Annotated in this window: 54 protein-coding genes (1 of these 54 cut by a window edge); 29 read left to right on the top strand and 25 right to left on the bottom strand. The window is 63.6% G+C overall.

Translation table 11 applies throughout. The features are described 5' to 3' along the window. On the top strand, positions 1-835 hold the 3' portion of the coding sequence (gene lnt, locus ACK1VC_RS01765; RefSeq protein WP_016489349.1) for an apolipoprotein N-acyltransferase. It extends 683 nt beyond the left edge of the window; only the last 835 of its 1,518 coding nucleotides appear in the window; its start codon lies beyond the left edge, outside the window; the stop codon is at positions 833-835. 129 nt (positions 836-964) lie between these two features. Here lnt and ACK1VC_RS01760 read toward each other — a convergent pair whose 3' ends face one another. Both ACK1VC_RS01760 and ACK1VC_RS01755 read right to left on the bottom strand, forming a co-directional pair. Beyond that, positions 965-1,726, bottom strand: a complete 762-nt coding sequence (locus ACK1VC_RS01760) for a YdcF family protein (RefSeq protein ID WP_191087018.1) — start codon at positions 1,724-1,726, stop codon at positions 965-967. Between the two features lie 143 nt (positions 1,727-1,869). Continuing rightward, on the bottom strand, positions 1,870-2,184 hold the full coding sequence (locus ACK1VC_RS01755; RefSeq protein ID WP_016489351.1) for a hypothetical protein: 315 nt from the start codon (positions 2,182-2,184) through the stop codon (positions 1,870-1,872). Between the two features lie 228 nt (positions 2,185-2,412). Between ACK1VC_RS01755 and leuS the strand changes: the two genes are divergently transcribed. The 5 genes from leuS to ACK1VC_RS01730 all read left to right on the top strand — a co-directional run bounded on the left by leuS (position 2,413) and on the right by ACK1VC_RS01730 (position 8,417). After that, the gene (leuS, locus tag ACK1VC_RS01750) at positions 2,413-5,019 is read left to right on the top strand and encodes a leucine--tRNA ligase (protein ID WP_191087019.1); all 2,607 of its coding nucleotides are present in this window, start codon (positions 2,413-2,415) and stop codon (positions 5,017-5,019) included. 61 nt (positions 5,020-5,080) lie between these two features. Then, positions 5,081-5,686, top strand: a complete 606-nt coding sequence (locus ACK1VC_RS01745) for an LPS-assembly lipoprotein LptE (protein WP_016489353.1) — start codon at positions 5,081-5,083, stop codon at positions 5,684-5,686. A gap of 39 nt (positions 5,687-5,725) precedes the next feature. Then, positions 5,726-6,763 carry a DNA polymerase III subunit delta gene (gene holA, locus ACK1VC_RS01740; RefSeq protein ID WP_016489354.1) on the top strand — a complete coding sequence of 346 codons (1,038 nt, stop codon included), beginning with the start codon at positions 5,726-5,728 and terminating at the stop codon, positions 6,761-6,763. A gap of 112 nt (positions 6,764-6,875) precedes the next feature. Further along, complete coding sequence (gene arfA / locus ACK1VC_RS01735) at positions 6,876-7,040, top strand: alternative ribosome rescue factor ArfA (RefSeq protein ID WP_016489355.1); 165 nt, start codon at positions 6,876-6,878, stop codon at positions 7,038-7,040. Positions 7,041-7,100: 60 nt separating this feature from the next. Then, positions 7,101-8,417: a lytic murein transglycosylase gene (locus ACK1VC_RS01730; RefSeq protein WP_016489356.1), complete on the top strand. Its 1,317-nt coding sequence runs from the start codon at positions 7,101-7,103 to the stop codon at positions 8,415-8,417. A gap of 106 nt (positions 8,418-8,523) precedes the next feature. Here the strand turns inward: ACK1VC_RS01730 and ACK1VC_RS01725 are convergent, their stop codons facing one another. The 13 genes from ACK1VC_RS01725 to ACK1VC_RS01665 form a co-directional block, all read right to left on the bottom strand. Next, positions 8,524-9,462 (bottom strand): S66 peptidase family protein, encoded by a 939-nt coding sequence (locus ACK1VC_RS01725; protein ID WP_060518556.1) that lies wholly within the window; start codon positions 9,460-9,462, stop codon positions 8,524-8,526. A gap of 88 nt (positions 9,463-9,550) precedes the next feature. Next, entirely contained in the window at positions 9,551-10,567 is a 1,017-nt protein-coding gene (gene lipA / locus ACK1VC_RS01720; RefSeq protein ID WP_016489358.1) for a lipoyl synthase, read from the bottom strand. Positions 10,568-10,569: 2 nt separating this feature from the next. Next, positions 10,570-11,217 carry a lipoyl(octanoyl) transferase LipB gene (gene lipB, locus ACK1VC_RS01715; protein ID WP_016489359.1) on the bottom strand — a complete coding sequence of 216 codons (648 nt, stop codon included), beginning with the start codon at positions 11,215-11,217 and terminating at the stop codon, positions 10,570-10,572. Beyond that, the gene (locus tag ACK1VC_RS01710) at positions 11,217-11,492 is read right to left on the bottom strand and encodes a DUF493 domain-containing protein (protein ID WP_016489360.1); all 276 of its coding nucleotides are present in this window, start codon (positions 11,490-11,492) and stop codon (positions 11,217-11,219) included. The genes lipB and ACK1VC_RS01710 overlap by 1 nt, the downstream gene beginning before the upstream one ends. Positions 11,493-11,565: 73 nt before the next feature. Beyond that, entirely contained in the window at positions 11,566-12,726 is a 1,161-nt protein-coding gene (locus ACK1VC_RS01705) for a D-alanyl-D-alanine carboxypeptidase family protein (protein ID WP_016489361.1), read from the bottom strand. A 272-nt stretch (positions 12,727-12,998) separates the two neighbouring features. After that, complete coding sequence (locus ACK1VC_RS01700; protein ID WP_016489362.1) at positions 12,999-14,000, bottom strand: septal ring lytic transglycosylase RlpA family protein; 1,002 nt, start codon at positions 13,998-14,000, stop codon at positions 12,999-13,001. Beyond that, the gene (mltB, locus tag ACK1VC_RS01695; protein WP_016489363.1) at positions 14,000-15,010 is read right to left on the bottom strand and encodes a lytic murein transglycosylase B; all 1,011 of its coding nucleotides are present in this window, start codon (positions 15,008-15,010) and stop codon (positions 14,000-14,002) included. The genes ACK1VC_RS01700 and mltB overlap by 1 nt, the downstream gene beginning before the upstream one ends. 17 nt (positions 15,011-15,027) lie before the next feature. Further along, positions 15,028-16,131 (bottom strand): rod shape-determining protein RodA, encoded by a 1,104-nt coding sequence (rodA, locus tag ACK1VC_RS01690; protein WP_049275595.1) that lies wholly within the window; start codon positions 16,129-16,131, stop codon positions 15,028-15,030. 38 nt (positions 16,132-16,169) lie between these two features. Beyond that, positions 16,170-18,059, bottom strand: a complete 1,890-nt coding sequence (gene mrdA, locus ACK1VC_RS01685; RefSeq protein WP_016489365.1) for a penicillin-binding protein 2 — start codon at positions 18,057-18,059, stop codon at positions 16,170-16,172. A gap of 16 nt (positions 18,060-18,075) precedes the next feature. Next, positions 18,076-18,543: a 23S rRNA (pseudouridine(1915)-N(3))-methyltransferase RlmH gene (gene rlmH, locus ACK1VC_RS01680; protein ID WP_003249722.1), complete on the bottom strand. Its 468-nt coding sequence runs from the start codon at positions 18,541-18,543 to the stop codon at positions 18,076-18,078. Positions 18,544-18,552: 9 nt separating this feature from the next. Next, positions 18,553-18,984 (bottom strand): ribosome silencing factor, encoded by a 432-nt coding sequence (gene rsfS, locus ACK1VC_RS01675; RefSeq protein ID WP_016489366.1) that lies wholly within the window; start codon positions 18,982-18,984, stop codon positions 18,553-18,555. A 43-nt stretch (positions 18,985-19,027) separates the two neighbouring features. Further along, positions 19,028-19,687 carry a nicotinate-nucleotide adenylyltransferase gene (gene nadD, locus ACK1VC_RS01670; RefSeq protein WP_016489367.1) on the bottom strand — a complete coding sequence of 220 codons (660 nt, stop codon included), beginning with the start codon at positions 19,685-19,687 and terminating at the stop codon, positions 19,028-19,030. Between the two features lies 1 nt (position 19,688). Continuing rightward, positions 19,689-20,960, bottom strand: coding sequence for a glutamate-5-semialdehyde dehydrogenase (locus tag ACK1VC_RS01665; RefSeq protein WP_016489368.1), 1,272 nt, complete (start codon positions 20,958-20,960; stop codon positions 19,689-19,691). Positions 20,961-21,257: 297 nt separating this feature from the next. Here ACK1VC_RS01665 and ACK1VC_RS01660 point away from each other — a divergent pair, with 297 nt between their 5' ends. Together ACK1VC_RS01660 and ACK1VC_RS01655 are read left to right on the top strand one after the other, a co-directional pair. After that, positions 21,258-21,926 carry a DNA-3-methyladenine glycosylase gene (locus ACK1VC_RS01660; RefSeq protein ID WP_191087021.1) on the top strand — a complete coding sequence of 223 codons (669 nt, stop codon included), beginning with the start codon at positions 21,258-21,260 and terminating at the stop codon, positions 21,924-21,926. A gap of 2 nt (positions 21,927-21,928) precedes the next feature. Next, a complete protein-coding gene (locus tag ACK1VC_RS01655; protein ID WP_016489369.1) occupies positions 21,929-23,245 on the top strand; it encodes a bifunctional DedA family/phosphatase PAP2 family protein in 1,317 nt (438 codons plus the stop codon). A gap of 127 nt (positions 23,246-23,372) precedes the next feature. Here ACK1VC_RS01655 and ACK1VC_RS01650 read toward each other — a convergent pair whose 3' ends face one another. The 3 genes from ACK1VC_RS01650 to ACK1VC_RS01640 are packed head-to-tail and all read right to left on the bottom strand — an operon-like array spanning position 23,373 to position 25,048. Continuing rightward, entirely contained in the window at positions 23,373-23,963 is a 591-nt protein-coding gene (locus ACK1VC_RS01650) for an LON peptidase substrate-binding domain-containing protein (protein ID WP_197884240.1), read from the bottom strand. Positions 23,964-23,972: 9 nt separating this feature from the next. Continuing rightward, positions 23,973-24,689: an LrgB family protein gene (locus tag ACK1VC_RS01645; RefSeq protein WP_043200788.1), complete on the bottom strand. Its 717-nt coding sequence runs from the start codon at positions 24,687-24,689 to the stop codon at positions 23,973-23,975. After that, positions 24,686-25,048, bottom strand: a complete 363-nt coding sequence (locus ACK1VC_RS01640; RefSeq protein WP_016489372.1) for a CidA/LrgA family protein — start codon at positions 25,046-25,048, stop codon at positions 24,686-24,688. Before ACK1VC_RS01640 ends, ACK1VC_RS01645 begins: the two co-directional genes overlap by 4 nt. Before the next feature lie 143 nt (positions 25,049-25,191). Between ACK1VC_RS01640 and ACK1VC_RS01635 the strand changes: the two genes are divergently transcribed. The 9 genes from ACK1VC_RS01635 to ACK1VC_RS01595 all read left to right on the top strand — a co-directional run bounded on the left by ACK1VC_RS01635 (position 25,192) and on the right by ACK1VC_RS01595 (position 36,436). Next, positions 25,192-25,647 (top strand): MaoC family dehydratase, encoded by a 456-nt coding sequence (locus tag ACK1VC_RS01635; protein WP_016489373.1) that lies wholly within the window; start codon positions 25,192-25,194, stop codon positions 25,645-25,647. Positions 25,648-25,843: 196 nt separating this feature from the next. Continuing rightward, positions 25,844-26,722: a 50S ribosomal protein L11 methyltransferase gene (prmA, locus tag ACK1VC_RS01630; protein ID WP_191087023.1), complete on the top strand. Its 879-nt coding sequence runs from the start codon at positions 25,844-25,846 to the stop codon at positions 26,720-26,722. A 42-nt stretch (positions 26,723-26,764) separates the two neighbouring features. After that, positions 26,765-28,126: a DUF3426 domain-containing protein gene (locus tag ACK1VC_RS01625; protein ID WP_191087024.1), complete on the top strand. Its 1,362-nt coding sequence runs from the start codon at positions 26,765-26,767 to the stop codon at positions 28,124-28,126. Between the two features lie 196 nt (positions 28,127-28,322). Further along, positions 28,323-29,336, top strand: a complete 1,014-nt coding sequence (gene dusB, locus ACK1VC_RS01620) for a tRNA dihydrouridine synthase DusB (RefSeq protein WP_016489376.1) — start codon at positions 28,323-28,325, stop codon at positions 29,334-29,336. Next, entirely contained in the window at positions 29,333-29,653 is a 321-nt protein-coding gene (gene fis / locus ACK1VC_RS01615; protein WP_012274390.1) for a DNA-binding transcriptional regulator Fis, read from the top strand. The genes dusB and fis overlap by 4 nt, the downstream gene beginning before the upstream one ends. An 81-nt stretch (positions 29,654-29,734) precedes the next feature. Then, positions 29,735-31,342 (top strand): bifunctional phosphoribosylaminoimidazolecarboxamide formyltransferase/IMP cyclohydrolase, encoded by a 1,608-nt coding sequence (gene purH, locus ACK1VC_RS01610; RefSeq protein ID WP_016489377.1) that lies wholly within the window; start codon positions 29,735-29,737, stop codon positions 31,340-31,342. A gap of 182 nt (positions 31,343-31,524) precedes the next feature. Continuing rightward, entirely contained in the window at positions 31,525-32,820 is a 1,296-nt protein-coding gene (purD, locus tag ACK1VC_RS01605) for a phosphoribosylamine--glycine ligase (RefSeq protein ID WP_016489378.1), read from the top strand. A 150-nt stretch (positions 32,821-32,970) separates the two neighbouring features. Then, positions 32,971-35,742, top strand: a complete 2,772-nt coding sequence (locus ACK1VC_RS01600; RefSeq protein ID WP_023049271.1) for a hybrid sensor histidine kinase/response regulator — start codon at positions 32,971-32,973, stop codon at positions 35,740-35,742. 97 nt (positions 35,743-35,839) lie between these two features. Continuing rightward, a complete protein-coding gene (locus ACK1VC_RS01595) occupies positions 35,840-36,436 on the top strand; it encodes a MarC family protein (protein ID WP_016489380.1) in 597 nt (198 codons plus the stop codon). Here ACK1VC_RS01595 and ACK1VC_RS01590 read toward each other — a convergent pair. The 7 genes from ACK1VC_RS01590 to cobG all read right to left on the bottom strand — a co-directional run bounded on the left by ACK1VC_RS01590 (position 36,433) and on the right by cobG (position 42,941). Then, a complete protein-coding gene (locus tag ACK1VC_RS01590; RefSeq protein ID WP_016489381.1) occupies positions 36,433-37,056 on the bottom strand; it encodes a hypothetical protein in 624 nt (207 codons plus the stop codon). The genes ACK1VC_RS01595 and ACK1VC_RS01590 overlap by 4 nt on opposite strands. After that, positions 37,053-37,742 carry a hypothetical protein gene (locus ACK1VC_RS01585; RefSeq protein ID WP_031312560.1) on the bottom strand — a complete coding sequence of 230 codons (690 nt, stop codon included), beginning with the start codon at positions 37,740-37,742 and terminating at the stop codon, positions 37,053-37,055. Before ACK1VC_RS01585 ends, ACK1VC_RS01590 begins: the two co-directional genes overlap by 4 nt. Positions 37,743-37,801: 59 nt before the next feature. Then, on the bottom strand, positions 37,802-38,482 hold the full coding sequence (locus tag ACK1VC_RS01580) for a hypothetical protein (RefSeq protein ID WP_016489383.1): 681 nt from the start codon (positions 38,480-38,482) through the stop codon (positions 37,802-37,804). Between the two features lie 92 nt (positions 38,483-38,574). Next, positions 38,575-40,272, bottom strand: a complete 1,698-nt coding sequence (cobJ, locus tag ACK1VC_RS01575) for a precorrin-3B C(17)-methyltransferase (protein WP_070086894.1) — start codon at positions 40,270-40,272, stop codon at positions 38,575-38,577. Beyond that, complete coding sequence (locus tag ACK1VC_RS01570; protein ID WP_016489385.1) at positions 40,260-40,991, bottom strand: precorrin-2 C(20)-methyltransferase; 732 nt, start codon at positions 40,989-40,991, stop codon at positions 40,260-40,262. The genes cobJ and ACK1VC_RS01570 overlap by 13 nt, the downstream gene beginning before the upstream one ends. Continuing rightward, a complete protein-coding gene (locus ACK1VC_RS01565; protein WP_016489386.1) occupies positions 40,991-41,617 on the bottom strand; it encodes a precorrin-8X methylmutase in 627 nt (208 codons plus the stop codon). Before ACK1VC_RS01565 ends, ACK1VC_RS01570 begins: the two co-directional genes overlap by 1 nt. Next, positions 41,610-42,941, bottom strand: coding sequence for a precorrin-3B synthase (gene cobG, locus ACK1VC_RS01560; protein WP_191087026.1), 1,332 nt, complete (start codon positions 42,939-42,941; stop codon positions 41,610-41,612). Before cobG ends, ACK1VC_RS01565 begins: the two co-directional genes overlap by 8 nt. Before the next feature lie 244 nt (positions 42,942-43,185). On the opposite strand from cobG, the gene ACK1VC_RS01555 reads away from it, so the two are divergent. The 12 genes from ACK1VC_RS01555 (at position 43,186) to urtA (ending at position 56,015) form a co-directional block, all read left to right on the top strand. Continuing rightward, positions 43,186-44,397: a bifunctional cobalt-precorrin-7 (C(5))-methyltransferase/cobalt-precorrin-6B (C(15))-methyltransferase gene (locus ACK1VC_RS01555; protein WP_016489388.1), complete on the top strand. Its 1,212-nt coding sequence runs from the start codon at positions 43,186-43,188 to the stop codon at positions 44,395-44,397. After that, complete coding sequence (locus tag ACK1VC_RS01550) at positions 44,390-45,484, top strand: cobalt-precorrin-5B (C(1))-methyltransferase (protein WP_016489389.1); 1,095 nt, start codon at positions 44,390-44,392, stop codon at positions 45,482-45,484. The genes ACK1VC_RS01555 and ACK1VC_RS01550 overlap by 8 nt, the downstream gene beginning before the upstream one ends. Further along, entirely contained in the window at positions 45,481-46,224 is a 744-nt protein-coding gene (locus ACK1VC_RS01545; RefSeq protein WP_102689309.1) for a cobalt-precorrin-6A reductase, read from the top strand. The genes ACK1VC_RS01550 and ACK1VC_RS01545 overlap by 4 nt, the downstream gene beginning before the upstream one ends. Positions 46,225-46,455: 231 nt before the next feature. Next, the gene (locus ACK1VC_RS01540) at positions 46,456-46,893 is read left to right on the top strand and encodes an NfeD family protein (RefSeq protein ID WP_016489391.1); all 438 of its coding nucleotides are present in this window, start codon (positions 46,456-46,458) and stop codon (positions 46,891-46,893) included. A 26-nt stretch (positions 46,894-46,919) separates the two neighbouring features. Then, positions 46,920-47,774 (top strand): SPFH domain-containing protein, encoded by an 855-nt coding sequence (locus ACK1VC_RS01535; RefSeq protein WP_016489392.1) that lies wholly within the window; start codon positions 46,920-46,922, stop codon positions 47,772-47,774. A 220-nt stretch (positions 47,775-47,994) separates the two neighbouring features. Continuing rightward, positions 47,995-48,384 (top strand): DUF2946 domain-containing protein, encoded by a 390-nt coding sequence (locus ACK1VC_RS01530; protein WP_016489393.1) that lies wholly within the window; start codon positions 47,995-47,997, stop codon positions 48,382-48,384. Positions 48,385-48,430: 46 nt separating this feature from the next. Next, positions 48,431-48,916, top strand: coding sequence for a copper chaperone PCu(A)C (locus tag ACK1VC_RS01525; protein ID WP_016489394.1), 486 nt, complete (start codon positions 48,431-48,433; stop codon positions 48,914-48,916). Between the two features lie 22 nt (positions 48,917-48,938). Beyond that, the gene (locus tag ACK1VC_RS01520) at positions 48,939-49,358 is read left to right on the top strand and encodes a DUF2946 domain-containing protein (RefSeq protein ID WP_191087027.1); all 420 of its coding nucleotides are present in this window, start codon (positions 48,939-48,941) and stop codon (positions 49,356-49,358) included. A 67-nt stretch (positions 49,359-49,425) separates the two neighbouring features. Beyond that, positions 49,426-51,492, top strand: coding sequence for a TonB-dependent copper receptor (locus ACK1VC_RS01515; RefSeq protein ID WP_191087028.1), 2,067 nt, complete (start codon positions 49,426-49,428; stop codon positions 51,490-51,492). Between the two features lie 58 nt (positions 51,493-51,550). Next, positions 51,551-52,918: a PepSY-associated TM helix domain-containing protein gene (locus tag ACK1VC_RS01510; protein WP_197884238.1), complete on the top strand. Its 1,368-nt coding sequence runs from the start codon at positions 51,551-51,553 to the stop codon at positions 52,916-52,918. Positions 52,919-53,156: 238 nt separating this feature from the next. Beyond that, entirely contained in the window at positions 53,157-54,563 is a 1,407-nt protein-coding gene (gene cycA, locus ACK1VC_RS01505; protein WP_145913623.1) for a D-serine/D-alanine/glycine transporter, read from the top strand. Between the two features lie 186 nt (positions 54,564-54,749). Beyond that, on the top strand, positions 54,750-56,015 hold the full coding sequence (urtA, locus tag ACK1VC_RS01500; RefSeq protein WP_016395201.1) for an urea ABC transporter substrate-binding protein: 1,266 nt from the start codon (positions 54,750-54,752) through the stop codon (positions 56,013-56,015). Positions 56,016-56,028: the final 13 nt, after the last annotated feature.

The raw sequence follows: 56,028 nt of genomic DNA, 5'->3' as shown, positions 1-56,028 counted from the left end.
AGCCATTCAAGGCAACGTCGAGCAGGACCTGAAATGGGACCCGGCACACATCGACGCGCAACTGGCGCTGTACCGTGACCTGAGCTTCAGCTCCAAACCTGTGGACCTGCTGGTCTGGCCTGAAACCGCGGTGCCGGTGCTCAAGGACCAGGCCCAGGGTTACATCGACGTGATGGGCCGCTTCGCCGCCGAGCGTCATTCGGCGCTGATCACAGGCGTGCCGGTGCGTGAAGTGGTGCATCACCAGCGCCGCTACTACAACGGCATTACCGTCACCGGTGAAGGCGATGGCACCTACCTCAAGCAGAAGCTGGTGCCGTTTGGCGAATACGTGCCGCTGCAGGACATGCTGCGGGGCATGATCGAGTTCTTCAACCTGCCCATGTCCGACTTCGCTCGCGGGCCTGAAGACCAGCCGCTGTTGCAGGCCAAGGGCTATCAGGTTGCGCCGTACATCTGCTACGAAGTGGTCTACCCCGAGTTTGCCGCAGGCCTGGCCGCACGCAGCGACCTGCTGCTGACCATCAGCAACGACACCTGGTTCGGCAAATCGATAGGCCCCTTGCAGCACTTGCAGATGGCACAGATGCGCGCACTGGAAGCCGGCCGCTGGATGATCCGCGCCACCAACAACGGCGTGACTGCCCTGATCGACCCGTTTGGCCGCATTACCACGCAAGTGCCGCAATTCCAGCAGGCGGTGCTGTATGGCGAAGTGGTGCCGATGCAGCAACTGACGCCATACCTGAAATGGCGCTCGTGGCCGCTGGCGATCGTCTGTGTGCTGCTGCTGGGCTGGGCGTTGCTGGCAGGGCGCATAGCCAAAACCGTCTGATGATGCTGCCTGTAACGGCCTCTTCGCGGGCCTGCCCGCTCCCACAGGGACTGCACACGCCTCGAAGGCTGCGCTAATTCTGTGGGAGCGGGCAAGCCCGCGAAGAGGCCGTCACACGCAGCACAAGGTTCAATAGAAGACCCGATACCCCACCAACCCCACCACTTCATTGAGCAACTGCCCGCTCTGCCACATCGCCCGGCTCTCCGGCAGCAGCCCGGCAAACGGCCGCGCATGATCGCGCCCCATGAACCCCACCGGCGCCGGCACCACCTCGAACCCCGCTTGCTCAAAGCTCCAGCGCGAGCGCTGCATGTGCCAAGCTTGGGTCACCACCACCACGCGGCGAATACCCAACGGCTGTAGCACCTTGGCGGTGAACTGAGCATTTTCCCAGGTCGTGCGGCTTGCCTCCTCGCGCCACTTCACCGCAACCGCAAAGTCTTCACGCAGGCGATCAGCCATCAACCGCGCCTCGCTCGGCGGCGTGCCATAGTGCAGCCCACCGCTGGTCAGCACCGGCAACCCCGATGCTTTGGCCAGCTGCGCGGCAAAGCGCAGACGCTCCAGCGCCGTGGCCGTGGGCTGGTCGCTACCGCCCCAGGCCGGGTCACCGCGCTCACGCCCCGCACCTAGCACTACAATGGCATCCGCCCGGCTCGCCAGGGCGCCCCAGTCGCCCACGGCCAACGGCGGCTCGCTTTCCAGCATACGGGCGGTTTCCTGTACCACCAGCGGCAGGCTCATCAGCCACAGCCCACCAAGCCCCACGGCAAAGCACAGCGCCGCCAATCGTGGCCGCCGCGCACGCAGCCACCAGGCCGCAAGCAGCAGCAGGAACAGGATGCCGGGCGGCATCAGCCATTGTTTGATGAAGAATCGGATCGGCATCGGCCACACCTCCTTGGCAGGGGTGCAGCCTAAAAGGATCGACGCCGGTCAACAAGGGTGCGACCGGCGCCAATCGTGAGCTGTGTGGTTGTGTGATATTGCAGAACCGGCGCGCGATGGCCTGCGGCTGGCATCCTGAACGGCTAGCGATGTGGCAGCGTCCTGGATCTCGCCGCATTGGCGGGGCGTTTCTTGTCCTTGAGCCAGATGATCTTGGCCGATGTCGGCTCCGCTTGTGGGTAACTGCCGGCACAGGCACTTGGGCGCTCCGGGATTGCATCCAGGTAGGCCTTGATCACTTCGAACTCGGCGTGGCTCAGGCCGCGCAATTCCAGCTCGGCTGGCATCTCGTCACGCAATCGCACCGAGGTCCTGGCCGCTTCCAGTGCCAGGCCAAGCCGGTCGATCAGGCGCTCGTAAAGCTCCGGCTTGATTGCGGGTAGCTGCGTCTCTCCCATCCGTTCACCTCATTGAAGATAAAGAATATCTCCCCCCACACCTGAGCTTAGCGGCGCAATGAAAAGCAGCCGCCTGCCGCGACCAGCGGGCATTCGCAACGAAGGTTTCCCACGATACGCAACGCTGCTGTATGCTACGGCGTTCACTCTAAACGACACCGGAGTACCGGTTGCAGCGAGGTTCCGCTGCCTGGAACAAGGTCTCTTCTCTTTCAGCCAAAAGTAGCCATGCACGAACAATACACGCCCCGTGATATCGAAGCCGCCGCCCAGAACTTCTGGGACGAGCAACAATCGTTCGCTGTTACCGAACAGCCAGGCAAAGACACCTACTATTGCCTATCGATGTTCCCGTACCCGAGCGGCAAGCTACACATGGGCCACGTGCGCAACTACACCATCGGCGACGTGATTGCCCGCTACCAGCGCATGCTGGGCAAGAACGTCCTGCAGCCGATGGGCTGGGACGCTTTCGGCATGCCTGCGGAAAACGCGGCGATGAAAAACAACGTCGCCCCGGCCAAGTGGACCTACGAAAACATTGATTACATGAAGACCCAGCTCAAGAGCCTGGGCCTGGCCATCGACTGGGCACGTGAAGTGACCACCTGCAAGCCCGACTACTACCGTTGGGAGCAGTGGCTGTTCACCCGCCTGTTCGAGAAAGGCATCATCTACCGCAAGAACGGTACCGTGAACTGGGACCCGGCGGACCAGACCGTACTGGCCAACGAGCAGGTCATCGACGGCCGTGGCTGGCGTTCGGGCGCGCTGATCGAGAAGCGCGAAATCCCGATGTACTACTTCCGCATCACCGACTACGCCGACGAGCTGCTGGAAAGCCTCGACGAGCTGCCGGGCTGGCCTGAGCAGGTCAAGACCATGCAGCGCAACTGGATCGGCAAGTCGCGCGGCATGGAAGTACAGTTCCCGTACGACCAGGCCAGCATCGGCCACGAAGGCACCTTGAAGGTCTTCACCACCCGCCCGGACACACTGATGGGCGCGACTTACGTCGCCGTTGCCGCCGAGCACCCGCTGGCCACCCAGGCTGCCCAGGGCAACCCGGCGCTGCAGGCGTTCATCGACGCGTGCAAGAGCGGCAGCGTTGCCGAAGCCGACATGGCCACCCAGGAGAAGAAGGGCATGGCCACTTCCCTGCTGGTCGAGCACCCGCTGACCGGCGAGAAGCTGCCGGTATGGGTCGCCAACTACGTGCTGATGCACTACGGCGATGGCGCGGTAATGGCCGTGCCGGCCCACGACGAGCGCGACTTCGAGTTCGCCCACAAGTACAAGCTGCCGGTCAAGGCCGTGGTGCGCACCAGCGCTGGTGATGAAGTCGGCAACGAATGGCAGGCCGCCTATGGCGAGCACGGCCAGCTGATCAACTCCGGTGAGTTCGACGGCCTGGACTTCGCCGGTGCATTCGACGCCATCGAAGCCGCCTTGATCCGCAAGGAACTGGGCAAGTCGCGTACCCAGTTCCGCCTGCGCGACTGGGGCATCAGCCGCCAGCGCTACTGGGGCTGCCCGATCCCGATCATCCACTGCCCGTCCTGCGGCGACGTGCCGGTGCCGGAAGACCAACTGCCGGTCACCCTGCCCGAGAACGTGGTGCCGGACGGCGCCGGTTCGCCACTGGCGCGCATGCCTGAGTTCTATGAATGCAGCTGCCCGAAATGCGGTACTGCAGCCAAGCGCGAAACCGACACCATGGACACCTTCGTCGAATCGTCCTGGTACTTCGCCCGTTACGCCTCGCCGAACTACGACAAGGGCCTGGTCGATCCGAAAGCCGCCAACCACTGGCTGCCGGTAGACCAGTACATCGGCGGTATCGAACACGCGATCCTGCACCTGCTGTATGCGCGCTTCTTCCATAAGCTGATGCGCGACGAAGGCCTGGTCACCTCGAACGAGCCATTCAAGAACCTGCTGACCCAGGGCATGGTGGTCGCCGAAACCTACTACCGCGTGGCCAGCAATGGCGGCAAGGACTGGTTCAACCCGGCCGATGTCGAGATCGAGCGCGATGCCAAGGCCAAGATCATCGGCGCCCGCCTGAAGACCGACGGCCTGCCGGTGGAAATCGGCGGCACCGAGAAGATGTCGAAGTCGAAGAACAACGGCGTCGATCCGCAATCGATGATCGAAGCCTACGGCGCCGACACCTGCCGCCTGTTCATGATGTTCGCCTCGCCGCCCGACATGAGCCTGGAGTGGTCCGACTCCGGCGTCGAGGGAGCCAGCCGCTTCCTGCGCCGTGTCTGGCGCCTGGCCCAGGCTCACGTCAGCCAAGGCCTGCCGGGCAAGCTGGATATCGCTGCCCTGGACGACGCACAGAAGGTCATCCGCCGCGCCATCCACGCAGCCATCAAGCAGGCCAGCACCGATGTAGGCCAGTTCCACAAGTTCAACACTGCCATCGCCCAGGTGATGACTGTGATGAACGTGCTGGAAAAGGCCCCTCAGACCAGCGAACAGGACCGCGCCCTGCTGCAGGAAGGCCTGGAAGCCGTCACCCTGCTGCTGGCACCGATCACCCCGCACATTTCTCACGCGCTGTGGCAGCACCTCGGCCATGCAGGGTCGGTGATCGATGCCGCCTGGCCGAGCGTCGACGAACAGGCACTGGTGCAGGACACCGTTACCCTGGTGGTTCAGGTCAACGGTAAACTGCGCGGCCAGGTCGAGATGCCTGCCGCGGCCAGCCGCGAAGAAGTCGAAGCCGCCGCCCGCAGCAACGAGAATGTCCTGCGCTTCATCGATGGCCTCACCATCCGCAAGGTCATCGTGGTACCGGGCAAGCTGGTCAACATCGTCGCCAACTGATGAAAACGCCCACCCGCAGTGGCTGCGGGTGGGCGGAACAGGCCCACAAGGGAGCAACAACATGATCAAACGCAATTTGCTGGTAATCGGCCTGGCGGTCATGCTCAGCGCCTGCGGTTTCCAGCTGCGCGGCACCGGCTCTACCGAGCTGAGTGTGAAGGAAATGGATGTCAGTGCACGCAATGCCTACGGCCCGACCGTGGTCGAGCTGCGCAAGGTACTGGAGCGGAGCGGTGTCAACGTGCATGCTGGCGCGCCTTACCGCTTGGTGCTGACCAACGAGCAGGAGCGCGAGCGCTCGGCAACCTACAACAGCGGCAACCGTACCGCCGAGTACGAGCTGACCACCGATCTGAGCTACAGCATCCAGGGCCTGAACAACCTGGAGCTGCTGAGCGACAAGCTGCAGGTACGCAAGATCTACGTGCGTGACGGCTCGAACGTCACCGGTTCCGAGCAGGAAGCCAACCGCGCCCGTGAAGAAATGCGCCGCGACCTGGTCAACGCCATGGTTGTCCGCCTGCAGATGCTGAGCCCGTCCCAGCTGGACGAGCTGCAGCGCAAGGCCGACGAGCGTGCCAAGGCCGAAGCCGACGCACTGGAGGCCGCTCGCCGACAGCAGGCCGAAACGCCTCAGCAGTCGCCGCTAGAAGTGCCGGGCAACTAAGCCCGCGTGGGGCACCCTCGGGTGCCTCACCTGTTTCCCATGAAACTCGCCCCCGCCCAACTCAACAAGCACCTGCAAGGCGCCCTGGCACCGGTCTACGTGGTCAGCGGCGACGACCCGCTGCTGTGCCAGGAAGCCGCTGACGCCATCCGTAACGCGGCACGCCAGCAAGGCTTCGACGAACGCCAGGTATTCAGTGCCGACGCCAACTTCGACTGGGGCACCCTGCTCCAGGCTGGCGCCAGCCTGTCGCTGTTCGCCCAGCGCCGCCTGCTGGAACTGCGCCTGCCCTCGGGCAAGCCCGGTGACAAAGGCGCCGCTGCGCTCATCGAATACTGCGCCAACCCTGCCGAAGACACCTTGCTGCTGGTCAGCTTGCCCAAGCTGGACGGCAGTGCGCAGAAGACCAAGTGGGGCAAGGCCTTGATCGAGGGTGCGCACTGCCAGTTCATCCAGATCTGGCCGGTGGATGTGCACCAGCTGCCGCAGTGGATCAACCAGCGGCTGCAGCAAGCCGGCCTGTCGGCGCAACGTGACGCTGTCGACCTGATCGCTGCGCGCGTGGAAGGCAACCTGCTGGCCGCCGCGCAGGAAATCGAAAAGCTCAAGCTGCTCGCCGATGGCAACCCGATCACCGTGGAAACCGTGCAGGCCGCCGTCGCCGACAGCGCCCGCTTCGATGTCTTCGGCCTGGTCGACGCCATTCTCAATGGCGAAGCAGCACATGCCCTGCGCATGCTCGAGGGCTTGCGTGGTGAAGGCGTGGAACCGCCAGTGATCCTCTGGGCCCTGGCTCGCGAGTTGCGCCAACTGGCCGGGCTGGCCCAACAGTTCAGCCAGGGGGTGCCGCTGGACAAGGCCTTCAGCCAGGCCCGCCCGCCGATCTGGGACAAACGCCGACCGCTGGTCAGCAAAGCCCTGCAACGCTTGTCGGCGCGACGCTGGGCACAGTTGCTGCAGGATGCCCAGCGTATCGATGCGCAGATCAAGGGCCAGGCCGAGGGCTCGCCCTGGACCGGTCTTGCGCGCTTGTCGCTGTTGATGGCAGGCCAGCGCCTGGCGCTACCTCCGGAATAGCCGGGGCCGCGAAGCGGCCCTAAGATCCCAGCCATAAACACAATCAATTGGCTCCCCCGCAGCCCAAGCCCTACAGTGCGCCCCGAAACCCCACCCAAACCGGGAACCCGCCATGAGCAAAAAGCCGAAAAAGCACGGCCCCAACAAGGCCAAGTCCATCGTTGCCCAACCCCTGTTCCGCTGCCGCCAGGAACGACCGGACAAGGGCAAAGGCAGCTACCGCCGCGAAGCCTTCCAATCGAGAGATTGGGAGGCTTCCTACTTTTTGGCAGCATGAAAGCATCGCAAGCGCAGGCATGGTATGGTCGTCACCTGACCTGCAATTCTGGATCTGTGCATGCTCTTCCGTCTTATCCCCCGTTGGGAAACCCGCCAGCTGATCGCGGCCTCCAGCTTCATCCTGCTTGTGGCCTGCGCGGAAAAGCCCACCGCTGCCGACGCACTGCCGCTGGCCCCTGCCCAACCCGCTCCAGTGGTGACTGTGCCCGGCACAACGCCCGACGTCAGCACTGAAATCCAGCCTCTGCAAACCTTCGCCCAGTGGCAGGCAGGCTTCCGCCAGCAAGCCCTGCAAGCCGGCATCTCGCCGAGCACGTTCGACAGTGCCTTCCTCGGCGTCACCCCCGACATGGACGTGATCAAGGCCGACCGCAGCCAGCCTGAGTTCACCCGCCCGGTGTGGGAATACCTCGACGGCGCCCTGTCGCCTCTGCGGGTACGCAACGGCAAGAAGCTGCTGGAGCAGAACGCCGAGCTGCTGACCCGCCTCGAACAACGCTATGGCGTGGATCGCCAGGTGCTGGTCGCGGTGTGGGGCATGGAAAGCAACTTTGGCCAGTTCCAGGGCAACAAGTCGGTGATTCGCTCGCTGGCCACGCTGGCCTATGAGGGCCGTCGCCCGCAGTTCGCCCAGGACCAGCTCATCGCCGCGCTGCAGATCATCCAGCATGGCGACATCCAGCCCGAGGCCATGCGTGGCTCGTGGGCGGGCGCCATGGGCCAGACCCAGTTCATCCCCACCACCTACAACACCCATGCCGTGGACTTCGACGGTGATGGCCGCCGCGACATCTGGAACAGCACACCGGATGCCCTGGCCTCGACGGCGCATTACCTGCAAAGCTCGGGCTGGAAGCGTGGTCAGCCATGGGGCTTCGAGGTACAAGTGCCAGCTGGTTTCGATTTCTGGCAAGCCGATGGCGCGCTGCGCAAACCGGTGAGCGAGTGGCTGGCAATGGGCGTGAAACTGCCTGCAGGCACGCAGTTGCCCGCCAACAGCAACCAGCTGTCAGCCGCCCTGCTGCTGCCGGCTGGCGCCCGCGGGCCGGCGTTTTTGGTACTGGACAACTTCCGCGCCATTCTGAAGTACAACAACTCTTCGTCCTACGCACTGGCGGTAAGCCTGCTGGGGGACCGCTTCAGCGGCTGGGGCTTCATTGCCGGCAGTTGGCCGAAAGAAGACCTGCCGTTGAGTCGCAGCGAGCGCATGGAGTTGCAGAACTTGTTGAACAGCCGTGGGCATGAGGCCGGGAATGCCGATGGCATCATCGGCGCCAATACCCGCAAGGCCATTCGCACTGCCCAGCAGGGGCTGGGGTGGCCAGCAGATGGCTACCCGACCCACAAGCTGCTTGAGAGCCTGCGTCAGCAATGAGATTGCTGGGGGCGCTCCTACAGCCAACCGCGTAACTGCAAGGTATCGCAATCCCCTGTAGGAGCGGCCTTGTGCCGCGATGGGCTGCAAAGCAGCCCCGACAACCTCAAACCTTGAACAGGTCCTGCTCCAGCACCAGGCTCTGCCGATCACTGTCCAGCCTGACCCGAGCCCCCAGCGGCAAGCACACATTCGGGTCGCAATGCCCACTGCGCCACCCCGCCAGCACCGGCACACCCAGCGGCGCGAAGGTCTCCTCCAGCAACGGCGCCAACGCCGCCGTGGTAATCCCGGCAAAGTCCCCCACCAGCACGCCTTTCACCCCCTCCAGCTTGCCCGCCAGGCGCAACTGGGTCAGCAGCCGGTCGACCCGGTACAACGGCTCGTTGACGTCCTCGATGAACAGGATGCAGCCCTGGGTCTCCAGCTCGGCAAGCGTCCCCATGGTCGCACCCAGCATCGACAGGTTGCCGCCCAGCAGCGGGCCGCTGGCCACACCCGGCAACACACTGCTCAAGGCATAGCCCGCCGGGTGCACAAGCTGCTCGCCTGCCCGTACGTGCCCGCCCAGCTGCGCCAGCAACGATGACTCGGTCGGCGGCAACTTGGCGCCCAGCAGGTCGGCATTGAGCATCCCCCCATGGAAGGTAACCAGCCCGCTATGCCGGTAGATCGCCGTGTGCAGCGCGGTAATGTCGCTGTAGCCGATCAACGGCTTGGGGTTGCGCCGAATCAGCTCGAAGTCGAGCTGGCCGAGCAAGCGCATGCTGCCGTAGCCGCCGCGCATGCAGAGGATGGCGTCGATGGCCGGGTCGGCAAACGCGTCATGCAGGTCCTGCAGGCGCTGTTGATCCGGTCCCGCCAAATAGCCCTGCGCCTGCAGGGCACCCGGGTAGATACGGCAACGGTAACCGCGGTCAGCGAACCACTGGCTGACCTTGTGCGTATCCAGACGCGCCGCGCCCGCCGGCGCGACAATGGCAAAGCAGGCGTTAGCCGGCAGCGCAGCTGGCAGGCTGGGTTGGAGGGTTTCGGCGCAATTCATCGCAGCTCCTAGCAGCGCGTGGGGCGCAAATAAAAATGCCGACGCCGCCTGTCGGCGTGCATCGGCATACGTGGCTCTGCTCTTTGGTTCAGAGCTTGATCTTGGCTTCGTGAGCTTGCTGGTCAGCATGGTACGAAGAACGCACCAACGGGCCAGAGGCGACGTTCTTGAAGCCCATCTTGTAACCTTCCTCGGCGAACCAGGCGAAGGTGTCCGGGTGAACGAAACGTTGCACCGGCAGGTGGCTACGCGATGGCTGCAAGTACTGGCCGAGGGTGAGCATGTCGATTTCATGCTCGCGCATGCGGTGCATGACCTCGATCACCTCTTCGTCAGTCTCACCCAGGCCAAGCATAAGCCCCGACTTGGTCGGTACGTGCGGTACCATCTGCTTGAATTTCTGCAGCAGGTCCAGCGACCAGTCGTAATCCGAACCCGGACGCGCGGCCTTGTACAGGCGCGGCACCGTCTCAAGGTTGTGGTTGAACACATCTGGCGGCTCTTGCGCAGTGATCGCCAACGCAACATCCATTCGCCCACGGTAGTCCGGCACCAGGGTTTCCAGCTGCACACCCGGGGACAGCGCGCGAATTTCGCGGATGCAGTCGGCAAAGTGCTGGGCACCGCCGTCACGCAGGTCGTCGCGGTCTACCGAGGTGATCACCACGTACTTCAGGCGCAGGTCGGCAATGGCGACAGCCAGGTTCTTCGGCTCGTCCAGGTCCAGCGGTTTAGGTCGGCCATGGCCAACGTCGCAGAACGGGCAGCGGCGGGTGCAGATGTCACCCATGATCATGAAGGTGGCGGTACCACCGGAGAAGCACTCGCCCAGGTTCGGGCAGGAAGCCTCTTCGCATACGCTGTGCAGCTTGTGCTTGCGCAGCAGTTGCTTGATACGGTCTACCTCAGGCGACACCGGGATACGCACGCGGATCCAGTCAGGCTTTTTCGGCAGTTCGTCAGTAGGGATGATCTTTACCGGGATGCGCGCGACTTTGTCGGCGCCACGCAGTTTGACCCCAGCTTCCACCTTCTTCGGCGCTTGGCGCGGGGTGACATCCTGGGTAGATATCAGGTTCGGCACGGCTTCTTGCACAGTTGTCATATTCAGTCGATTCCGCCCGTGAGGGTCGTCTGCTCAGCGTAGTCGAGGTGCTTGACCAGCTGTCCGCGCAGCCTTGTCCTGACCTCGTCGAGTTCGATCGGACCTGCCAGATCGCGCAGCTGGGTCATGGCCAGCCCCGCATAGCCGCAGGGGTTGATTCGGCGGAATGGCGCAAGGTCCATGTCCACGTTCAGGGCAAGGCCGTGGAACGAACGGCCGTTGCGAATTCGCAGGCCGAGGGAGGCGATCTTCGCTCCATCGACATAGACGCCAGGAGCATCGGGCTTGGCCGATGCCTGCACGTCGTAACTGGCGAGCAGGCCGATCAAGGCCTGTTCGATACGGCTGACCAGCTCGCGTACGCCAAAGCCCAGCCGGCGCACGTCCAGCAGCAGGTAGGCCACCTGCTGACCGGGGCCATGGTAGGTCACCTGGCCACCGCGGTCGGTCTGCACCACCGGGATGTCGCCCGGTACCAGCAGGTGCTCGGCCTTGCCGGCCTGGCCCTGGGTGAAGACCGCGGGGTGCTCGACCAGCCAGATTTCATCCTGGCTGCACGGGCTGCGCTGCTCGGTAAAGCGACGCATGGCCTCCAGCACCGGTTCATAGGGCTGCAGGCCAAGCTCGCGAAAACCGAGACAGGCGGACATCAGAGCACCATTTTCACGATGCCGGTAGCGCGCAGGGCGCTGTTGATATCGTGCAGCTGATCTTCGCTGGTGGCAACGATGTGCAATTGCACGGTGGTGTACTTGCCTTCCTTGCTCTGGCGTTCAGCCAGCGTGGAAAGGTCGACCTTGGCGTGCTTGCTGAGAATCTCGATCACCGTGTCCTTGAAGCCGACAACAGTATCGCCGATTACCTTGATCGGGTAATCAGCGCAAGGGAATTCGATCTTGTGCGACTTGACGTCTGGTTCGCTCATGGCGGAAACGGCCTCGTAAGCCGTGGCAACAACAACGCCCCCGCTAGATACGCGGGGGCATGCAGGTCACGTATCAGTTGAACAACCCGAAGAAGAATAGACGGATGCTATCCCACATACGGCGGAAGAAACCACCTTCCTCGACGCCATCAAGGGCGATCAGGTCGGCGCTGTGAACCACTTTCTCGTCCAGTTTGACTTCCACTTTGCCGATCACGTCACCTTTGGCGATTGGCGCGGTGAGCTGCGGGTTCATGGTCATCGAAGCTTGCAGACGCTTCAATTGGCCTTTAGGCATAGTCATGGTCAGGTCGTCAGCCAGGCCAGCCTTGATCTGGCTGGTGGCGCCTTTCCAGACCGGGGCCTGGGTCAGCTCGGTGCCTTTCTGGTAGAAGGTCTGGGTTTCGAAGAAGCGGAAGCCGTAGGTCAGCAGCTTCTGGGTCTCGGCAGCACGGGACTGCTCGCTGTTGGTGCCAAACACCACGGCGATCAGGCGCTGGCCATCGCGAACAGCCGAAGCCACCATGCAGTAGCCCGCTTCGTCGGTGTGGCCGGTCTTCAGGCCATCGACGGTCTTGTCACGCCACAGCAGCAGGTTGCGGTTAGGCTGCTTGATGTTGTTCCAGAAGAACTCTTTCTGCGAGTAGATGGCGTAGTGGGCCGGATCGACGGTGATGATCGCACGGGCCAGGGTCGCCATGTCATGCGCCGACGAGTAATGCTCCGGGTTCGGCAGGCCGGTGGGGTTCATGAAGTGGCTGTTGCTCATGCCCAGGTCGGCAGCCGTTTTGTTCATCATGTCGGCGAAGGCATCTTCACTGCCTGCGATGTGCTCGGCCAAAGCGACCGAGGCGTCGTTGCCGGACTGGATGATGATGCCATGCAGCAGGTCGCTGACAGTCACCTGGCTACCGACTTTGATGAACATGCGCGAACCGCCAGTACGCCAGGCGTTTTCGCTGACGGTAACCGGGTCGTTCTCACCGATCTGGCCGCGGCGGATGTCCAGGGTGGCGATGTAGGCGGTCATCAGCTTGGTCAGGCTGGCTGGCGGCAGGCGCTCGTCACCGTTGTTCTCGACCAGCACGTTGCCGCTGGACGCGTCCATGAGTACGTAGGACTTGGCTGCCAGTTGCGGTGGCGCCGGCGTCATCTGCTCTGCCGCGAAGGCGGCAGGCGTGATCATCAGCAGTACAGGCAGGCAAAGTCGTTTGGCAAGGTTGGTGATGTTCATCCGTCTCTCGAAAATCGCTAATGGTCTGAGATGTTCCCTGGGCAAGATCATGTGCCCAGCGCCAGTCAGTCTAGTTTTATGGCCGTTGGCCTGGCCCGCGAACGTGCGGCTTTATGTCGCTGCGGGCAAAAGCCGTCATTGTACATGGCCGCGCCCGGCAATTCATGACAAAACCGACAGTTTGGTGTTGCCTTCTTCGCGGGCACACCCGTGCCCACAGGGTGTCGCATACCCCTGTGGGCACGGGTGTGCCCGCGAAGAAGACGACGCGGTCAGTCTGCTGTGACCAGCTTGGCCTGCCCCAAGTTCGCCAGGCGGATGCTGTCTTGTGCTTGCTGGATCTCGCCCTGGCTGCCGATCGGCCCCAGGCGCACGCGGTGCAGGGTCTGCTGGTTACGCACGATCGAGCTGATGAACACCGGTGCATTGACCATGGTGCTGAGTTTGGAGCGCAGTAGCTCGGCGGCATCCGGGTTGGCGAAGGCGCCGACCTGAAGGAAGCTGCCACCCGCACCGCCAGGCACATTGTTGCCACCCACCTGCACCGGCACCACCGGCGCCGCATGCTGCTGTGCCGGCGGGGTCCATTGCTCGACACGTCCGGTACTGGCCGGGATCGCCTGGGTCTGGGCCACCTGCGGCTCTTTCAGCACCATCGGCGGCGTCTGCCCACGCTGGGCCCACCACTGCTGCGGGTCGATCCCCTCGACGCGCACATGCGCGGTACCGGTCTCGGCATAGCCGAGCTTTTTCGCCGCCGCGTAGGACAGGTCGATAATACGGTCGGAATAGAACGGGCCACGGTCATTCACCCGCAGGATCACGCTACGGCCGTTGGCCAGGTTGGTCACCCGCACGTAGGCCGGCAGCGGCAGGGTCTTGTGCGCCGCGCTCATGCCATACAGGTCGTACAGCTCGCCGTTGGCAGTGTTCTGGCCGTGGAACTTGGTGCCGTACCACGATGCGGTGCCCTCGGCGCGGTAATTGCGCGAGTCCTGCATCGGGTAATACGTCTTGCCCAGCACCGTGTAGGGGTTGGCCTTGTAGTTGCCAGTGTGCACGGTCGGCGTGGCATCGGGGATCTTGTTCACATCCACGTCCCACCAGGGCGCGCCGTCCTTGTGGGCCCGGTTGATGTCCAGCCCCGGCTGGGTACGCACCACGTTGCCACTGCTTTGCGGGGTCGGGCGGCTGGATGAACAGCTGGCCAGCACCACGCCAACGGCGAGGCAGGTCAGCAGTTTGAAGGAGTTGGCAGAGATGATTGCGCGCATTACTTGACGCCCCGTGCTTGAACCAGCTGTTGCGCAAGCTGATGCACCGCCATGGCATACATCACGCTGCGGTTGTAGCGAGTGATCGCGTAGAAGTTCTTCAGGCCAACCCAGTACTCGGGACCATTGTCGCCCTCAAGGCGGAAGGCAGTAACCGGCAGATCATCGCGCAGCGAATCATGAACCGACCAGCCAAGCGCGCGCAACTCCCCTACCGTTTTCACCGGCTCGATACCGGTGGTCAGGCCTTGCTCGGCACCTGCACCGTCCACCCAGGCGCGACTGACCACGCCCCCGCCCGCCACCCAGCCATGGCGCTTGAAGTAGCTGGCGACGCTGCCGATGGCATCGTCCGGGTTATTCCAGATATTGATGTGGCCATCGCCGTCGAAGTCCACCGCGTAGTTGCGAAAACTGCTCGGCATGAACTGCGGCAGGCCCATGGCGCCGGCATAGGAGCCTTTGAGCGTCAGCGGGTCGAGCTGTTCATCACGGGCCAGCAGCAGGAACTCGCGCAGTTCCTTGCGGAAGAACTCGGCCCGCGGCGGGTAATCGAAGCCCAGCGTCGACAGCGCGTCGATCACCCGGTAGTTGCCGGTGTTGCGACCAAAGAACGTTTCCACACCGATGATCGAAACAATGTACTGCGCCGGCACGCCGTATTCCTGCTCGGCACGGGCCAGCACGGCTTCGTGCTGGCGCCAGAAGTCCACACCACGGGCAATGCGCGCGTCGGTGAGGAACATCGGCCGGTAGTCCTTCCACGGCTTGACCTTTTCGGCCGGGCGCGAGATGGCGTCGAGGATCGACTGCTTGCGCTGCACTTCACGGAACACGCTCATCAACTGCTCCGGGGCAAAACCATAGTCGCGGCTCATTTCGCCAACGAACTCGGCCACCTGCGGTGAGCCTTGATAATCGCCGGCATGGGCCAGCTGTACAGCGCCGAACAGGCCCACCGCGCCAATCCACGGCGCACAACGGGCAGCCCAGTTACGCACTGCTTGCATGAAATTCTTCACCTTATTCAAACCTGTGCGATCCATTTGCGGTGCGTATGGATCGACATCAAAACGCCAAACGCTGACAGCAGCGTCACCAACGATGTTCCGCCATAGCTGATGAAGGGTAGCGGCACGCCCACCACAGGCAGAAGGCCGCTGACCATCCCGATATTGACGAACACGTACACAAAGAAAGTCATGGTCAGGCTGCCCGCGAGCAGCTTGCCGAACAGGGTCTGCGCCTGGGCGGTGATCATCAGGCCACGGCCGATCAGCAACAGGTAGACGATCAGCAACAGGCAGATGCCGACCAGGCCGAACTCCTCGCCCAGTACGGCGATGATGAAGTCAGTGTGGCTTTCCGGCAGAAAATCCAGGTGCGACTGGGTGCCGAGCAGCCAGCCTTTGCCGAACACCCCGCCCGAGCCGATCGCCGCCTTCGACTGGATGATGTTCCAGCCCGTGCCCAGCGGGTCGCTTTCCGGGTCGAGGAAGGTCAGTACCCGTTGCTTCTGGTAGTCGTGCATGACGAAAAACCACATCGCCACCGCCACCGGCACCGCCGCCGTCAGCACACTGAGGATCCAGCGCCAGCGCAGGCCCCCCATGAACAGCACAAAGGCGCCGGAGGCGAGAATCAGCAGCGCCGTGCCCAGGTCGGGCTGGCGCACGATCAGGATGAACGGCACGCCAATCAGCACCAGGCTGATCGCCACGTGCTTCAGGTGGGGCGGCAAGGTGCGCTTGGAGAGGTACCAGGCGATGGTCGCCGGCATGATGATCTTCATGAATTCCGAGGGCTGGAAGCGGATCACCCCGGGGATGTTGATCCAGCGCGTGGCGCCCATGGCGTTGTGGCCCATCACGTCCACCACCACCAGCAACAGCACCCCGGTCAAGTACGCCAGCGGCACCCAGCGGGCCATGAAGCGCGGCTCCAGCTGGGCGATGACGAACATCGACACCAGGCCTATGCCGAACGAGGTGGCCTGCTTGAGCAGCAGGTCCCAGTTCTTGCCACTGGCCGAATACAGGACGAACAGGCTGCCGGCCGCAAGGGTCAGCAGAATGATCAGCAAGGGGCCGTCGACATGGATACGCTGCAGAAAGCTGGCGCGCCGACGCATCACATCCTCACTGGAGAGCATGCGATCGAAATTGTTCATCACAGGGCCGATTCCTGGGTAACGGTGGCAGGCGCGAACTCGGGCTTGAGCCGGCCATTTTCGTCGAGCAGCCAGGCGTCCATGATCTGGCGTACCACGGGCGCGGCGACACCCGAGCCGGACTCACCGTTCTCGACCATCACCGATACCACGATTTTCGGGGCTTCGGCCGGCGCAAAGGCGACGAACAGGGCGTGGTCGCGGTGGCGCTCCTGAAGCTTGTTGCGGTCGTACTTCTCGCCTTGCTTGATCGCCACCACCTGGGCGGTACCGCTCTTGCCGGCAATGCGGTACTGGGCGCCGGCGGCAGCCTTGCGCGCAGTGCCGCGGGCGCCGTGCATTACCTGCTCCATGCCATGGGTGACCTTGGCCCAGTCGGACTTGTCACGCAGCACGATGTTTTCCATAGGGTTGTCGTCCACAGGCTGCTGGCCTTCGATGGTCTTGGCCAGGTGCGGGCGGTTCCACACCCCCTTGTTGGCGATCAGCGCAGTGGCCTGGGCCAGTTGCAGCGGCGTGGCCTGCATATAGCCCTGGCCAATGCCGAGAATCAGTGTTTCACCGGGGAACCAGGCCTGACGGCGGGTGGCACGCTTCCATTCGCGCGACGGCATCAACCCGGCGGACTCCTCGAACATGTCGAGGGAAACCCGCTGGCCGATGCCGAACTTGTTCATATAGCTGGACAGCCGATCGATGCCCATCTTGTGCGCAAGGTCGTAGAAGTAGGTGTCGTTGGAACGCATGATCGCGGTGTCCAGGTCGACCCAGCCATCGCCGGAGCGGTTCCAGTTACGGTATTTGTGGTCATAGTTGGGCAGTTGGTAATAGCCTGGGTCGAACACCCGGCTGCTGGCATTGACCACGCCACTGTCCAGGCCGGCGATGGCTACCGCCGGCTTGATGGTCGAACCGGGCGGGTACAGGCCACGCAGCACGCGGTTGAACAACGGCCGGTCGATCGAATCGCGCAGTTCGGCATAGGCCTTGAAGCTAATGCCCGTGACGAACAGGTTGGGGTCGAAGCTGGGCTGACTGACCATCGCCAGCACCTCGCCAGTGCGTGGGTCGAGTGCTACCACTGCGCCACGCCGGCCACCCAGGGCGGCCTCGGCGGCTTCCTGCAGCTTGATGTCCAGGCTCAGCACAATGTCCTTGCCCGGTTTCGGGTCGGTGCGCTTGAGCACCCGCAGCACGCGGCCTCGGGCGTTGGTCTCGACTTCTTCGTAGCCGACCTGGCCGTGCAGGTCGTCTTCGTAGAAGCGCTCGATGCCGGTCTTGCCGATATGGTGGGTGCCGCTGTAGTTCACCGGGTCGAGCGTTTTCAGCTCTTTCTCGTTGATCCGCCCCACATAACCCACCGAATGGGCGAAATGCGCACCCTGCGGGTAATGCCGCACCAGTTGGGCCACCACTTCCACGCCTGGCAGGCGGAACTGGTTCACCGCCACCCGGGCGATCTGCTCTTCGTTGAGTTCGAACAAGATCGGCACCGGCTCGAACGGCCGACGGCCCTGGCGCATGCGCTTCTCGAACAGGGCCCGGTCGTCGGCCGTCAGGTCCAGTACTTCGACGATGGTATCCAGCACTTCCTGCCAGTTACCCGCACGTTCGCGGGTCATCGACAGGCTGAAGCTGGGCCGGTTGTCGGCAACGATTACCCCGTTGCGGTCGAAGATCAGCCCGCGGGTCGGCGGGATCGGCTGCACATGCACCCGGTTGTTCTCCGACAGCGTCGAGTGATAGTCGTACTGGATGATCTGCAGGTAGTACAGCCGCGCGATCAGCACGCAAATAAGCAGCATGATCGCCACCGCGCCGACCACGACGCGGTTGCGCACCAGGCGGGCGTCTTTCTCGTGGTCCTTGAGGCGGATCGGCTGCGACATCTGACTGCTTACAGGCTCATTTGTGGTATGGGTGCCCGGACAACACGGTCCAGGCGCGGTAGATCTGCTCGCCGATCAGTATCCTTACCAACGGGTGTGGCAGGGTCAGCGGCGACAGCGACCAGCGTTGCTCGGCGCGCGCGCAAACCTCAGGCGCCAGGCCTTCCGGGCCGCCCACCATCAAATTCACCGTTCGCGCATCCAGGCGCCAGCGGTCCAGCTCGGTCGCCAGCTGCTCGGTGCTCCAGGGCTTGCCATGGACCTCGAGGGTGACAATGCGTTCCCCAGGCTGAACCTTGCTCAGCATGGCTTCGCCCTCCTGACGGATCAGGCGGGCGACATCGGCATTCTTGCCACGGGTGTTCAGCGGTATTTCCACCAGCTCCAGCGACAGCTCGGCGGGCAGGCGCTTGGCATATTCATGCCAACCTTCCTCGACCCACTTCGGCATGCGCGAGCCGACCGCGATCAGGCGCAGACGCACGACGCTTCCTTATTCCCGGTCTTTGATCTTGTCATCGAAGTAGGCGCTGGCGTTTTCCGGGCTGTGATGCTTGGCATCAGCAGCACGGCTCTGCTCGGCACCCGCCCACAGACGCTCCAGGTCGTAGAACTGGCGGGCAGCGGCGGTCATCATGTGCACGATGACGTCGTTCAGGTCCAGCAGCACCCAGTCGCTGTCACCCTTGCCTTCTTCGCCCAGCGGCTGTGCGCCTTGTTTCTTGACCGCTTCACGGACCTTTTCCAGCATCGCGTTGATCTGGCGGTTGGAGGTACCGGTGGCAATGATCATGTAGTCGGTCAGGCTGTGCTTTTCGCGCACGTCGATGACCTGGATGTCCTGGGCTTTGACGTCTTCCAGAGCGCTAATGGTCAGTTTGACCAGTTCTTCGCCACTGATGCCATTGGTTTTCTGCTTGCTCATATAAAACTCGTTCAACTCGTTGGATGAGGCGCCAGAGGCACCGTCAGTTAGGCGCACGATACAGTTCGTGCGCCTCGATGTAGGCCAGTACGGCGTCCGGCACCAGGAACCTCACCGATTTGCCGCTGGCCAGCAGCTGTCGGATCTGTGTAGCCGACACCGCAAGCGGCGTCTGCCAGACGAACGAAATATTTCCCGCCGGGCCGGACATGGCGGCGGGATCGCTCTCCGAGCGCGCAGCCAGCAGGTTGCGCAGCTCGTCAGGGGGTTCTACGTCGGCATCCGGGCGTTGCAGCACCAGGATGTGACAGTGTTGCAGCAATTCTTCCCAGCGGTGCCAGCCCGGCAGACCACAGAAGGCATCCCAGCCCAGCACCAGGAACAGCTGGTCGTGGCCGGCCAGTTCGGCGCGGATCGATTCCAGCGTATCGATGGTGTAGGACGGTTTGTCCCGCTCAAGCTCGCGCGCATCGACGCTCAGGCAAGCCACGCCCTGCACCGCTTCGCGGACCATGGCCAGGCGATCCTGCGCGGCCACCCGCGGGGTGTCGCGGTGCGGCGGCCGGGCGTTGGGCAACAGGCGCAGTTCGTCCAACCCCATGAACTCGGCCACTTCCAGCGCGCTGCGCAGGTGGCCTATATGCACGGGGTCGAAGGTGCCACCTAGAATGCCGATGCGCCGGACTGCCTGGGCCGTGCTCAACTCAGCAGGACTCCTGACCGCGCAGCTGGCCGTCGCCGATCACTACGTACTTCTCGCAGGTCAGGCCTTCCAGGCCGACCGGGCCACGGGCATGCAGCTTGTCGGTGGAAATACCGATTTCCGCACCCAACCCGTACTCGAAACCGTCGGCAAAGCAGGTCGGGGTGTTGAGCATGACCGACGCCGAGTCCACCTCAGCCATGAACTGGCGGGCTTCACCCTGGTGTTCGCTGATGATCGAGTCGGTGTGGTGTGAGCCATAGTGGTTGATGTGCTCGATGGCCTGGTCCAGGCCATCGACGACGCGGATCGACAGGATCGCGTCCAGGTACTCGGTGTGCCAGTCGTCTTCAGTGGCCGGCTTGGCCTCGATAAGCGCGCGGGTACGCTCGCAGCCACGCAGTTCCACGCCCTTCTCCTGGAAGCGGCGGGCCATTTCCGGCAGGAAACGCTCGGCCACTTGCTGGTCGACCAGCAGGGTTTCCATGGCGCCGCAGATGCCATAACGGTAGGTCTTGGCGTTGAAGGCCACGTTCCAGGCCTTGTCCAGGTCGGCATGCTGGCTGACGTAGATGTGGCAGATGCCGTCCAGGTGCTTGATGACCGGAACGCGGGCATCGCGGCTGATGCGCTCGATCAGGCCACGGCCGCCGCGCGGCACGATGACGTCTACAAATTGCGGCATGCTGATGAGCGCGCCCACGGCTTCGCGGTCGGTGGTCTCGACCACCTGCACCACGGCAGCCGGCAGGCCCGCGGCGGCCAGGCCACGCTGGATGCAGGTGGCGATAGCACGGTTGGAATGGATGGCTTCAGAGCCGCCACGCAGGATGGTCGCGTTACCTGACTTCAGGCACAGGCTGGCAGCATCGATGGTCACGTTCGGGCGCGACTCGTAGATGATCCCGATCACGCCCAGCGGTGCGCGCATCTTGCCAACCTGAATACCCGATGGGCGGTAGCTCATGTCGCGGATGGCACCAACCGGGTCCGGCAGGCTGGCGACCTGGCGCAGGCCGGTGATCATGCCATCGATACGTGCAGGGGTCAGCGCGAGGCGGTCGAGCAGTGCCGGCTCCAGGCCATTGGCGCGGCCGGCGGCCAGGTCCAGCTCGTTGGCGGCAGTCAGTTCCGCACGGGCAGCATCCAGCGCATCGGCAGCGGCTTGCAAGGCGCGGTTTTTCTGCGCGGTGCTGGCACGGCCGATTACCCGGGAAGCCTCACGGGCAGCGCGACCCAAACGGGTCATGTAGTCAAGAACGGACTCAGTCATGGGTTCGGTGTCTTGGCGAAGGGGAAATCGGCTGATTATAACTGCCGCGCAGGTGTACGCCCAGCGGCGGGTGGCGGATGGTAGAAAATGGGTGTTCGCCTCACGATTGTCTGCGCCTGTGAAATCGAGCGCCGCGCGGGCAGCGCTCGATTTCACGGGCACCAAACACATCAAGGCGAACCCCTGACAGCCGCTACCAATGAAACATATGGATACCAATCAATCGCCCCACAGGTTCAGCCAAGATTAAGCCATTCATTGCTATCATCCCCGCCTCCCCCGCCACGAACTGCCCGCATGCCAGCCCTGCCCGACAGCTTTTTCGACCGTGACGCCCAGACCGTGGCCAAGGCCCTGCTGGGCAAGGTAATCCGCCACCGCCACGGCGACCTGTGGCTGGCCGCACGCATCATCGAGACCGAGGCCTATTACCTCACCGACAAAGGCAGCCACGCCTCGCTCGGCTACACCGAAAAGCGCAAGGCGCTGTTCCTCGATGGCGGGCACATCTACATGTACTACGCCCGCGGCGGCGACTCGCTGAACTTCAGCGCCCACGGGCCGGGCAACGCGGTGCTGATCAAGTCTGCCTATCCTTGGCAGGACGACCTCTCGGGCCCCGACAGCCTGGCGCAGATGCAACTGAACAACCCCGACGCCAGCAGCAAGCTCCGCCCGAACGAACGCCTGTGCGCCGGCCAGACCCTGCTGTGCCGAGCCCTGGGCCTGAAAGTGCCAGTGTGGGACACCCAGCGCTTCGACGCCGAGCGGCTGTATGTGGACGATTGCGGCAACGCCGTACCAAGGGTTATCCAGACTGCAAGGCTGGGCATCCCGCACGGGCGCGACGAGCACCTGCCCTACCGCTTCGTCGACGCCGAGTACGCCCGGTTCTGCACGCGGAACCCGTTACGTCGCGGCCAAGTCGAAGGCCGTGACTTCTTCATTCTCGAACAAGGAAGCTGAACATGGGCCAATGGCTCGACAGCCTGACCGGCTGGCTAAGCGCCAACCCGCAGTGGCTTGGCCTGGCAATTTTCCTGGTGGCCTGCATTGAGTGCCTGGCTATTGCCGGCATCATCGTGCCTGGCACTGTGCTGCTGTTTGCTGTCGCGGTACTGGCCGGCAGTGGCGCCTTCAGCCTGGGCGAAACGTTGCTGCTGGGCTTTCTTGGCGGCCTTTTGGGCGACGCCGTGTCGTACACACTGGGCAAGTACTTCCACCAGAACATTCGCCGCCTGCCGCTACTGCGCCACCACCCGGAATGGATTGGCAGTGCAGAGACCTATTTTCAGCGCTACGGCATTGCCAGCCTGCTGGTAGGGCGGTTCATCGGGCCGCTGCGGCCCATGCTGCCAATGGTCGCGGGCATGTTCGACATGCCGTTGCCGCGCTTCATCGCAGTCAGCCTGGTGGCCGGCGCCGGCTGGTCGGTCGCCTACCTGCTGCCAGGCTGGGCTACCGGCGCGGCCATGCGCCTGCCGCTGCCGGAAGGTTTCTGGCTGGACGCCGGCATCATCGCCGGCACCCTGGCGGTCATCATCGGCCTTAGCCTGACCACCAGCATTCGCGACCAGCGCCATGGGACACGACTGATCGCCGGCATGAGCTTCGCTGCCTTGGCCGGGCTATTCCTCGGCTGGCCTTACCTGCACGAGTTCGACCAAGGCGTGATGACACTGGTGCAGGAGCATCGCAGCCAGGCCATCGACGGCGCCGTGGTACTGGTGACCCGGCTGGGCGATTTCCGCACGCAACTGTTTCTCGGCGCCCTGCTGACCGGCCTGCTGCTGCTTGCCCGCCAGTGGCGGCACGCGTTTTTTGCCGCTGGCGCGCTGATGGGCACAGCGATCGCCAACGGTACACTGAAATGGCTATTTGCCCGGGCGCGGCCGGAAGTGCTGACCGACCCACTGACCAGCTACAGCATGCCCAGCGGGCACAGCTCGGCGTCGTTTGCGTTCTTTCTGGTCATGGCAGTGCTGGCAGGGCGCGGACAGCCGCCGCGCATGCGCCTGACCTGGGTGATGCTGGGTTGCATTCCGGCGCTAGCGATTGCCCTGTCACGGGTGTACCTGGGGGCGCACTGGCCAACCGACATCCTGGCCGGCGCCCTGCTGGCCTGCTGTGTATGCGCGCTTAGCCTGACTGTGGCGCAGCGCCAGCAGACACTGCCGGCCCTGCCGCTGCGGGTGTGGTGGCTGGTGTTGCCGGCATGTATCGCGCTGCTGGCGTTCTTTGCAATGCATGCGTTGCCGCAGGCTTTGCTCAGATACCAATATTGATGTCGCCCTTAATGGCCTCTTCGCGGGCTGCCCGCTCCCACAGGTACTGCACCTGCCTCGAAGCAAGTGACATACCTGTGGGAGCGGGCAAGCCCGCGAAGAGGCCAGCCCAAGCAGCACAAAGAGATCAGGCGAAAAGCTCACCCTGAATCCGCTCCAGCAATTTCTGAATCTCCCCCAATCGCTGCTGCGGCGAGTCGAGGGTCAGCAGGTCCAGCTTGTCTTCTTCCATGAACGGCAGCAGGTACGCCAGCTGGTTGGCCAGCGCCTGGCGCCCGTCCACCGGGCGCGGCATGTCCAGCGCCTCGACCATCGGGTGCTCACCCAGCGCCACCAGCAGCGCCAGCAGGTCATCATCGGAATCGAGCAACGGGCTGTCCGCGTGCTCCGGCAGCCATTGCACCTGCCCCACCAGCAACTGGTCCTTCTGCACCTCGGTGCTTGCCAGACTGAAGCGCCGCCCCCCTTCAACGCGAATACCCAGCAAGCCATTATCCTGCTGCGCAAAGTCGCGGATCACCGCTTCACAGCCGATCGAAGCGACCATCGGTGGCGCCTTGCCAACCTGTTCACCTTCCAGGATGCAGACCACCCCAAAGCCTTCGCCCTGCTTCATGCAGCGCCCGATCATGTCCAGGTAGCGCGCCTCGAAAATCTGCAAATCGAGAAAGCAGCCCGGGAACAGCACGGTATTGAGCGGAAACAGCGGTAGTGTCATCACAATTCCTCAAGCTACCAGGCTGACCGCCAGCGGCAGGAACACTGCCGTGGCTACCCCCATCAAGCTCATCGCCAACGCGGCAAAAGCGCCGCATTCGTCACCTTCCTGCAGGGCGACCGAGGTCCCCACCGCATGCGCCGTGACGCCCAGCGACATGCCGCGCGCCTCAGGGCTATGCACGCCGAAGCGGCTCAGCAGCGCCGGGCCGAAGATGGCGCCGATCACCCCGGTGATCAGTACGAACACTGCCGCCAGCGCCGCCACACCGCCAATCTGCTCTGCCACCAGCATGGCAATTGGCGAGGTCACCGACTTGGGTGCCATGGTCATCAGGATCATGTGTTCTGCACCGAACCACCAGCCTAGCAACAGGCAGCAGAGCGTGGCGAACAGGCCCCCGATTACCAGCGTAGTAAATGTGGGCCAGAACAGCTGCCGGATACGCCGCAGGTTGAGGTAGAGCGGCACGGCCAACGCCACAGTGGCGGGGCCCAGCAGGATGTTCATGATTTCGGTGCTCTTGCGATACTCGCTGTATTCAATGCCGCACAGCAGCAGCACGCCGATTACCAGCAACATCGATACCAGTACCGGCTGCAGGAAGATCCAGCGGGTTTTCTCGTAGGCCGCCAGCACCACCTGGTAGGCACCGAGCGTGATACCGATACCAAACAAAGGATGGTGCACCACTGCATCCAGCGCGCCTTGCCAATCGAGCATCATGGCCGCTCCTCGCGCTTGCCCTGGCGGTGAATGAGCGTTTGCATCAGCACACCCACAAAAACCAGCGTCACCAGGCAGGAGATCAGCAGGGCTCCGGCAATCGCCCAGAAGTCGGCGGCGATGTCTTTGGCATACACCATCACCCCCACTGCCGGCGGTACCAGCAACAGCGGCAGGTAGCGCAGCAGGCTGCTGGCCGCCTCGTTCAATGGCTTGCCCACCTCACCGCGGGCCATGAGGAAGCCCAACAGCAGCACCAGGCCGATGATCGGCCCCGGCAGAAACGGCACCAACAAGTGGTTGATCGCCGTCCCCAGCAGCTGGAACAGCACCAGCCAGGTCAAACCACGCAACAGCATAAGCATCTCCCTCGGGCACGGCCGCCATTATAGGCACGCACAGCGATATACCGATATTCGTCGAAAAACAGACAACTTGACTGAAACGGTTCGCCGTGCTGATCTTGCACTTTCGTACCAACTGACAACCTGGAGAGTCCGCGATGCCCTATGTGCCGGTTACAGAGCTTTCGCAGTATGTTGGTAAAGCGCTGGGCCACTCCGCCTGGCTGAAGATCGATCAGCAGCGCATCAACCTGTTCGCCGAGGCGACAGGCGATTTTCAGTTCATCCATGTCGACCCTGAAAAGGCGGCCGAAACCCCGTTTGGCGGCACCATCGCCCATGGTTTTCTGACATTGTCACTGATCCCCAAGCTGATCGAGGACATCCTGGTCCTGCCACAAGGGCTGAAGATGGTGGTGAACTATGGGCTGGACAGCGTACGGTTCATCCAGCCGGTCAAGGTCAACAGCCAGGTGCGGCTGAAGGTGGACCTGGCCGAAGTGGTGCAGAAGAAGCCGGGGCAATGGCTGCTCAAGGCAATTGCTACGCTGGAAATCGAGGGTGAAGAGAAGCCTGCTTATATAGCTGAGTCGCTCTCGCTCTGTTTCGTCTGATGTAACCCCCGGGGGCGCAATGCGCCCCATTCGCAGCACAAGGCTGCTCCCGCAGGGGTATGCGAGCTCCTGAGCAGCCTTGTGCTGCGAATGGGCTGCAAAGCGGCCCCGATCCACAAATCTTCCGCACTCGCGTAGACTGCGAGCCTTCGCGCAGCCTAGGGCTGCCCCCGTCGATTTACCAAAGGTGCCCGCCATGCCCTGGCTGCAAGTACGCCTGGCCATCAGCCCGGAACAAGCCGAAACCTACGAAGATGCTCTGCTCGAAGTAGGCGCCGTCTCGGTCACGTTCATGGATGCCGAAGATCAACCGATCTTCGAGCCAGACCTCAACACCACCCCGCTGTGGTCGCACACCCACCTGCTGGCGCTGTTCGAGGCCGATGCCGAGCCCGAGCAGGTGTTTGCCCACCTGCGCCTGCTGACCGGCGCCGAGCTGCCACAGCACCAGGCCGAGGTAATTGAGGACCAGGACTGGGAGCGCAGCTGGATGGACAACTTCCAGCCTATGCGTTTCGGCCGCCGCCTGTGGATTGTGCCCAGCTGGCACGACGCCCCGGAAAAGGACGCAGTGAACCTGCTGCTGGACCCAGGCCTTGCCTTTGGCACTGGCACCCACCCCACCACTGCCCTGTGCCTGGAATGGCTCGACGGCCAGCAACTTGAAGGCACCCAGGTGCTGGACTTCGGCTGCGGCTCGGGCATTCTGGCCATCGCTTCGCTACTATTGGGCGCCCGTGATGCAGTCGGTACCGACATCGACGTGCAGGCCATCGAGGCTTCGCGCGATAACGCCCAGCGCAACGGCATTGCCGATGAGAAGCTGGCGCTGTACCTGCCCGAGCACATGCCGGCCATGCAGGCCGACGTGCTGGTCGCCAATATCCTCGCTGGCCCGCTGGTGTCGCTGGCTCCGCAGCTGTCGGGCCTGGTGCGCCCAGGTGGCCTGCTGGCGCTGTCCGGCATTCTGGCCGAACAGGGTGAGGACGTGGCTGCGGCCTACGCCGCCGACTTCGAGCTGGACCCGATCGTCGTTCGCGATGGCTGGGTGCGCATCAGTGGTCGCCGCCGCTAAGCGGGCCTAGAATATCCTTCTGCACAGCTCCCGGATTGCCGCATGACCGACAGTTTCGTCACCCAGTGCCCGCATTGCCAGACCAGCTTTCGCGTCACCCACCACCAGTTGAGCGTGGCCCGCGGCGTAGTCCGCTGCGGCCATTGCCTGCAGGTGTTCAATGCCGCCAAGCAACTGCTGGAGCAGAACCGTGCCAGCGCACCTGAGCTGCCGGTGCCAGTACCTGCACCTGTGCCAGCGGCGCCTGCCGAGCCCGTGCCCGCGCCGGCAATCACGCCCGAGCCTGTCCCCCGCGAGCGCAGCATTACCCCTGACGAGGACTGGGCCCTGACCGCCCAGGCGCTGGACGCACTTGACCTCGACCAGGAGCTCGCACGCCTGGAGCGGCGCGGCCAACCGACCCAGGCACGCCCCGCCAACATGGATGACGGGCTGCAGGCGCGGCGTGACGAACCGGGTCCGGACGAGCACGCGGACGACTTGTTCGGCAACGCCACCGGTGAGCCCTTCGAGCCAAAAACGCCCGCAGAGCCCGCCCCTGTGCTGGAGCCGCAGCCCCTGGAGCTGGACCTGGAGCCTGTACCCGGCGAACGCACCGAGCCGACACTGGGCAGTAACCTTGACCTGGACAACGATGACGAGCCGCCCGTACACCGCGCAGCCGGAATCGATGACCAGGCCGCATTCAGCGAACCGCTGCGCGCCAGCGATGACGAAACCCCGGAAAAAGGCCTGAGCGCCCGCGATGATGAACCGCTGGCCCTGCACCTGTCGGCACGCGACGATGACCCTGATGAGCCGCTGCCGGGTGAACGCCTGGAGCCGGCCCTTGCCAGCAAGCCCGAGCGCCCGCTGCGCAAGGAGCCGCTGGTCGATGTGGTCGACGACCCACTGCAACTGGGCTGGGAAAAACCCGCACCTAACTGGGGCAAACGCCTGCTGTGGGGCTTCCTGACCCTGCTGGCCGCTGGCCTGCTGGCATTCCAGTATGTGTGGTTCCACTTCGACGAGATGGCCCGCCAGGACCAGTACCGGCCGATCTTCCAGCAAATTTGCCCGATGGTCGGGTGCCAGGTACCGACCCGCGTCGATATCTCAAGAATCAAGAGCAGCAACCTGGTGGTGCGCAGCCACCCGGATTTCAAAGGCGCACTGATCGTCGATGCGATCATTTACAACCGTGCACCGTTCGCCCAACCGTTCCCGCTGCTGGAACTGCGTTTTGCCGACCTCAATGGCCAACTGATCGCCAGCCGGCGCTTCAAACCCAGCGAGTACCTGTCCGGCGAATTGGCCGGGCGTGGCGACATGCCAAGCCAGACGCCGATCCATATCGCCCTGGACATCCTCGACCCGGGGCCGAAGGCCGTGAACTACAGCCTCAGCTTCCGTTCGCCGGAATAGCCAGCAACCCTGTGGAGGCGGGGATGCCCGCTCCCAGAGGGTACGCGCGGTACCCGGATCTTGGCTCATACCAAAAGTCATAAGCCGACAACTGTTCAGATTTTATCCAAATCCATCTTTATCCGGTCACCGAGAGCGGGTATCATGCCCACCCTTTTTCGAACTCCAAGATTCGGCCCCACAACAGGGATCACCTATGTCGGCGGTACGCATCGGCCCATACACACTACGTAACAACCTGATCCTCGCGCCCATGGCCGGGGTCACGGACCAACCTTTCCGTACGCTTTGCAAGCGCCTGGGCGCAGGCATGGTGGTATCGGAGATGGTCTCCAGCGACATGAGCCTGTGGAACAGCCGCAAGTCGAGCCTGCGCCGCATCCATGAAGGCGATCCCGAGCCACGCTCGGTGCAGATCGCCGGTGGTGACGCGCAGATGATGGCTGCAGCAGCAAAGGCCAACGTCGAAGCGGGCGCCCAGATCATCGACATCAACATGGGCTGCCCGGCAAAAAAAGTCTGCAACAAAGCTGCAGGCTCTGCTTTATTGAGAGATGAAGCCTTGGTCAGCGAGATCCTCCACGCCGTGGTCGGCGCTGTGGACGTCCCGGTGACCCTGAAGATCCGCACCGGTTGGGACCGGGCGAACAAGAACGGCCTGAACGTGGCGAAAATTGCCGAACAGGCCGGCATCCAGGCGCTGGCGGTGCATGGCCGTACACGTGCCGATCTTTACACCGGCGAAGCCGAATACGACACCATCGCAGCCATCAAGCAAGCGGTGTCGATCCCGGTCTTTGCCAATGGCGATATCACCTCGCCAGAAAAGGCCCGGGCGGTGCTGGATGCCACCGGGGTCGACGGCTTGTTGATTGGCCGGGCAGCCCAAGGGCGGCCATGGATCTTTCGCGAGATCGAGCATTACCTGCGCACTGGCGAACACCTGCCAGCGCCGCAACTGGACGAAGTGGAACGCATCCTGCTGGAGCATCTGGCCGCGTTGCATGCCTTTTATGGCGATGTGATGGGCGTACGTATCGCCCGCAAGCACGTTGGCTGGTACCTGGCAACACGACCCGGCGGCAAGGAGTTTCGCTCCCGGTTCAACGCTTTGGAAGACACACAAGCGCAGTGCGCCAACGTTCGCGCGTTTTTCAGTGAACGTCGACAGAGCCTTGGGACAGAGGACGGACAAGGGGTGGCCGCATGACGATGATGACAGAGACATTTGTGAGTGGAACAACGCCCGTGAGCGACAACGCCAACCTGAAACAGCACCTCAACACGCCGAGCGAAGAGGGCCAGACCCTTCGCGACAGCGTCGAGAAGGCGCTGCACAACTACTTCGCCCACCTGGAAGGCGCGACCGTCACGGACGTGTACAACCTGGTGCTCTCCGAAGTGGAGGCGCCCCTGCTCGAAAGCGTGATGAATTACGTGAAGGGCAACCAGACCAAGGCCAGCGAGATGCTCGGGCTGAACCGAGGCACCCTGCGCAAGAAGCTCAAGCAGTACGACTTGCTGTAAGCCAGAATCCCAACCAGAAAAGGCGGCTCCTTGAACAGAGGCGCCTTTTTTGCAGACTCCACCGCGTTATTGGAACCCGAAATGACCGACCAGACTACCCGCCTGCCAGTCCGCCGCGCCCTGATCAGCGTCTCCGACAAGACCGGTATCCTCGAATTCGCCCGTGAGCTGCAGCAGCTCGGTGTCGAGATCCTGTCCACCGGCGGCACCTACAAGCTGCTCAAGGACAACGGCGTGAACGCGGTGGAAGTGGCCGACTACACCGGCTTCGCCGAAATGATGGATGGCCGGGTCAAGACCCTGCACCCGAAAATCCACGGTGGCATCCTGGGCCGTCGCGGCACCGACGACGCCATCATGAGCGAGCACGGTATCAAGCCGATCGACCTGGTTGCGGTCAACCTGTACCCGTTCGAAGCCACCATTTCCAAGCCTGGCTGTGACTTGCCAACCGCCATCGAGAACATCGACATCGGCGGCCCGACCATGGTCCGTTCGGCAGCCAAGAACCACAAAGATGTCGCCATCGTGGTCAACGCCAGCGACTACGCCGGCATTGTCGAAGGCCTGAAGGCCGGCGGCCTGACCTACGCCCAGCGCTTCGACCTGATGCTCAAGGCGTTCGAGCACACTGCCGCCTACGACGGCATGATCGCCAACTACATGGGCACCATCGACCAGGCCAAGGACACCCTTTCGACTTCCGCACGCAGCGAATTCCCGCGTACCTTCAACAGCCAGTTCGTCAAGGCCCAGGAAATGCGCTACGGCGAGAACCCGCACCAGAGCGCGGCGTTCTACGTAGAAGCCAAAAAAGGCGAAGCGAGCATTTCCACTGCCATCCAGCTGCAAGGCAAGGAGCTGTCGTTCAACAACGTGGCCGACACCGACGCCGCGCTGGAGTGCGTGAAGAGTTTCGTCAAGCCGGCCTGTGTCATCGTCAAGCATGCCAACCCGTGCGGCGTGGCTGTTGTGCCTGAAGACGAAGGCGGCATCCGCAAGGCCTACGACCTGGCCTACGCCACCGACACCGAGTCGGCCTTCGGCGGCATCATTGCCTTCAACCGCGAACTGGACGGCGAAACTGCCAAGGCCATCGTCGAGCGCCAGTTCGTCGAAGTGATCATCGCGCCGAAAATTTCCCAGGCTGCCCGCGACGTGGTGGCTGCCAAGCAAAACGTACGCCTGCTGGAATGCGGCGAGTGGCCAGCCGAACGCGCTGCCGGCTGGGACTTCAAGCGCGTCAATGGCGGCCTGTTGGTACAAAGCCGCGACATCGGCATGATCACCGCCGATGACTTGAAGATCGTCACCAAACGGGCCCCGACCGAGCAAGAAATCCACGACCTGGTGTTTGCCTGGAAAGTGGCCAAGTTCGTCAAGTCCAACGCCATTGTCTACGCCAAGCAGCGCCAGACCATCGGCGTGGGTGCAGGCCAGATGAGCCGCGTCAACTCCGCGCGTATTGCTGCAATCAAGGCCGAGCATGCTGGCCTGCAGGTGCAGGGCGCAGTCATGGCATCGGATGCGTTCTTCCCGTTCCGTGATGGCATCGACAATGCCGCTAAAGTGGGTATCAGCGCCGTGATCCAGCCGGGTGGCTCGATGCGTGATGCCGAAGTCATCGCTGCTGCTGACGAAGCCGGTATCGCGATGGTGTTCACCGGTATGCGCCACTTCCGCCACTGATTTACGGCAATCGGCCGCACTGAAGCAGGCATCTGCTGCGTTGGGGCCGGTTCCGCTGATGCTCATTGCCAGAAGGCAACTCCGCTCATCGGAACCGGCACCGCCTTGCATCTACCTGCTTCATTGCGACCTCGTACAGCGTGAGGCTTCGCCTTGCGCCCGAAAGAATTCGAGGTTTTGACATGAAAGTTTTGATCATCGGCAGCGGCGGCCGTGAGCACGCCCTGGCCTGGAAAGTTGCCCAGGACCCACGCGTGGAGAAAGTCTTCGTTGCCCCAGGCAACGCCGGCACCGCCATTGAAGCCAAGTGCGAGAACGTCGCCATCGACGTATGCGCCCTGGAACAACTGGCCGACTTTGCCGAGAAAAACGTCGACCTGACCATCGTCGGCCCGGAAGCACCACTGGTCATCGGGGTGGTCGACCTGTTCCGCAGCCGTGGCCTGGACTGCTTCGGCCCAACCAAGGGTGCAGCGCAGCTGGAAGGCTCCAAGGCCTTCACCAAGGACTTCCTGGCGCGTCACAAGATCCCGACCGCCGACTACCAGAATTTCACCGAAATCGAGCCGGCCCTGGCCTACCTGCAAGAAAAAGGCGCGCCGATCGTGATCAAGGCCGACGGCCTGGCTGCGGGCAAAGGCGTCATCGTCGCCATGACCCTCGAAGAAGCCGAAGCCGCCGTGCGTGACATGCTGGCCGGCAATGCCTTCGGTGAAGCCGGTTCGCGCGTGGTGATCGAAGAGTTCCTCGACGGCGAAGAAGCCAGCTTCATCGTCATGGTCGACGGCCACAACGTGCTGCCCATGGCCACCAGCCAGGACCACAAGCGCGTCGGCGATCAGGACACCGGCCCGAACACGGGCGGCATGGGTGCCTACTCCCCTGCCCCGGTCGTTACCGCCGACGTGCACCAGCGCGTGATGGACCAGGTGATCTGGCCAACTGTGCGCGGCATGGCCGAGGAAGGCAACGTCTACACCGGCTTCCTCTATGCTGGCCTGATGATCGACAAGGCGGGCAACCCCAAGGTCATCGAGTTCAACTGCCGCTTCGGCGACCCAGAGACCCAGCCGGTCATGCTGCGCCTGGAGTCGAGCCTGGTGCTGCTGATCGAAGCCGCCTTCGCCAAGGCGCTGGACAAGGTCGAAGCCCAGTGGGACCCACGCCCGAGCCTGGGCGTTGTGCTGGCGGCTGGCGGTTACCCGGGCGACTACGCCAAGGGCGACGTGATCAGCGGCCTGGACGCAGCAGCCAAGATCGAAGGCAAGGTGTTCCATGCCGGTACTTCGCTCAAGGACGGCCAAGTGGTCACCAACGGCGGGCGCGTGCTGTGCGCCACGGCAATGGGCAGCACGGTTGCCGATGCGCAGCAGCAGGCTTACCGCCTGGCCAGGGAAGTAAGCTGGAACGGCAGTTTCTACCGCACCGACATCGGCTACCGGGCCATCGCCCGCGAGCGCGGTGAACACCAGCAGTAAGCACTACCGGAACGCCGTGCCGCCCGGGGCTGTCAACCGCCCGGCGCACGGCATCCGGCTCGTCGACAAGGCCCGGCACGGGCCTTGCCTTCGACTTGGCGCGCCGCGCATAGTTAGTACCCGGCACATCGGCTAAGAAGGGATTTCGTAGTGCGTCGGCTTCGGATTGCCTCAGCTCTGATCGTCACCTTGCTGACCTTGCTCTTCATGTTACCGGCTGCAGCCGAGCATGACGGAGGCTGGACCGTTCTGCTCGACGAACAGGCCAACCTGCAACTTAGCGATGTACGCTCCGAGCGTTATCGCAACCAGTTCAGCCCGCTGGTACTTGCCGAACTGGATGCCGCTCCGCCGGAGCAGGCCTTGTGGCTGCACTACCGCCTGGAACCAGGCGACCAGGAGCAACTGCTTCGGGTATTCGCCCCCGACCTGTCTGGGCTTGACCTATACGCCCTCCAGGGCGACCAACTTCTGCGTCAGTTGCACCACGGGCGCCAGGCCGGCAATGCCAGCCCGACCCTGCGTGGCAGCGACCATGTACTGCCCCTGCCCAACAGCAGGCAACCACTGGACATCTACCTGCGCCTAGTCTCCGAGCACCAGTTGCGCCCGGCCATCAGCCTTGAACCTGCGGCCGTAGCCGCCTCGGACCATAGCCAGCCACTGCTGTTCGGCATGCTGTTCGGCGGCTTGGTCATGCTGATCCTGCATAACCTGATCCGCTTCCTCTACAGCCACTCCACCACCACCCTGATCCTGGCGCTCTACCACAGCCTGATGCTGCTCAGCGGCCTGATCCTGCTGAACCTCAGCGGCCCTTGGTGGCACGTGTGGCACAACGCGCAAACCCCGGCCGCCTACCTGACACTGGTACTGGCCGGGCTGGCGGGGCTGTATTTCACCCAGCACTTCTTCAACCCGTGCAACTCGCCGCGGATCAACCGCCTGCTGCAGGGCGAAATGCTGGTGGTCGGGGTCAGCGGGCTGGTGCTGCTGTTCGTCGACACCCTGCCCCTCAACCTGATGACCTACGCCTTGCTGGCGCTGGGCAGCGTGAGCATGCTGCTGGTCAGCAGCTACCACTGGTACCGGGGCTATGCACCCGGCCGGCTGTTCAGCCTGGCCATGGTGGTGTTCAACCTGGGTGGCCTGGTGCTGCTGCCGGCACTGCTGGGCCTGACCCGTACCGCTACGCCTTGGCTATTGTGCATTCTGCTGGGGCTGGCCGTGGCCAGCGGCCTGCTGCTCAACCTGGCAGTCAGCGAACGCCTGCGCCGCATGAGCGAAGAGCGCTTCAGCGCCAGCCGCGCCTTGGCCGCCAGCGATGCCGAAATGAACGCCAAGGCCGAGTTCCTGGCCAAGATCAGCCACGAAATCCGCACCCCCATGAACGGCGTGCTGGGCATGACGGAGTTGCTGCTGGGCACACCGCTGTCAGTCAAGCAACGCGACTATGTGCAGACCATCCACAGTGCCGGCAACGAGCTGCTGACACTGATCAACGAAATTCTCGACATTTCCAAACTGGAGTCCCGGCAGATCGAGCTGGATGACGTGCAGTTCGACCTCAATGCACTGATCGAGGATTGCCTGAACATCTTCCGCGCCAAGGCCGAGCAGCAGAACATCGAGCTGATCAGCTTCACACAGCCACAGGTACCGCGAGTGATCAGTGGCGACCCGACACGCCTGCGCCAGGCCTTGTCGAGCCTATTGGAAAACGCCCTGAAAAACACCGATCAGGGCGAAATCCTGCTGGTAGTGGCACTGGACCAACGGGGTGAGCTACCGCGCCTGCGCATCGCTGTGCAGGACAGCGGCGAACCGTTGGCCGCCGCAGACCGTGAAGCGTTGTTGCAAGCCGAGCTGCACAGCCACCACTTCCTGTCCAGCAACAAGCTGGGCGGCCACCTTGGGCTGGTCATTGCCAAACAGCTGATCGGCCTGATGCAGGGCGAGTTCGGCATCAAGAGCAGCACCGGCATGGGCAACACCCTGTGGCTGACCCTGCCGCTGGACCCCTCTCGCCTGGAGCAGCCACCAACCGATCTCGACAGCCCGCTGCGCGATGCCCGCGTGCTGGTGGTGGACGACAATGACACCTGCCGCAAGGTGCTGGTGCAACAATGCAGCGCCTGGGGCATGAACGTCAGCGCGGTGCCTTCGGGCAAGGAAGCGCTGGCCCTGTTACGCACCAAGGCGCACCTGCGTGACTACTTCGACGCCGTGCTGCTGGACCAGAACATGCCGGGCATGACCGGCATGCAACTGGCCGCCAAGATCAAGGAAGACCCGAGTCTGAACCACGACATTCTGGTGGTAATGCTCACCGGTATCAGCAATGCACCGAGCAAGGTCATCGCACGCAACGCCGGGGTCAAACGGATACTTGCCAAGCCGGTGGCCGGCTACACACTCAAAACCACCCTGGCCGAAGAACTGGCTCAGCGCGGCCGCGATCAGGCGGTGCCGGCCAGCCTGCCCGGTATCCCGCAGGCACTGGACCTGCCAGGCGACTTCCGCGTGCTGGTCGCCGAGGACAACAGCATTTCGACCAAGGTAATACGCGGCATGCTCGGCAAGCTCAACCTTGAGCCCGACACCGCCTGCAATGGCGAGGAGGCCCTGCAGGCAATGAAAAACCAGCGCTATGACCTGGTGCTGATGGACTGCGAGATGCCCATTCTGGACGGTTTCTCGGCCACCCAGCAGCTGCGTGCGTGGGAAACCGCCAACCAGCGCCAGCGCACCCCGGTAGTGGCACTGACCGCGCACATTCTTACAGAACACAAGGAACGCGCCCGGCTGGCGGGCATGGACGGGCACATGGCCAAGCCGGTCGAGCTGTCGCAATTGCGCGAACTGATCCAGTACTGGGCCAATCACCGGGAAGCCAAGGTGGACCCGGCGCCTACTTCCTAGACTACGCTGTCGTGCAGTGAACACTGATCACCAGATCAATACGGCCCGCACCCACAATAATTGCGCAACCTTTTTGAGTTTCCGAGGACCAGCGCTCATGCTCCATGAGTTGTTCAGCGTCTACCTGAAAATGCTCGTGCTCTACAGCCCGTTCTTCGTGCTGTCGTGCTTCATCAGCCTGACCCGCGGCCACTCCAGCAAGGAGCGCAAGCAACTGGCCTGGAAGGTCGCTTTCGCAGCCCTGGTCGCCAGCGTGCTGCTCTACCTGTTCGGTCGGGTGATCTTCGGTATTTTCGGCATTACCGCCGACGCCTTCCGCATCGGGGCCGGCAGCGTGCTGTTCATTTCGGCTTTGGGGATGGCGCAGGGCAAGCCGGCGGTACAGGCCGACAACGTGCAGCAGGACGTGACGATCGTGCCGCTGACCATTCCGCTGACGGTTGGCCCCGGTACCATCGGTGCCCTCTTGGTGATGGGTGTGAGCCAACCGCACTGGGACGACAAACTGCTGGCCATCGTCAGTATCGCGCTGGCCAGCTTTACCGTCGGCCTGGTGCTTTACCTGTCGCACGGTATCGAGCGGATCCTTGGCGACCAGGGCCTGCAGATCGTCAGCCGTCTGATGGGGCTGTTCGTCTGTGCCCTGGCGGCGCAGATCATTTTTACCGGGATCAAAGGGTATCTGGTGCCTTAGATGGCATAGTCATGAATGCGCGCCTGGGACACCTTGACGACGCTTTCCTGGACTTTTGGCAATACGCTGTTCTCAAAGGCCAGAATATTGAACCGTACCAGTTCCGCACGCACATTCTTGTGACTGCGCTTGCGGCTGATGAACCCTGCACTGAAAACAGACTGTTTGTCCGCTTCGTGGTAAACCACCATATCAACCCGGTTGTTGCCAGCCGGCGCGCAGGCCAACACTTGAAAGTGTTGCCTCTCGAATGCCTTTGTCTCAAGTTCCTTCAGCACCGATGGCTTCTTCAGCAATGTTTGAATAGACACTTTCACCGATGTAGCAAAGCTGTCTCCGGCCGTTTTGGACAGCGTCTGCAGCAGTTGATCCGTCTGCTGCGTACGCGTCTTGTCCGGCCAATGGATCTGCTCGGCCGTTACGGCATCCCACCCCATGAATTTGAGCTGGTTACGGTAATAAGCGAACCAGTCTTTTATCAGCCCCTCCTTGTAAGCGGTATCGGTGGCTCGTTCGGCCATCGCCAGGGCCAGCTTCACCTTGTCTTTCTGCGCGGCATCAATGCCTGGCAAAAAGGAAACGATCCCGGCGCCGATCACGGCAGACGTGGCTTCACTCATGATGCTGCTCCTGTAGGTTGCGCGTAAGGGTCAAAGCGGTAAGCAGCTTGTGCGTCTTTGCTTTGCATCAAGGCTTGCAATTCACCACGCTGGTGCTGGAAGCGCCCTTCATCCAACGCCAGAGAGACGCCATTGAACTCGGCTTCGCCATCAAGCACGTGTTCGCTCGTAAATGTCGCCATCGAGACCAGCGAGAGTGGCTGGTCGATTTGCATCGAGATGCTGCACAGGTCCAGTGTCGGTCCCGGCTTGAGTACGCCGAGTTCGATGACCAGCGTGGAGGACTGGGCCTGGTCGTGTGCGCTGAACTTCAGCAGGTGCCGCAAGCCCTCAGCAGATCGAGCGAGGCCCGACTTGATTCCCGCCAGCACGGCCTCATGGCGTAACGAGCGAATTTTCAGCCAGGCTTCAAGTGGCTGTATATGCGCGTTGCGCACGGGTCGCCCCAACTGCTTGAGGTCATGTGTGCTGGCCAGCTTGATCCAGCCCAATTGGCGGTAAGCCTCGCGATACGCGGCATACCAGCGTTCATAATTGTCGATGCGTGAACCGGCGTGCTTGTTGGCCACCAACTGTGCGTAAAGGATTGAATCAAAAGCGGCCTGGCGTTGTGCCTCGACCGTGCCCGGCGAATACAGCAATGCTGTTCCGCCAATCAACATCAATTGCTCAGCTGCTCTATCCATCGTGTTACCTCATCACAAAGAACCGAACAAGGCGGCGTTGCGACGACGCCGCCGAGCAATCAGATGTCGTACTCGAGAACGTTCTCGACGCTGCGCACGCCAAGTTTGTTTTCTACGGTTTCGCGCACTTTGTCGTAGACGAAGTTGTTGAGCGTGAGCACTGCCGTACCGGCGTAGTACGAGGTTTTGTCCAGCTTCCACTGGATACCCAGCACGTCGTCGTCCAGTTGCGGGGCAGAGGCCTGGATGCAGCTCACCACCATGACCACATCGTTGTTTTCGGTTTCAATGCAGGCCGCCATGCCGACCATGCCCCTGGCCTTGTTCTTGCGCTTGTGATCAAGCACCTTGGCATCGTTTTCGACAGTGGTCAGTTTGTCGAAGGCCAGCTTTGCCACTTCGCCCAACTTCGTGCCGCCCAGCATCGCATTGCCCACCACACCGATCGCGCGGATCGCCACGGCGCCGACGGTGACAGACAGTTCCGCCGAAGTTTCAAGTTCGAAGGTACGGCGTGGGATGGTGAAACCAAGGTCACGCATGACGTCGATAAATTTGTCGTACCACTCCCGGCTCTGCTTTTCGGCGTTAAAGGCTTTGTCGGCGACCAGCGTGGCGAAGTGGAAGGCATTCTTCACATCGTGACGGCTTTGCGCAGACATGCCCGCGCCGCAGGCAAGCAGGTTGCCTTCTACCAGGATGGCAGCGTTAGTGGTGGTGACTTGTGTTGCATCGGACATTGGAAACTCCTTGATGGTTGCCCCTTGAGTCAGGGGCAACCACCTTAGCCAGCGCGTTGGCCACGAAGCGCGCTGAAGGGTTTCCGACGCAACTAGTTGGCGGTGGGGTACCAACGCGGCGTGTACGCCCACACCCCACCCGACAGGCGAGGGAATACACAGGTTGTAGAGGACCCGACCAAAACCATGGTGCGCATATCGACCATTTCCGGCAGCAGCTCGGCCAAGGTGACTACCTTCAGCGTCTGCCCCGGCCTACCGATGTCGCGGCCAAGGACTACAGGCGTGTTCCCCTCGCGGTGGCGACGCACAACCTCAAGTGCCACCCCGAGCTGGTGCGGCCTGGACTTGGAAATCGGGTTGTAGAAGGCCAGCACCAGGTCCGCCTGGGCCGCCAGGTCCAGGCGCTTTTCAATGATCGACCAGGGCTTGAGGTTGTCCGACAGCGACATCACACAGAAGTCATGCCCCAGCGGTGCACCCGCCTGCGCAGCGGTAGCGAGCGAGGCCGACACCCCAGGCAGGATCTCGAGGTCGACGCGATGCCAGGTGGGGTCACTGGACTCGTGCAGCGCTTCAAGCACTGCAGCGGCCATGGCGAACACGCCTGGGTCGCCCGACGAGACCACCACCACCGAACGGCCTTGGGCCGCCAGCTCGAAGGCATGCCGGGCGCGCTGCATTTCTTCACGGTTGTCGGTGCAGTGCATCACCTGGTCGTCACGGAACGGCCCGGCCATGCGCACGTAGGTTTCGTAGCCGAGGATATCCTCGGCGCGTGCCAGCTCGGCCTTGACCGCCGGCACCATAAGCTCGGCAGCGCCAGGGCCGAGGCCGATCACCGCCAGCCGGCCACGACGGCGGCCGACCTGCGCGGCATCCACCGGCGCCGGCGCCACTGCGATGACCACTTCGGCCTGTTCTATCAACTCTGCGCCTGGCAACGCTGCAGCCACCATGCTGGCCACATCGCCTGGCCTGGCAGCGAAGCGCAAGGCGACACCCAAAGCCTGCGCAGCCTCGTGCAAGGCACTGTCGGCCATGGCTTGTTCGTCCGCCAGCACACAGGCAACAGATGGCTCGGCGATACCGGCCTGCTGCAATGCAGCTCGAATACCGTTCAGGTTGCCACCTGCAACCCCCACTACCACCGAGCGGGGGTGGATCAGCAATTCGTCTCGGTTGGCCGGGCGCGCCTGATGCCCCACATGAATGGTTCGCCGTGCTGCATCGCTGGCAGGCAACTGCACCTGTTGCAGCCACGGCGCATCACCTTCGATGCGCACCGCCTCGCCAGCCAGCAAATCAGAGACAAAGCGCTTGCCTTGCTCGATGTCCGCCAGTGCATAACCCTGCGGCGGGTTCAGCAGGCAAGTGCCGAACCGCAGCTCGCCGCTGGTGGTGATCGCTGCAGCAACGCCCAGTGCGTCAGCGATTTCGCGCGCCATCACGTTCACGCCGCCCAAGCCACCGAGCAGCGGCACCACAGCGCTGCCATCCTCGGCCACGGCCAGCACCGGCGGCTCGGTGCCTTTCTCGCTGAGCAGGCTGGCCAGGCTGCGGATGACAATGCCGGCAGCACACAGGGCGATGATCGGCGTGTCCTGCTGGTACAACCCGCGCAGGGTCTCGCCGAACGAACGGTACGATTGGTCTGCACCCTCGACACGCCCCTCCAGACCATGGATCGTCGCCTGTGGATACCATTGCTGGATACGCTGCGCCGTCGCCAGGCTACCCGGGCCAAGCATGACGATTGCCGGGGCATTGTGCGTGCTCATCCCTGCCATTTTTCCCCCGGCACGATGATCAGCGAGAAGTACGGCGACGACTGAGGGTCGACCTGGTCCAGCGGCACGATCTTCTGGTTGGCCATGGTAGCCCGCTCCACATACAGCGCGCGCCCATCCAGGCCTAGCTCGGCCAGTACGTCGCGGACTTTGGGAAAGTTGCGCCCAAGTTTCATGATCACCGCCGCATCGGCGTCGGCCAGGCGGCGCTTGAGCTCCTCTGCGGGTAACACACCAGACAAAACCGACAGGCTCTGGTTGCGGTACACCAACGGCGCGCCCAGCACCGAGGCGCCACCGAGCATCGAGCAGACGCCCGGGATCACTTCGGCCTCATAGCGCTGCGCCAGGCGGTCGTGCAGGTACATGTAGGAACCGTAGAAGAACGGGTCACCTTCGCAGATCACCGCCACGTCGCGACCGGCATCCAGGTGCTCGGCCACCTGCACGCTGGCTTCGTCGTAGAAGTCGCTGATCACCTGCTCATAGGACAGCGGTGCCGGCAGGGCTTCGGTAGTTACCGGGTAGACCAGCGGCAACAGCGTCTGCTCCGCTTGCAGGTGCGCCTCGATGATGCCGAAGGCATTGCCACGCTTGCCCTTGGCCACGAAGTAGCCGACCACTGGCGCCTCGCGCAGCAGGCGCAGGGCCTTGACGGTGATCAGTTCAGGGTCACCCGGGCCAACGCCCAGGCCAAGCAGACGTCCACGCGGCGCCATCACTCCACCTCCGTAGCCAAGGCGTTGACTGCAGCGGCAGCCATCGCGCTACCGCCCAGGCGGCCTTGCATGATCACGAACGGCACGCCGCGGCTGTCGGCGGCCAGCATCGCCTTGGACTCGGCCGCACCGACGAAACCGACCGGGAAGCCTAGGATCAGCGCCGGCTTGGGTGCACCGGCGTCGATCATCTCCAGCAGGTAGAACAGGGCGGTGGGCGCGTTGCCGATCACCACCACGCTGCCTTCCAGGTACGGGCGCCACAGCTCCAGGGCTACCGCGGAACGGGTGTTGCCGGCGTCCTTGGCCAGGCCTGGCACGCTGGGGTCGCGCAGGGTGCAGATGACTTTGTTGTCGGCAGGCAGGCGGGCCCGGGTGATGCCTTCGGCGACCATGTGCGCATCGCACAGGATCGGCGCGCCGTTAAGCAGCGCCTCGCGCCCGGCCCGGCCGGCGCCCTCGGAGAACTGCAGGCCATCGATGGCATCGACCATGCCGCAGGCGTGGATCACGCGCACGGCGAGCTTTTCGAGGTCTGCGGGGATCCGCTCGAGTCGGGCTTCCTCACGGATGATCCGGAAGGAATTGCGATAGATCTCCTGACCATCGCGGATGTAGTCAATCATCAAGGTGCTCCGTCGGCAGGTCGAGCATGGCGCCTGCTTCGTTCAAGGTAAGGTCGGTGGCGCGCAGGGCGCCGAAGCCCGGCTGGCGCGCGTCACGCAGGTACAGGTCGTAACGGCCCGGTGATCGGGCCAGCAGCGTGGCCGGGGCAACATGGGCCACGGCGCAGGAACGGGCGCAGCCAGACAAGTGCACGCTGGCGGGCAAGCCAGGGCCCAGCAGCGCGGCCAGGGCAACGGCGTCGGCCTTGGTCTCGCCAAGCGCCTTGGCGCAGCCGCTGGCACCGGTGCAGGCACTGATGCGCGCCAGCGGCTCATGGTCGTGGCACAGCAGGCCCCGGGCGGACAGTTCGGCCTGGGCGGTGTCGATGTGGTGTGCTTGCAGGTTAGTCAGCACCAGGCTTTGCCAAGGGCTGAGCCGCAAGCTGCCATCGCCCCGTTCCCGGGCCACCCGCGCAGCCCCGCGCAGCATGGCCGGGGTCAGGCGGCCTTGCGGCGGGGCTACGCCAAGGGCAACGCCTTCTGCCTGCGGCAGCGTGCCCAGCCAGGAGGCGCGGTGCTGTTCACGGCGCCAGGCGAGCACGGCGGTATCACGGCGGATGTCCAGGCCGAGCCCATCGACGAAATCGCTTGCCGGGCACACCTCGAGCAACTGGCGCATGCGCGACTGCGTCAGGGTGGCCAGGTCGAGAAAGCGCTCCAGCACCGCACGCACCAACGCCAGGCCCTGCGCCAGCGGCACGGCGCCGAGCACCTGGCCGTCCGCCGGGCAGCCCGCCAGGCCAAACGCCAGCCAGGTCTGCTGCTCCAGACGCAGGGCCGATAGCCACAAATCGTGGGGGTGCTCGAGCATGGCGAGGCGCTCGCCGGCATCCAGCTGCACGGCAAACTTGGCCGACAATTGGTGAAAGCGCGGGGTGCCTTCCAGCAGGTCGAGGATCTGCCCTGCCAACGGCCGTGCATCCAGCAGCATCGCCGGATCATGCCCGGCCAGCGGGCTGAGCATGAGGTTGCGCACATCGTCACCGGCCACATCGCGCGGCCCCAGGCCGGCTGCGAGCAGTGCCTCGACCAGGGCGCGATGTGCGTTGCCAATGCCGCGGATCTGCAGGTTGCCACGGTTGGTGGCCTCGATCACGCCGCCGGCAAAGCGCTCGGCTGCCGTCGCCACCGCGTCGGCCTGGTCGGCCAGCAGCAAGCCGCCTGGCAGTTTGATGCGGCAGATGCCGCCATCACGGGCACTGACAATACGCCACAACCCCGGGCAGGCCGAGGGGCGGGGCGAAACGTTGGGGGCATGGGCCTGCGTCAAAGGGGCGTCCGGCAATCTGTGAAAATGCGCTTGAGTGTAGAAGGCGCGGTATTATGCCTGCTTTGTCCGGCGGCATGAAAAGCCGGTGGTCGAGCATCCTCAGCGATTGAGGAGAAATTCAGGGCTGTGTCGCCCTCTTCGCGGGCACGCCCGCTCCCACAGGATCATCGCTTCCCTCAATGGCTGCGCTGTACCTGTGGGAGCGGGCGTGCCCGCGAAAGGGCGCGAAGCGGCCCCAAAAAATGGCGGAATGAAATACATGGCACCCTGGCTGACAGTAGTAGGCATCGGCGAAGACGGCTTCAGTGGCCTGGGCAAGCAGGCCCGGCGCGCGCTGCTGGGCGCTGCGCGGATCTTCGGCAGCCCGCGCCAGCTGGACTTGCTGCCGCGCTGCGTGCCCGGCGAACGGCTGGGCTGGCCAAGCCCGTTTTCCCTGGGCCCGGTGCTGGCCCTGCGCGGCGAGCCAGTGTGCGTGCTGGCCAGCGGCGACCCGATGTTCTTCGGTGTCGGCGCCAGCCTGGCGCGGCAGGTGCCTGCCAGTGAGATGCGTGTGCTGTCGATGCCCTCCTCCTGCGCCCTGGCCGCCGCCCGCCTGGGCTGGCCGCTGCAGGAGGTGCAGGTGGTGTCGCTGGTGGCCCGGCCACTGTCGGCGCTCAATGCCCACCTGCACAGCGGTGTGCGCCTGTTGGTGCTGAGCAACGATGGCGACAGCCCGGCGGCCATTGCCGCGCTGCTGCGCGAGCGTGGCTTCGGGCCAAGCCGCCTGCGGGTGCTGGAGCACCTGGGAGGCCAGCAAGAACGCGAACTGGCCGGCACCGCCCAGGACTGGCCGCACGCCGAGATCGCTGCGCTCAACCTGGTGGCCATCGAGTGCCTGGCCACGCCCGATGCCCCACGCCTGCACCGCCTGGCCGGGCTGCCGGACAGCGCCTTCCGGCACGATGGCCAGCTGACCAAACGCGATGTCCGCGCCATCACGCTGGCGCGCCTGGCGCCTCAGCCCGGCGAACTGCTGTGGGACGTGGGCGCGGGCTGCGGGTCGATCGGCATCGAATGGATGCGCGCCCACCCGGCCTGCCGCGCCTTGGCCATCGAGGCCGATGAAGGCCGGCAAGGCTTCATCGAACACAACCGTGACGCGCTGGGTGTACCCGGCCTGCAGCTGATCTGCGGCAAGGCGCCTGCAGCACTGCAAGGCCTGGAGCAGCCTGATGCAATCTTCATTGGTGGCGGCGTCACCCGCGAAGGCGTGCTGGACCTGTGCTGGGCAAACCTGCGCCCCGGCGGGCGGCTGGTAGCCAACGCGGTGACCTTGCAGAGCGAACTGGCCCTGGCGCATTTTCGCGAACAGCACGGTGGTGAGCTGACCCGCATCCATGTCGCCCATGCCCAGCCCTTGGGCGCGTTCGACACCTGGCGCCAGGCGCTGCCGATCACCCTGCTGGAAGTGGTGAAACCCGTCGATGCGTGAAGAAACCCGCGAACAGCCCGCGCCCCTGCGCAGCGGCCTGACCACCGGCAGCTGCGCCACCGCCACCAGCCTGGCAGCCGCTCGCTTGCTGCTGATCGGCGAAAGCAGCGACGCCGTCAGCATTACCCTGCCCAAGGGCAAGGTGGTGCAGATGCGCCTGGAATTCTGCCGCCTGATTGGCGAGCGTGCCGAAGCCGGCACCCTCAAGGATGCTGGCGACGACCCGGACGTGACCCACGGTGCCCTGCTCTACAGCCAGGTGCGCTTGCTGGGCGAGCCGGGCATCCGCTTTGTCGCCGGCACCGGCGTCGGCACCGTGACCCGCCCGGGGCTGGTGCTGGCGGTGGGTGAGCCGGCCATCAATCCGGTGCCACGGCGCATGATCACTGAACACCTGCAACGCCTGGCCGACGCGTGCGGCTACCTCGGTGGTTTCGAGGTCACGGTCAATGTGCAGGGCGGCGACCAACTCGCGCTCAAGACCATGAACCCGCGCCTGGGCATCCTCGGCGGGCTGTCGATCCTTGGCACCAGCGGCATCGTGCGGCCGTTCTCCTGTGCGGCCTATATCGCCTCGATCCACCAGGGTATCGATGTAGCCCACACCAACGGCTACACGCACATCGCCGCGTGCACCGGCAACGCCAGCGAAGACACCATGCGCCGGGTCTACGGGCTGCCGGAAATTGCCCTGATCGAGATGGGCGATTTTGTCGGTGCAGTGCTCAAGCACCTGCGCAAGGTGCCGGTGCCACGCCTGACCCTGTGTGGCGGTTTCGGCAAGATCAGCAAACTGGCCGCCGGGCACATGGACCTGCACAGCCGCCACTCCAGCATCGACTTGCCGCAACTGGCCGGCTGGGCTGCCGACATTGGCGCTGACGAAACACTGCAGGCAGCCATCATCGGCGCCAACACCAGCCAGCAAGCGCTTGCACTGGCTCATGCGGCCGGCATTGCCTTGGGTGACGCAGTGTGCGCCCACGCCCTGGCCTTCGCCCGCAGCGTCGTGCCGGCGCTGGTGCAAGTGGAAGTGTTCGCCATCGACCGCCAGGGCGGCATCGTCGGCCGGGCAGGTGTGCAATGACTGCGCGCATCCTGCTACTGGGTGGTGTCGCCGAAGCCCTCGCCATCGCCCGCCGGCTCGGCCCTCAGCATGTCTATAGCCTGGCCGGTATCGGTCGTGTGCCGCAGGACCTGCAATGCCAGGTACGGGTCGGGGGCTTTGGCGGTGCCGAGGGCTTGGCCAACTACCTGCGCGAGGCAGGCATCACCCTGTTGATCGATGCCACCCATCCCTATGCCGCGCAGATCAGCCGCAATGCTGCCAGTGCTGCACGTAGCGCCGGCATCCCGTGCTGGGCCTTGCGCCGCCCGGCCTGGCAGGCGCAAGCGGGGGATGATTGGCGCGAAGTCGAGGACTGGGCAGGGCTGATCGAAGCACTCAAGCCGTTTCGCAGACCGCTGTTCACGTTGGGGCGTGAGCCACTACAGCATCTGGACGAGATTCCGCCGGAGCAGTTCTGGACCTTGCGGGCGCTGGAAGCGTGCCCTGGAAACGCGCGCTGCGAAGTGATTGGCGCGCGTGGGCCATTCAACATTGAAGATGAACGGGCATTGTTCCAACGCCGCAGTATCGATGTGCTGATCAGCAAGAACAGCGGCAGTGTGGCGACCGAGCCGAAGCTCGAGGTAGCGCGGGAACTTGGTCTGCCGGTGCTGATCCTCAAGCGCCCGGGGTTGCCGGATATTGACCGCGCATTCGAATCGCAGGCTGACATGGCAGCAGCACTCGACCTGCATCAACACATCTCGCAAGCACGCTAGAGATCCCTGTGGGAGCGGGCAAGCCCGCGAACACCGGCGAAGCCGGTGCCATACATCGAGTCGTCTTCTGCGCGGGCACGCCCGCTCCCACAAAAGACCGTACCCGTCTTGAAACCTGTATATGACCGTTGCCCTACAGCCCTTTCGGATATTTCTTTCAACCCCGCACGTGGCTCTGGGTCGTACTGCTGCCGTAAACTCAACGCCCCTCCCCCGGAAGGTTTCACCCATATGGAAATGCAATGGTGGATCTGGCTGGTCTTCGGCATCGCGCTGATCCTGCTCGAACTGGTCTTGCCAACGTTCTTCATCCTCTGGTTCGGCATCGGTGCCGTGCTGGTCTCTCTCATCTCGCTTGCCGCCCCCAGCCTGCAACTGGACATGCAGGGCCTGCTGTGGGTCGTGCTGTCATCGGCCACCACCGCGCTGTGGTTCAACGTGTTCCGGCGCAAGCAGCCAGACGTGCGCTGGACCGCCGACAGCGTGATCGGCGAGGTGGGCTTGCTGACCGCTGGCGTTTCGGAGTTCCAGAAAGGCCGCGTGCGTTTCCAGAAGCCGATCCTTGGCAGCGAAGAATGGACCTGCATCGCCGATAGCCAGATCGCTCCCGGCGAACGGGTGCGCCTGACCGCCATCGAGGGGAACATCGCCCGCGTCATCCGGGCCTGAATCCGCACTAAAAGGAATTTCGCATCATGACCAGCCTCATCGTCGTCGGCGCCATCGCCCTGTTCGTCCTGATCACCGTGTTCAAGGGGGTACGCATCGTGCCCCAGGGCGAGGAGTGGATCGTCGAGCGCCTGGGCCGCTACCACAGCACGCTCAAGCCCGGCCTGAACATCCTCATCCCGTACATGGATGTGGTCGCCTATCGCCTGCCGACCAAAGACATCATCCTCGATGTACAGCAGCAGGAAATCATCACCCGGGACAATGCCGTCATCGTTGCCAACGCCCTGTGCTTCGCCAAGGTGGTCGACCCGCAGAAGGCCTCCTATGGCGTGCAGAACTTCTCGTTCGCCGTCACCAGCCTGACCATGACGTCGCTACGCGCCATCGTCGGCGCCATGGACCTGGACGAAGCGCTGTCCAGCCGCGAGCAGATCAAGGCACGCCTGCGCGAGGCAATGTCGGAGCAGACCGAAGACTGGGGCGTGACCGTGCGCTCGGTGGAAATCCAGGACATCAAGCCTTCGGAAAACATGCAACTGGCCATGGAGCGCCAGGCGGCGGCCGAGCGTGAGCGCAAAGCCGATGTGACCCGCGCCGAAGGCGCCAAGCAGGCCGCGATCCTTGAAGCGGAAGCTCGCCTGCAGGCCGCCAGGCTGGATGCCGAAGCGCAGATCAGCCTGGCCGAGGCCTCGGCGCGGGCGATTTCGCTGGTCAAGGAGGCGGTGGGCAACGAAACCGTGCCGGCGATGTATTTGCTGGGTGAGCGTTATGTCGGGGCCATGGAGAACCTGGCGAGCAGCAACAACGCCAAGGTGGTGGTGTTGCCGGCGGATCTGCAGGAAACCGTCCGTGGCCTGATGGGCCGCAACAAGGCTTGAGATTGCCGGGGCCGCTCTGCGGCCATTCGCGGCACTAGGCCGCTCCCACAGGACAGCGCAGTATTCGAGGCTGCGGCAATCCTGTGGGAGCGGCCTTGTGCCGCGATGGGCTGCGCAGCAGCCCCCATACCCGACCACCTGCGTCACTTCACCGCACCCTGCCTTTTTTACCTATACTGCGCCTTACAATAGCCACCACGATTCCTGACCGGATCTCTCCATGCCCCCACGTCGGCCCATCGCCTGGATAGCCTGCCTTGCAGTGCTGTTCAACCTGCTGGCCATGCCGCTGGCCTCTGCCGTGCCCAAGGGCCCGGCCGAGCAGCTGCTGTGGGGGGCTTTCTGTTCCAGCATGGCCAACAAGGCCAAGGTCGATGTCCAGGCCCTGGCCAAGATCGACCTCGGCCCGCAAAGCGACGACAGCGCCAGCATGATGAATTGCTGGTGCTGCTCCGGCGCAGCGCCGCTGCTGGCCCTGCCCGGCTACCCGCCGCAACTGCACAACCCGCCAACACTGTTTGCCGGCCTGCTGCCACCCCCCGCCGACTACCAACCCACGCCGCGCCAGCTCTGGCCCGCGCTAAACCCCCGTGCCTCTCCGCTGGCCTGAGTTCATCACGCTGTCTGCCTGAACCTGAACACAACGGAGATTCACCATGCTCAAGCACGCCCTCGTCATGGCCGCCCTGCTGCTGCCCGGCGCCTTTGCCAATGCCCACGAATACAGCGTGGGCGACCTGCACATCGCCCACCCCTGGTCGCTGCAGTTGCCCCCCAACGCCCCCAATGTCGCCGCGTATTTCGTGGTGCACAACAATGGCCAGGCCGATGACCGCCTGCTGAGCGTCGACAGCCCCATCAGCGATGACGCGCAACTGCACGAGCATGCCATGAGCGCCAGCGGCGCCATGAAAATGCAGCAAGTGCCCAGCGTGGTGGTGCCTGCCGGCAAGGACCTGACCTTCGCCCCCAGCGCCTACCACGTGATGCTGATGCAGCCAAAAGACCGCAGCCTGCTCAGCGACGGCAAGCGCTTCCCGTTGACCCTGCATTTCGAAAAGGCCGGCGACATCACCGTCGAAGTGGCCGTGCAGAAGCAGGCGCCGGCGGACCAGCCGCAAGCCCACGAACACGCGCACTGACAACTGCTGACAGGCACTCGCCATGAGCCTGCCGCGCAACAGCATCAGCCGTACCACCCGCCCTGACCGCAGGCGCGCCGGTGGCGGATGGCTGAGCCTGTTCGCCATGTGGATGATCTTCATCGGCCCGCTGATTTCCCAGTCGATGCCGATGGACCACCACGCCGGTATGAGCATGCCGATGGCGGCTGCCCATGAGCATGGCGGCGACGCCCATCACGGCCACGGCGGCGATGGCCAGCTGCATGTGATGTGGGAAAAGTGCGGTTATTGCAGCCTGTTGTTCAACTGCCCGGCCCTGCCCCAGGCCCTCAGCCCGCTCAGCGCCGGCAGCGTCGCCCCCACCACCCACCTGCTTGCACCAACGCACCAGGGCCATGCCCGGCAGGCTGTATTCCCCGGTGCGCGCAGCCGCGCCCCGCCTTCCTCGATCAGCGTCTGAACCCACATTTTTGTGCACGAAGCCAGGAGGCTTCGCGCTAATTCATGACTGATCGACTGGAATCATTATGTCCGGCTGCACCCCTGTTTTTACCTTGTCCCTGCGTGGGGCCCTCGCCGCCGTGTGCGGCTCGCTGCTCGCGCCCGTAGCCCTGGCCGCCGACCCTGGCCATGAAGGCCATGCGCACGACGCACCCGAGCTGAGCCCGACGGTGATAACTGCCGTGGCCCCAAGTTCGCCACTGACCGTGGTCACCAACCCGAAAGACCCGCGCCAGCCAGTACCGGCCAGCGACGGCGCCGACTACCTGAAGACCATCCCAGGCTTTTCGGCGATCCGTGCCGGCGGCACCAACGGCGACCCGGTGTTGCGCGGCATGTTCGGCTCGCGCCTGAACATCCTCACCAACGGCGGCCTGATGCTGGGCGCCTGCCCCAACCGCATGGACGCCCCCACCTCCTACATTTCGCCAGAGACCTACGACCGCCTGACCGTGATCAAAGGCCCGCAAAGCGTGATCTGGGGCCCGGGCGGCTCGGCAGGCACCATCCTCTTCGAGCGTGAACCCGAAAAGTTCGGCACCCTCGGCAGCCGCGTAAACGCCAGCCTGCTGGCAGGTTCCAATGGCCGCTTCGACAAGGTGCTGGACGCCGCCGCCGGCAACAGCCAGGCCTACGCCCGCTTCGTCGGCAACCAGTCACGGTCGGATGACTACCACGACGGCAACGACGACACCGTGCCGTCACGCTGGGAAAAATGGAACGGCGATGTTGCCCTCGGCTGGACGCCCGACCAGGACACCCTGCTGGAGCTCACCGCCGGCAAGGGCGATGGCGAGGCCCGCTATGCCGGGCGCGGCATGGACGGCTCGCAGTTCAAGCGTGAAAGCCTGGGCCTGCGGTTTGAAAAGTCCAACCTCGGCGAAGTGCTCGACAAGGTCGAGGCGCAGGTTTACTACAACTACGCCGATCATGTGATGGACAACTACAGCCTGCGTACCCCGTCCGGCAGCGGCATGATGGGCATGCCGATGGTCAGCAACGTCGATCGCCGCACCCTGGGTGCACGCATAAAGGCCACCTGGCGCTGGGCCGATGTGCAGCTGATCAGCGGCATCGACGCGCAAACCAACGAACATCGCCAACGTGGCGGCATGGGTGTGGACGCACACAAGGGCCAGGCCTGGAGCAAGGACGCCGACTTCCACAACTACGGCGCCTTCAGCGAACTGACCTGGTACGTCAGCGGTGAGGACCGTTTGATCACCGGTGCCCGCCTGGACCGCGCCTCGGCCCGCGACTTCCGCCAAGGCAGCGCCACCGAAGGCGATACCCGCGCCGACACCCTGCCCAGCGGTTTTATCCGCTACGAGCACGATCTGGCAGCCATCCCGGCCACCACCTACATCGGCCTCGGCCATGCCCAGCGCTTCCCCGACTACTGGGAGCTGTTCTCGCCAAAGCTGGCGCCACCCGGTTCGGCCAATGCCTTCGACGGCATCAAGCCAGAGAAAACCACCCAGCTCGACTTCGGCATCCAGTACCGCACCGAACGCCTTGAAGCCTGGGCTTCGGGTTATGTGGGGCAGATCCGCGACTACATCCTGTTCGACTACCGCACCGGCATGATGGGCATGAGCACTTCCCAGGCACAGAACATCGACGCCCGCATCATGGGTGGCGAACTGGGTGCGGCCTACCAACTGACGGAAAACTGGAAGGCCGACGGCACGCTGGCCTATGCGTGGGGCAAGAACAGCAGTGACGGCAAAGCGTTACCGCAAATGCCGCCCCTGGAAAGCCGCCTGGGCCTGACCTACAGCCGCGATGTATGGAGCGTCGGCGCACTGTGGCGGCTGGTGGCTGCGCAGAACCGCATCGCCGAGAACCAGGGCAACGTGGTCGGCAAGGACTATGACAAGAGCGCCGGCTTTGGCGTGTTCTCCCTGAACGGCGCCTACAAGGTGAACAACAACCTCAAGCTCAGCGCAGGGGTCGACAACCTGTTCGACAAAACCTACGCCGAGCACTTGAACCTGGCCGGGAACGCCGGGTTCGGCTACCCGGCTACAGACCCACAGCCGGTCAACGAGCCAGGCAGGACCTTCTGGACCAAGGTCGATTTCAGCTTCTGACAACAACCACGGGCGCAGCTTCGGTTGCGCCCCTCTGCTGGTCAAACAGGAGGTTCCCATGAGAGGAACACGCACCAATTTCTATAACCTGGCCTGGCGTTGGCACTTTTATGCGGGGCTGTTCGTGGCCCCGTTCATGATCCTGTTGGCGATTACCGGGATCATCTACCTGTTCAAGCCGCAGCTCGACCCGCTGCTGTACCGCGACCTGATGGTGGTCGAAGCCGGCCACCATCGGCAGGGCGCCGATGCGATGCTGGCCGAAGTGCGCCAGGCCTACCCCGAAGGCCACGTCGGCCAGTACCTGCCCCCGCTGAACGCCGAGCGCAGTGCGCAGTTCGTGGTGCATGACGGGGGGCGCGAACTGAACGTGTTCGTTGACCCGTACAGTGGCAAGATCCTCGGCGAGCAGGACGGCAAGCAGAACCTGCAGGCCATCGCCCGCGCCCTGCATGGCGAGCTGATGGTCGGCACGGTCGGTGACCGCCTGGTGGAACTGGCCGCAGGCTGGGGCATCGTGCTGGTGGTGTCGGGCCTGTACTTGTGGTGGCCACGCGGGCGCAATGGCGCTGGCGTACTGTGGCCACGGCTGTCGGCACGCGGCCGGTTGTTCTGGCGCGACCTGCACGCGGTCACCGGCTTTTGGGGTTCGGCCCTGCTGTTGCTGATGCTGGTCAGCGGCATGACCTGGACCGGCCTATGGGGCAAGCAGTACGCCGATTTGTGGAACCGTTTCCCGGCAGCCATGTGGAACGACGTGCCCAAGTCTGACCAGCAGGCAGGTGAGCTGAACAACGCGCACCGCCAGACCGTGCCCTGGGCGATGGAAAACACACCGATGCCGCAGTCCGGCGCACACGCCGACCACGCTGGGCACCACATGATGTCGGACAAGCCCGCAGCACCCCAGGTGAGCGTGCAGCAGGTCGAAGACATCGCCACCTCGCGCCAGGTCGAGCCTGGCTACAGCATCACCCTGCCGACTACGGCAGACGGCGTGTTCACCATTGCCGTGTTCGCCGACGACCCGCGCAACGACGCTACCCTGCATGTCGACCAGTACACCGGCAAGGTCCTGGCCGATGTGCGCTGGCAAGACTACAGCCCGGTCGCCCGCGCCACCGAGATGGGCGTAATGCTGCACGAGGGCAAGATGTTCGGGGCGTTCAACCAGATCATCATCCTGGGGGTGTGCCTGATGATTCTGCTCGGTTCGGTGAGCGGGCTGGTGATGTGGTGGAAGCGCCGGCCTGAAGGCGGGCTGGGCGTGCCACCGCTGCGCCATGACCTGCCGCGCTGGAAAGCGGCGGTGGGCGTGATGCTGGTGCTGGGGGTGATGTTCCCGTTGGTGGGGGTGTCGATGGTGGTGATGTGGGTGGTGGACAGCCTGGTAGTGCGCCGCCGCCGGGAGCTGGCCAGCGCCTGAGCCCTGCATAACCTGCACTGGCCTCTTCGCGGGCTTGCCCGCTCCCACAGGATCTCTGCCGCCCTCAGGCGTGGCGCGATCCCTGTGGGAGCGGGCATGCCCGCGAAGAGGCCGGTGAAGGTCTCGAACTTTTCCTGCGAAAGCACGGCTGCCATCTGAAGATCGTGTCGATCTGTCGCGATCTCGAATTGGAACGCCCGTGTTAGCCTAGCCGGCGACTTTCAAGGGAATGCAGCTTATGACCGCAATTTCACCCAAACCACAAGAAGAGCAGCACCTGCAACGCAACCTGACCAACCGCCATATCCAGCTGATCGCCATCGGCGGCGCAATCGGGACCGGCCTGTTCATGGGCTCGGGCAAAACCATCAGCCTGGCGGGCCCGTCGATCATCTTCGTCTACATGATCATCGGCTTCATGCTGTTCTTCGTCATGCGCGCCATGGGCGAACTGCTGCTGTCGAACCTGAACTACAAATCGTTCATCGACTTCTCGGCCGACCTGCTCGGCCCCTGGGCGGGTTACTTCACCGGCTGGACTTACTGGTTCTGCTGGGTGGTCACCGGTATCGCCGACGTGGTCGCCATCGCAGCCTATACACAATTCTGGTTCCCCGACCTGCCGCAGTGGATACCGGCGCTGACCTGCGTAGGGCTGCTGCTGTCGCTGAACCTGGTGACGGTAAAAATGTTCGGCGAGATGGAATTCTGGTTCGCCCTGGTCAAGATCATCGCCATCCTCGGCCTGGTCGCTACCGGCCTGTACATGGTCATCACCGGCTTCACCTCGCCCAGCGGGCGCACTGCACAGCTGGCCAACCTGTGGAATGACGGCGGCATGTTCCCCCATGGCCTGATGGGCTTCTTCGCCGGGTTCCAGATTGCCGTGTTCGCCTTCGTCGGCATCGAGCTGGTGGGTACCACCGCCGCCGAAGCCAAGAACCCGGAGCGCACCCTGCCGCGGGCGATCAACTCGATCCCGATCCGCATCATCGTGTTCTACGTGCTGGCGCTGATCGCGATCATGGCCGTGACCCCATGGCGCGACGTGGTACCGGGCAAGAGCCCGTTCGTGGAGCTGTTCGTGCTGGCTGGCCTGCCTGCGGCGGCCAGCATCATCAACTTCGTGGTGCTGACCTCGGCGGCCTCGTCGGCCAACAGTGGCGTGTTCTCCACCAGCCGCATGCTCTACGGCCTGTCGCAAGAAGGTGACGCGCCCAAGGCATTCGAAAAACTGTCGAGCCGTTCGGTGCCGGCCAACGGCCTGTATTTCTCGTGCACCTGCCTGCTGCTGGGCGCGGTGCTGATCTATCTGGTGCCAAACGTGGTCGAGGCGTTCACCCTGGTGACCACGGTTTCGGCGGTGCTGTTCATGTTCGTCTGGACGCTGATCCTGCTGTCGTACCTGAAGTACCGCAAGAACCGCGCGGCGCTGCACCAGGCGTCGAAGTACAAGATGCCGGGCGGGCGCTTCATGTGCTTCGTGTGCCTAGTGTTCTTTGCTTTCATCCTGGTGTTGCTGAGCCTGGAGGCGGATACGCGCTCGGCGTTGGTGGTAACGCCGATCTGGTTCGTGCTGCTGGCGGTGACGTATCAGTTTGTACGCAGCAGGCGCCATCCGCGTTCGGCTGTGCGTAACGGCTGATGGCCTAGGGGGCTGCTTTGCAGCCCCAATCCTGTGCACATCGATGTCCCAGGCACCAACCTGGACCTCGCAAACGCCCCAACACCTCGCACAACCCCTCTATCACGCCCCTTGCGCCACTAGGCACACCCCTTGCAACGCCCTCCCCGCTTGGCCAAAACCAAAAAAACTCAGCGGAGAGAGCACATGAAGCGTCGCAGTCTGATCAAGGCCTTTACCCTCAGCGCATCGATTGCGGCGATGGGCCTGAGCTGGAGTATCCAGGCCGCCGAGACCATCAAGGTTGGCATCCTGCATTCGCTGTCGGGGACCATGGCCATTTCCGAGACCTCGCTCAAGGACATGGCGCTGATGACCATCGACGAGATCAACGCCAAAGGCGGGGTCAACGGCAAGATGCTCGAACCGGTGGTGGTCGACCCGGCCTCCAACTGGCCGCTGTTCGCCGAAAAGAGCCGCCAGCTGCTGACCCAGGACAAGGTCGCCGTGGTGTTCGGCTGCTGGACCTCGGTGTCGCGCAAGTCGGTGCTGCCGGTGTTCGAAGAACTCAACGGCCTGCTGTTCTACCCGGTGCAGTACGAGGGCGAGGAGATGTCGCCGAACGTGTTCTACACCGGCGCCGCCCCCAACCAGCAGGCTATTCCAGCCGTTGAATACCTGATGAGCGAAGATGGCGGCAGCGCCAAGCGCTTCTTCCTGCTGGGCACCGACTACGTCTACCCGCGCACCACCAACAAGATCCTGCGGGCCTTCCTGCACAGCAAAGGCGTGGCCGACAAGGACATCGAAGAGGTGTACACCCCGTTCGGCCACGCCGACTACCAGACCATCGTTGCCAACATCAAGAAGTTCTCCGCCGGCGGCAAGACCGCGGTCATCTCCACGGTCAACGGCGACTCCAACGTGCCGTTCTACAAGGAACTGGCCAACCAGGGCCTGAAGGCCACCGACGTACCGGTGGTGGCGTTCTCGGTGGGCGAAGAAGAATTGCGCGGTATCGACACCAAACCGCTGGTGGGCCACCTGGCTGCCTGGAACTACTTCGAGTCGGTGGATAACCCGGTGAACCAGAAATTCGTCGCCGACTGGAAGGCCTACGCCAAGGCCAAGGGCCTGCCAGGCGCTGACAAGGCGGTGACCAACGACCCGATGGAAGCCACCTACGTGGGCATCCACATGTGGGCGCAGGCCGCCGAGAAGGCCAAGTCCACCGATGTCGACAAAGTGCGTGAAGCACTGGCCGGGCAGAGCTTCAAGGCGCCGTCGGGCTTTACCCTGACCATGGACAAGACCAACCACCACCTGCACAAACCGGTAATGATCGGCGAGATCCAGGATGACGGGCAGTTCAGTGTGGTGTGGGAAACCGAGCAGCCGCTGCGGGCGCAGCCTTGGAGCCCGTTCATTCCAGGCAATGACAAGCGACCTGACTACGCAGTGAAAGGTAACTGAGTGCACTGGGGCC

It is taken from the genome of Pseudomonas sp. XP2, from assembly GCF_053557975.1.
Note: the sequence above shows the minus strand (reverse complement) of the source record. Positions and strands in the feature narration are given on the sequence as shown.

Coding starts and splice junctions, on each gene's coding strand:
- ACK1VC_RS01555 (WP_016489388.1), top strand. CDS start 43,186: ATGGCACCCTGGCTGACAGTAGTAGGCATCGGCGAAGACGGCTTCAGT.
- ACK1VC_RS01545 (WP_102689309.1), top strand. CDS start 45,481: ATGACTGCGCGCATCCTGCTACTGGGTGGTGTCGCCGAAGCCCTCGCC.
- ACK1VC_RS01520 (WP_191087027.1), top strand. CDS start 48,939: ATGAGCCTGCCGCGCAACAGCATCAGCCGTACCACCCGCCCTGACCGC.
- cobJ (WP_070086894.1), bottom strand. CDS start 40,272: ATGGCAGGGATGAGCACGCACAATGCCCCGGCAATCGTCATGCTTGGC.
- ACK1VC_RS01705 (WP_016489361.1), bottom strand. CDS start 12,726: ATGAACATCACCAACCTTGCCAAACGACTTTGCCTGCCTGTACTGCTG.
- purH (WP_016489377.1), top strand. CDS start 29,735: ATGACCGACCAGACTACCCGCCTGCCAGTCCGCCGCGCCCTGATCAGC.
- ACK1VC_RS01760 (WP_191087018.1), bottom strand. CDS start 1,726: ATGCCGATCCGATTCTTCATCAAACAATGGCTGATGCCGCCCGGCATC.
- ACK1VC_RS01655 (WP_016489369.1), top strand. CDS start 21,929: ATGGGCCAATGGCTCGACAGCCTGACCGGCTGGCTAAGCGCCAACCCG.
- ACK1VC_RS01710 (WP_016489360.1), bottom strand. CDS start 11,492: ATGAGCGAACCAGACGTCAAGTCGCACAAGATCGAATTCCCTTGCGCT.
- purD (WP_016489378.1), top strand. CDS start 31,525: ATGAAAGTTTTGATCATCGGCAGCGGCGGCCGTGAGCACGCCCTGGCC.
- holA (WP_016489354.1), top strand. CDS start 5,726: ATGAAACTCGCCCCCGCCCAACTCAACAAGCACCTGCAAGGCGCCCTG.
- urtA (WP_016395201.1), top strand. CDS start 54,750: ATGAAGCGTCGCAGTCTGATCAAGGCCTTTACCCTCAGCGCATCGATT.
- fis (WP_012274390.1), top strand. CDS start 29,333: ATGACGATGATGACAGAGACATTTGTGAGTGGAACAACGCCCGTGAGC.
- mltB (WP_016489363.1), bottom strand. CDS start 15,010: ATGCAAGCAGTGCGTAACTGGGCTGCCCGTTGTGCGCCGTGGATTGGC.
- arfA (WP_016489355.1), top strand. CDS start 6,876: ATGAGCAAAAAGCCGAAAAAGCACGGCCCCAACAAGGCCAAGTCCATC.
- lipB (WP_016489359.1), bottom strand. CDS start 11,217: ATGTCCGCCTGTCTCGGTTTTCGCGAGCTTGGCCTGCAGCCCTATGAA.
- ACK1VC_RS01515 (WP_191087028.1), top strand. CDS start 49,426: ATGTCCGGCTGCACCCCTGTTTTTACCTTGTCCCTGCGTGGGGCCCTC.
- cycA (WP_145913623.1), top strand. CDS start 53,157: ATGACCGCAATTTCACCCAAACCACAAGAAGAGCAGCACCTGCAACGC.
- ACK1VC_RS01530 (WP_016489393.1), top strand. CDS start 47,995: ATGCCCCCACGTCGGCCCATCGCCTGGATAGCCTGCCTTGCAGTGCTG.
- ACK1VC_RS01550 (WP_016489389.1), top strand. CDS start 44,390: ATGCGTGAAGAAACCCGCGAACAGCCCGCGCCCCTGCGCAGCGGCCTG.
- rsfS (WP_016489366.1), bottom strand. CDS start 18,984: ATGAGCAAGCAGAAAACCAATGGCATCAGTGGCGAAGAACTGGTCAAA.
- ACK1VC_RS01650 (WP_197884240.1), bottom strand. CDS start 23,963: ATGACACTACCGCTGTTTCCGCTCAATACCGTGCTGTTCCCGGGCTGC.
- mrdA (WP_016489365.1), bottom strand. CDS start 18,059: ATGTCGCAGCCGATCCGCCTCAAGGACCACGAGAAAGACGCCCGCCTG.
- ACK1VC_RS01540 (WP_016489391.1), top strand. CDS start 46,456: ATGGAAATGCAATGGTGGATCTGGCTGGTCTTCGGCATCGCGCTGATC.
- ACK1VC_RS01510 (WP_197884238.1), top strand. CDS start 51,551: ATGAGAGGAACACGCACCAATTTCTATAACCTGGCCTGGCGTTGGCAC.
- ACK1VC_RS01700 (WP_016489362.1), bottom strand. CDS start 14,000: ATGCGCGCAATCATCTCTGCCAACTCCTTCAAACTGCTGACCTGCCTC.
- leuS (WP_191087019.1), top strand. CDS start 2,413: ATGCACGAACAATACACGCCCCGTGATATCGAAGCCGCCGCCCAGAAC.
- rodA (WP_049275595.1), bottom strand. CDS start 16,131: ATGCGTCGGCGCGCCAGCTTTCTGCAGCGTATCCATGTCGACGGCCCC.
- ACK1VC_RS01565 (WP_016489386.1), bottom strand. CDS start 41,617: ATGATTGACTACATCCGCGATGGTCAGGAGATCTATCGCAATTCCTTC.
- ACK1VC_RS01660 (WP_191087021.1), top strand. CDS start 21,258: ATGCCAGCCCTGCCCGACAGCTTTTTCGACCGTGACGCCCAGACCGTG.
- ACK1VC_RS01725 (WP_060518556.1), bottom strand. CDS start 9,462: ATGAATTGCGCCGAAACCCTCCAACCCAGCCTGCCAGCTGCGCTGCCG.
- ACK1VC_RS01585 (WP_031312560.1), bottom strand. CDS start 37,742: ATGGATAGAGCAGCTGAGCAATTGATGTTGATTGGCGGAACAGCATTG.
- lipA (WP_016489358.1), bottom strand. CDS start 10,567: ATGACAACTGTGCAAGAAGCCGTGCCGAACCTGATATCTACCCAGGAT.
- ACK1VC_RS01525 (WP_016489394.1), top strand. CDS start 48,431: ATGCTCAAGCACGCCCTCGTCATGGCCGCCCTGCTGCTGCCCGGCGCC.
- ACK1VC_RS01745 (WP_016489353.1), top strand. CDS start 5,081: ATGATCAAACGCAATTTGCTGGTAATCGGCCTGGCGGTCATGCTCAGC.
- ACK1VC_RS01645 (WP_043200788.1), bottom strand. CDS start 24,689: ATGATGCTCGATTGGCAAGGCGCGCTGGATGCAGTGGTGCACCATCCT.
- ACK1VC_RS01590 (WP_016489381.1), bottom strand. CDS start 37,056: ATGAGTGAAGCCACGTCTGCCGTGATCGGCGCCGGGATCGTTTCCTTT.
- dusB (WP_016489376.1), top strand. CDS start 28,323: ATGTCGGCGGTACGCATCGGCCCATACACACTACGTAACAACCTGATC.
- ACK1VC_RS01755 (WP_016489351.1), bottom strand. CDS start 2,184: ATGGGAGAGACGCAGCTACCCGCAATCAAGCCGGAGCTTTACGAGCGC.
- ACK1VC_RS01640 (WP_016489372.1), bottom strand. CDS start 25,048: ATGCTGTTGCGTGGTTTGACCTGGCTGGTGCTGTTCCAGCTGCTGGGG.
- ACK1VC_RS01625 (WP_191087024.1), top strand. CDS start 26,765: ATGACCGACAGTTTCGTCACCCAGTGCCCGCATTGCCAGACCAGCTTT.
- prmA (WP_191087023.1), top strand. CDS start 25,844: ATGCCCTGGCTGCAAGTACGCCTGGCCATCAGCCCGGAACAAGCCGAA.
- ACK1VC_RS01665 (WP_016489368.1), bottom strand. CDS start 20,960: ATGACTGAGTCCGTTCTTGACTACATGACCCGTTTGGGTCGCGCTGCC.
- ACK1VC_RS01730 (WP_016489356.1), top strand. CDS start 7,101: ATGCTCTTCCGTCTTATCCCCCGTTGGGAAACCCGCCAGCTGATCGCG.
- ACK1VC_RS01570 (WP_016489385.1), bottom strand. CDS start 40,991: ATGGCGCCGCGTGGACGTCTGCTTGGCCTGGGCGTTGGCCCGGGTGAC.
- ACK1VC_RS01595 (WP_016489380.1), top strand. CDS start 35,840: ATGCTCCATGAGTTGTTCAGCGTCTACCTGAAAATGCTCGTGCTCTAC.
- ACK1VC_RS01535 (WP_016489392.1), top strand. CDS start 46,920: ATGACCAGCCTCATCGTCGTCGGCGCCATCGCCCTGTTCGTCCTGATC.
- ACK1VC_RS01580 (WP_016489383.1), bottom strand. CDS start 38,482: ATGTCCGATGCAACACAAGTCACCACCACTAACGCTGCCATCCTGGTA.
- ACK1VC_RS01635 (WP_016489373.1), top strand. CDS start 25,192: ATGCCCTATGTGCCGGTTACAGAGCTTTCGCAGTATGTTGGTAAAGCG.